The sequence below is a fragment of the Variovorax sp. PBL-E5 genome, assembly GCF_901827185.1.
Classification (GTDB): domain Bacteria; phylum Pseudomonadota; class Gammaproteobacteria; order Burkholderiales; family Burkholderiaceae_C; genus Variovorax.
Genome location: NZ_LR594671.1, coordinates 5,616,785 through 5,660,820, shown reverse-complemented (window position 1 = coordinate 5,660,820; position 44,036 = coordinate 5,616,785). Strand labels below are relative to the sequence as shown.

42 protein-coding genes (1 of these 42 cut by a window edge) are annotated in these 44,036 nt (G+C 66.5%); 25 read left to right on the top strand and 17 right to left on the bottom strand.

Features of this window, described 5'->3' with window-relative positions; translation table 11 throughout:
- The first annotated feature begins 234 nt into the window (after window positions 1-234).
- The 7 genes from rpmH to WDLP6_RS27420 all read left to right on the top strand — a co-directional run bounded on the left by rpmH (window position 235) and on the right by WDLP6_RS27420 (window position 5,860).
- Window positions 235-369: a 50S ribosomal protein L34 gene (rpmH, locus tag WDLP6_RS27450; RefSeq protein ID WP_007834827.1), complete on the top strand. Its 135-nt coding sequence runs from the start codon at window positions 235-237 to the stop codon at window positions 367-369.
- A 68-nt stretch (window positions 370-437) separates the two neighbouring features.
- On the top strand, window positions 438-824 hold the full coding sequence (locus WDLP6_RS27445) for a ribonuclease P protein component (RefSeq protein ID WP_162594910.1): 387 nt from the start codon (window positions 438-440) through the stop codon (window positions 822-824).
- Window positions 824-1,114: a membrane protein insertion efficiency factor YidD gene (gene yidD, locus WDLP6_RS27440; protein WP_162570282.1), complete on the top strand. Its 291-nt coding sequence runs from the start codon at window positions 824-826 to the stop codon at window positions 1,112-1,114. Before WDLP6_RS27445 ends, yidD begins: the two co-directional genes overlap by 1 nt.
- Complete coding sequence (gene yidC, locus WDLP6_RS27435; protein WP_162594909.1) at window positions 1,111-2,877, top strand: membrane protein insertase YidC; 1,767 nt, start codon at window positions 1,111-1,113, stop codon at window positions 2,875-2,877. Before yidD ends, yidC begins: the two co-directional genes overlap by 4 nt.
- A gap of 67 nt (window positions 2,878-2,944) precedes the next feature.
- Complete coding sequence (mnmE, locus tag WDLP6_RS27430; protein ID WP_162594908.1) at window positions 2,945-4,351, top strand: tRNA uridine-5-carboxymethylaminomethyl(34) synthesis GTPase MnmE; 1,407 nt, start codon at window positions 2,945-2,947, stop codon at window positions 4,349-4,351.
- Between the two features lie 86 nt (window positions 4,352-4,437).
- The gene (locus WDLP6_RS27425; RefSeq protein ID WP_162570279.1) at window positions 4,438-4,905 is read left to right on the top strand and encodes a Crp/Fnr family transcriptional regulator; all 468 of its coding nucleotides are present in this window, start codon (window positions 4,438-4,440) and stop codon (window positions 4,903-4,905) included.
- A 442-nt stretch (window positions 4,906-5,347) separates the two neighbouring features.
- Window positions 5,348-5,860 carry a hypothetical protein gene (locus WDLP6_RS27420; RefSeq protein WP_162594907.1) on the top strand — a complete coding sequence of 171 codons (513 nt, stop codon included), beginning with the start codon at window positions 5,348-5,350 and terminating at the stop codon, window positions 5,858-5,860.
- 54 nt (window positions 5,861-5,914) lie between these two features.
- Here WDLP6_RS27420 and WDLP6_RS27415 read toward each other — a convergent pair whose 3' ends face one another.
- Window positions 5,915-7,900: a monovalent cation:proton antiporter family protein gene (locus WDLP6_RS27415; protein WP_162594906.1), complete on the bottom strand. Its 1,986-nt coding sequence runs from the start codon at window positions 7,898-7,900 to the stop codon at window positions 5,915-5,917.
- A 75-nt stretch (window positions 7,901-7,975) separates the two neighbouring features.
- On the opposite strand from WDLP6_RS27415, the gene WDLP6_RS27410 reads away from it, so the two are divergent.
- Genes WDLP6_RS27410 through WDLP6_RS27395 form a run of 4 tightly spaced genes read left to right on the top strand, consistent with a single transcriptional unit; the run spans window position 7,976 to window position 10,956 of the window.
- Entirely contained in the window at window positions 7,976-8,977 is a 1,002-nt protein-coding gene (locus WDLP6_RS27410) for a KpsF/GutQ family sugar-phosphate isomerase (protein WP_162570276.1), read from the top strand.
- Window positions 8,977-9,525 (top strand): KdsC family phosphatase, encoded by a 549-nt coding sequence (locus tag WDLP6_RS27405; protein WP_162594905.1) that lies wholly within the window; start codon window positions 8,977-8,979, stop codon window positions 9,523-9,525. The genes WDLP6_RS27410 and WDLP6_RS27405 overlap by 1 nt, the downstream gene beginning before the upstream one ends.
- Window positions 9,522-10,163, top strand: a complete 642-nt coding sequence (lptC, locus tag WDLP6_RS27400) for an LPS export ABC transporter periplasmic protein LptC (RefSeq protein ID WP_162570274.1) — start codon at window positions 9,522-9,524, stop codon at window positions 10,161-10,163. Before WDLP6_RS27405 ends, lptC begins: the two co-directional genes overlap by 4 nt.
- Before the next feature lies 1 nt (window position 10,164).
- On the top strand, window positions 10,165-10,956 hold the full coding sequence (locus WDLP6_RS27395) for an SDR family oxidoreductase (RefSeq protein ID WP_162594904.1): 792 nt from the start codon (window positions 10,165-10,167) through the stop codon (window positions 10,954-10,956).
- A 78-nt stretch (window positions 10,957-11,034) separates the two neighbouring features.
- On the opposite strand, the gene WDLP6_RS27390 is transcribed toward WDLP6_RS27395, so the two are convergent.
- Window positions 11,035-11,580, bottom strand: coding sequence for an RNA recognition motif domain-containing protein (locus tag WDLP6_RS27390; RefSeq protein WP_162594903.1), 546 nt, complete (start codon window positions 11,578-11,580; stop codon window positions 11,035-11,037).
- Window positions 11,581-12,041: 461 nt separating this feature from the next.
- Between WDLP6_RS27390 and metX the strand changes: the two genes are divergently transcribed.
- The 3 genes from metX (at window position 12,042) to WDLP6_RS27375 (ending at window position 14,474) form a co-directional block, all read left to right on the top strand.
- Window positions 12,042-13,226: a homoserine O-succinyltransferase MetX gene (gene metX / locus WDLP6_RS27385; RefSeq protein WP_162594902.1), complete on the top strand. Its 1,185-nt coding sequence runs from the start codon at window positions 12,042-12,044 to the stop codon at window positions 13,224-13,226.
- Window positions 13,223-13,816, top strand: coding sequence for a methionine biosynthesis protein MetW (gene metW, locus WDLP6_RS27380; protein WP_162594901.1), 594 nt, complete (start codon window positions 13,223-13,225; stop codon window positions 13,814-13,816). Before metX ends, metW begins: the two co-directional genes overlap by 4 nt.
- Before the next feature lie 130 nt (window positions 13,817-13,946).
- A complete protein-coding gene (locus tag WDLP6_RS27375; protein ID WP_162570269.1) occupies window positions 13,947-14,474 on the top strand; it encodes a bactofilin family protein in 528 nt (175 codons plus the stop codon).
- 6 nt (window positions 14,475-14,480) lie between these two features.
- On the opposite strand, the gene WDLP6_RS27370 is transcribed toward WDLP6_RS27375, so the two are convergent.
- Window positions 14,481-15,290 carry a DUF72 domain-containing protein gene (locus tag WDLP6_RS27370; protein ID WP_162594900.1) on the bottom strand — a complete coding sequence of 270 codons (810 nt, stop codon included), beginning with the start codon at window positions 15,288-15,290 and terminating at the stop codon, window positions 14,481-14,483.
- Between the two features lie 141 nt (window positions 15,291-15,431).
- Here WDLP6_RS27370 and WDLP6_RS27365 point away from each other — a divergent pair, with 141 nt between their 5' ends.
- On the top strand, window positions 15,432-16,928 hold the full coding sequence (locus WDLP6_RS27365; protein WP_162594899.1) for a M20 family metallopeptidase: 1,497 nt from the start codon (window positions 15,432-15,434) through the stop codon (window positions 16,926-16,928).
- Window positions 16,925-17,773: an alpha/beta hydrolase gene (locus WDLP6_RS27360; RefSeq protein ID WP_162594898.1), complete on the top strand. Its 849-nt coding sequence runs from the start codon at window positions 16,925-16,927 to the stop codon at window positions 17,771-17,773. The genes WDLP6_RS27365 and WDLP6_RS27360 overlap by 4 nt, the downstream gene beginning before the upstream one ends.
- Window positions 17,774-18,131: 358 nt before the next feature.
- Here the strand turns inward: WDLP6_RS27360 and WDLP6_RS27355 are convergent, their stop codons facing one another.
- The 6 genes from WDLP6_RS27355 to WDLP6_RS27330 all read right to left on the bottom strand — a co-directional run bounded on the left by WDLP6_RS27355 (window position 18,132) and on the right by WDLP6_RS27330 (window position 23,388).
- Window positions 18,132-18,299, bottom strand: coding sequence for a hypothetical protein (locus WDLP6_RS27355; protein WP_162594897.1), 168 nt, complete (start codon window positions 18,297-18,299; stop codon window positions 18,132-18,134).
- Window positions 18,300-18,368: 69 nt separating this feature from the next.
- Window positions 18,369-19,544, bottom strand: a complete 1,176-nt coding sequence (locus tag WDLP6_RS27350) for an MFS transporter (RefSeq protein WP_162594896.1) — start codon at window positions 19,542-19,544, stop codon at window positions 18,369-18,371.
- A gap of 88 nt (window positions 19,545-19,632) precedes the next feature.
- A complete protein-coding gene (locus tag WDLP6_RS27345) occupies window positions 19,633-20,100 on the bottom strand; it encodes a YidB family protein (protein ID WP_162570264.1) in 468 nt (155 codons plus the stop codon).
- A gap of 48 nt (window positions 20,101-20,148) precedes the next feature.
- Entirely contained in the window at window positions 20,149-21,504 is a 1,356-nt protein-coding gene (locus tag WDLP6_RS27340; RefSeq protein WP_162594895.1) for a M20/M25/M40 family metallo-hydrolase, read from the bottom strand.
- 49 nt (window positions 21,505-21,553) lie between these two features.
- Entirely contained in the window at window positions 21,554-22,285 is a 732-nt protein-coding gene (locus tag WDLP6_RS27335) for a 16S rRNA (uracil(1498)-N(3))-methyltransferase (RefSeq protein WP_162594894.1), read from the bottom strand.
- Window positions 22,282-23,388: an aminoglycoside phosphotransferase family protein gene (locus tag WDLP6_RS27330; RefSeq protein ID WP_162594893.1), complete on the bottom strand. Its 1,107-nt coding sequence runs from the start codon at window positions 23,386-23,388 to the stop codon at window positions 22,282-22,284. The genes WDLP6_RS27335 and WDLP6_RS27330 overlap by 4 nt, the downstream gene beginning before the upstream one ends.
- A gap of 95 nt (window positions 23,389-23,483) precedes the next feature.
- Between WDLP6_RS27330 and WDLP6_RS27325 the strand changes: the two genes are divergently transcribed.
- From WDLP6_RS27325 to rsmA, 3 genes are read left to right on the top strand one after another with little or no spacing between them, the layout of a single operon-like run.
- The gene (locus WDLP6_RS27325) at window positions 23,484-26,030 is read left to right on the top strand and encodes an LPS-assembly protein LptD (RefSeq protein WP_162594892.1); all 2,547 of its coding nucleotides are present in this window, start codon (window positions 23,484-23,486) and stop codon (window positions 26,028-26,030) included.
- Window positions 26,031-26,038: 8 nt separating this feature from the next.
- Window positions 26,039-27,454, top strand: a complete 1,416-nt coding sequence (locus tag WDLP6_RS27320) for a peptidylprolyl isomerase (RefSeq protein WP_162594891.1) — start codon at window positions 26,039-26,041, stop codon at window positions 27,452-27,454.
- A gap of 13 nt (window positions 27,455-27,467) precedes the next feature.
- Entirely contained in the window at window positions 27,468-28,241 is a 774-nt protein-coding gene (gene rsmA, locus WDLP6_RS27315; protein ID WP_162594890.1) for a 16S rRNA (adenine(1518)-N(6)/adenine(1519)-N(6))-dimethyltransferase RsmA, read from the top strand.
- Window positions 28,242-28,373: 132 nt separating this feature from the next.
- On the opposite strand, the gene WDLP6_RS27310 is transcribed toward rsmA, so the two are convergent.
- The 4 genes from WDLP6_RS27310 to WDLP6_RS27295 all read right to left on the bottom strand — a co-directional run bounded on the left by WDLP6_RS27310 (window position 28,374) and on the right by WDLP6_RS27295 (window position 31,991).
- Window positions 28,374-28,595, bottom strand: coding sequence for a hypothetical protein (locus tag WDLP6_RS27310; protein WP_162565135.1), 222 nt, complete (start codon window positions 28,593-28,595; stop codon window positions 28,374-28,376).
- Complete coding sequence (locus WDLP6_RS27305) at window positions 28,574-29,056, bottom strand: barstar family protein (RefSeq protein ID WP_443083438.1); 483 nt, start codon at window positions 29,054-29,056, stop codon at window positions 28,574-28,576. The genes WDLP6_RS27310 and WDLP6_RS27305 overlap by 22 nt, the downstream gene beginning before the upstream one ends.
- Window positions 29,053-29,469, bottom strand: a complete 417-nt coding sequence (locus WDLP6_RS27300; RefSeq protein ID WP_162594889.1) for a ribonuclease domain-containing protein — start codon at window positions 29,467-29,469, stop codon at window positions 29,053-29,055. The genes WDLP6_RS27305 and WDLP6_RS27300 overlap by 4 nt, the downstream gene beginning before the upstream one ends.
- A gap of 182 nt (window positions 29,470-29,651) precedes the next feature.
- Complete coding sequence (locus WDLP6_RS27295; RefSeq protein ID WP_162594888.1) at window positions 29,652-31,991, bottom strand: NADP-dependent malic enzyme; 2,340 nt, start codon at window positions 31,989-31,991, stop codon at window positions 29,652-29,654.
- A 164-nt stretch (window positions 31,992-32,155) separates the two neighbouring features.
- Between WDLP6_RS27295 and WDLP6_RS27290 the strand changes: the two genes are divergently transcribed.
- The 5 genes from WDLP6_RS27290 to WDLP6_RS27270 are packed head-to-tail and all read left to right on the top strand — an operon-like array spanning window position 32,156 to window position 38,139.
- Window positions 32,156-33,211: an SPFH domain-containing protein gene (locus tag WDLP6_RS27290; protein WP_162594887.1), complete on the top strand. Its 1,056-nt coding sequence runs from the start codon at window positions 32,156-32,158 to the stop codon at window positions 33,209-33,211.
- Window positions 33,212-33,226: 15 nt separating this feature from the next.
- Window positions 33,227-34,714 carry a DUF4178 domain-containing protein gene (locus WDLP6_RS27285; protein ID WP_162594886.1) on the top strand — a complete coding sequence of 496 codons (1,488 nt, stop codon included), beginning with the start codon at window positions 33,227-33,229 and terminating at the stop codon, window positions 34,712-34,714.
- A 25-nt stretch (window positions 34,715-34,739) separates the two neighbouring features.
- Window positions 34,740-34,958, top strand: a complete 219-nt coding sequence (locus WDLP6_RS27280; RefSeq protein WP_162570253.1) for a DUF350 domain-containing protein — start codon at window positions 34,740-34,742, stop codon at window positions 34,956-34,958.
- 26 nt (window positions 34,959-34,984) lie between these two features.
- Entirely contained in the window at window positions 34,985-36,544 is a 1,560-nt protein-coding gene (locus tag WDLP6_RS27275) for a polyamine aminopropyltransferase (RefSeq protein WP_443083467.1), read from the top strand.
- A gap of 2 nt (window positions 36,545-36,546) precedes the next feature.
- Window positions 36,547-38,139: an NAD(P)-binding protein gene (locus WDLP6_RS27270; protein ID WP_162594885.1), complete on the top strand. Its 1,593-nt coding sequence runs from the start codon at window positions 36,547-36,549 to the stop codon at window positions 38,137-38,139.
- Window positions 38,140-38,185: 46 nt separating this feature from the next.
- On the opposite strand, the gene WDLP6_RS27265 is transcribed toward WDLP6_RS27270, so the two are convergent.
- Both WDLP6_RS27265 and WDLP6_RS27260 read right to left on the bottom strand, forming a co-directional pair.
- Complete coding sequence (locus WDLP6_RS27265) at window positions 38,186-39,409, bottom strand: alpha/beta hydrolase family protein (RefSeq protein WP_162594884.1); 1,224 nt, start codon at window positions 39,407-39,409, stop codon at window positions 38,186-38,188.
- A gap of 17 nt (window positions 39,410-39,426) precedes the next feature.
- The gene (locus WDLP6_RS27260) at window positions 39,427-40,812 is read right to left on the bottom strand and encodes an aminopeptidase P N-terminal domain-containing protein (RefSeq protein WP_162570250.1); all 1,386 of its coding nucleotides are present in this window, start codon (window positions 40,810-40,812) and stop codon (window positions 39,427-39,429) included.
- Between the two features lie 342 nt (window positions 40,813-41,154).
- On the opposite strand from WDLP6_RS27260, the gene WDLP6_RS27255 reads away from it, so the two are divergent.
- The gene (locus tag WDLP6_RS27255; RefSeq protein ID WP_162594883.1) at window positions 41,155-43,032 is read left to right on the top strand and encodes a hypothetical protein; all 1,878 of its coding nucleotides are present in this window, start codon (window positions 41,155-41,157) and stop codon (window positions 43,030-43,032) included.
- 12 nt (window positions 43,033-43,044) lie between these two features.
- On the opposite strand, the gene WDLP6_RS27250 is transcribed toward WDLP6_RS27255, so the two are convergent.
- Both WDLP6_RS27250 and WDLP6_RS27245 read right to left on the bottom strand, forming a co-directional pair.
- Window positions 43,045-43,764 (bottom strand): nucleotidyltransferase family protein, encoded by a 720-nt coding sequence (locus WDLP6_RS27250; RefSeq protein ID WP_162595281.1) that lies wholly within the window; start codon window positions 43,762-43,764, stop codon window positions 43,045-43,047.
- An 11-nt stretch (window positions 43,765-43,775) separates the two neighbouring features.
- A protein-coding gene (locus WDLP6_RS27245; RefSeq protein WP_162594882.1) for an S-adenosylmethionine decarboxylase family protein crosses the window boundary here: on the bottom strand, window positions 43,776-44,036 show its 3' portion. The gene runs 129 nt beyond the window's last position; 261 of the gene's 390 nt are visible here — the last part of the coding sequence; the start codon falls outside the window, past its right edge; its stop codon occupies window positions 43,776-43,778.

Genomic DNA, 44,036 nt, shown 5'->3' with positions numbered 1-44,036 from the left:
GGGTGCTTTGAAATGTGGTGTGTCCCTCGGCCATCTCTCGTCTTCGTATTGTGGATAGTCGCACCCGCGATGCGCCGCTGATTCTAACTTGTCAAAACCTTATCCACACCGCTTCCGCGAGGGCGAAAAGGGCGTGAGGCCCGACGCTGCATTGTCCTGGGGCTGAATGTTTGCGATAATCGCGGGTTTCCCTGAAAACTCTTTGTGTGTTTCGGGGTATGCCAGGAAATCACCATGAAACGCACTTACCAAGCATCCAAAGTCCGCCGCGCCCGTACCCACGGTTTTCTCGTTCGCATGAAGACCCGCGGCGGCCGCGCCGTGATCAACGCCCGCCGCGCCAAGGGCCGCAAGCGCCTCGCCGTCTGACGGCATCGCCGCTGCCCGCCATACCGTTGCCGCCATCGACCTCCGTCGGCGTCTCGCGGTTGGCTTCCATGCAGCGGCTCAAGACCCGCGCGCAATTCCAGGCTGTCCTCGCAGGTGCCACCGTGGCGCGCACTGCTCACTTCGCATTGCATCGCTGTGCGCTCGAAGCGCCGCCTGGTGCGGCGCCGCTGTTCGACGCGCAGGACGTGTGGCTCGGCGCGATGGTGCCCAAGCGCTGGGCTCGTCGCGCCGTGACCCGCAACGCCATCAAGCGGCAGATCTATGCCATGGCCGCGGCGTCCGAAAGCGCGTTGCCGCATGCGGCCCACGTGGTTCGTTTGCGCTCCGGCTTCGATCGCAAGGAATTCGTGAGCGCCGTCTCGGACAAACTCAAGACCGCCGTGCGTGTCGAACTCCAGCAGTTGTTGGAACGCGCCGTGGCGGCGCGCGCATGATGATGCGGCGCCTGCTGATCGGCCTCGTGAAGGCATACCGTGTGCTGCTCAGTCCCTGGCTGGGGCAGTCGTGCCGCTTCGAGCCCACCTGTTCGGTGTATGCGATCGGCGCGCTCGAGCAGCATGGCGCCGCAGTCGGCAGCTATCTCACGCTACGCCGCATCGCCCGATGCCAGCCCTGGTGTCAGGGTGGCCATGATCCGGTTCCGCCGAAAGCGCAGCGCGGGAACCAAAGGCCGGGATCGCTGTTCTCCTTTCTTTCTTCCGACGACAAGAAGTCTTCTTCATGAACGATATCCGCCGCACCATCCTGTGGGTGATTTTTGGCTTCTCGCTGGTGCTGCTGTGGGACCAATGGCAGGTCTACAACGGCCACAAGCCGACCTTCCTTCCTTCCGCCAAGACGGCCGTATCCGCAAATTCGTCGGGTTCCGCGGCTGCGCCTGGGGCATCCGCATCTGCCAGCGCTCTTCCCGCCGCCGGCAACGCCGTGGGCACTGCGGTTCCGACGCAAGGCGCGGCGACGGCCGTCGGAGAGAAGGTCAAGGTCTCCACCGATGTGTTCGAAGCCGTGCTCGACGGTGAAGGCGGCACGCTGTCGCAATTGCAGCTGCGCAAGTACGTCGACCAGACGAACAACGGCGGCCTGCTCGAAACCGTGCAGCGCGTGCTCGGCCGTCCCGTTCCGCCGAACGAAGTCAAGGATGTGACCTTGATGGAAGACGGCTCGCCCGCCACGCGCTATGTCGCGCAGACCGGTCTGCTCAATCCGGTCGATACCGGCGAGCGCTTTCCCAACCACCTGACACTGATGACCGCGCGCAGCGGTCCGCGCGAACTGGCCGACGGTCAGAACACGCTCGAGGTGGCCTTCGAGTCGCAACCCGTCGGCGGCTTGAAGTACATCAAGACCTACGTGTTCCAGCGCGGTGACTATTCGATTCGCGTCAAGCACCAGATCGTGAATGTCAGCAACGAGCCGCTCGACCCGCAGCTCTATCTGCAACTGGTGCGCCACGGCACGGTCGCCTCCGGCACGATGTTCGGCACCAACACCTTCACTGGCCCGGCCGTCTACACCGACGAAAAGAAGTTCCACAAGCTGGCCTTCACCGACATCGCGAAGAAGAAGGTCGAGATGCCTGCGCCCGCTGACAACGGCTGGGTGGCCATGGTGCAGCACTATTTCGTCTCGGCCTGGCTGCTCAACGCACCGGGCAGCGACAAGCTCAAGCGCGAGTTCCGCGTGGCCGACCTCGGCAATAACCTGTACTCGGTCGCGATGGTGCTCGACCTGCCGAAGCTGGCGCCGGGCGCCACGGAAACCGTCGACAGCGACCTGTTCGCCGGCCCCGAAGAAGAAAAGAAGCTCGAGGCGCTCGCGCCCGGCCTCGAGCTGGTCAAGGACTACGGCATCTTCGCGATCATCTCCAAGCCGCTCTACTGGTTGCTCAACCAGCTGCATGGCATTCTGGGCAACTGGGGCTGGTCGATCGTCGCGCTGGTCGTGCTGCTGAAGGCCGCGTTCTATTGGCTCAATGCCAAGGCCTATGCAAGCATGGCCAAGATGAAGGCCATCAATCCCAAGGTGATGGAGATGCGCGAGCGGCTCAAGGACAAGCCGCAGGAAATGCAGCAGGAGATGATGCGCATCTATCGCGAGGAGAAGGTCAACCCGATGGGTGGCTGCTTCCCGATCGTGATCCAGATTCCGGTCTTCATCGCGCTGTACTGGGTGCTGCTGTCTTCCGTCGAAATGCGCCACGCGCCGTGGATCGGCTGGATCCATGATCTGTCGGCACCCGATCCGTGGTTCATCCTGCCGGTCGTGATGACGGCAACCTCGCTGTTCCAGACCTGGCTCAACCCGACGCCGCCGGATCCCATGCAGGCCAAGCTGATGTGGATCATGCCGCTGGCCTTCAGCGTGATGTTCATCTTCTTCCCGGCCGGCCTCGTGATGTACTGGATCACGAACAACGTGCTGTCGATCACGCAACAATGGTTCATCAACAAGCGGCTGGGCGTGCTGGGCACCAAGCGCAGCAAGTAGCCGGTCGTCGGACCGCCGTCGAACAAGGGCCGCAGCAGCGGCCCTTTTTGCTTGGAGAATCGTTCCCATGCTTGCACGCCCCACCGATCCGATCGTCGCCATCGCCACGGCCTCCGGCCGCGGCGCCGTCGGCATCGTGCGCGTCTCCGGTGCGCAGCTCGATGCGCTGATTGCCGCGATCTGCGGACGCGCCCTGAAGCCGCGCGAGGCGACCTATCTGCCTTTTCGCGATGCGGCTGGCGTGCCCATCGATCACGGTCTGGCCATCCACTTTCCGGCACCGCATTCGTTCACCGGCGAGAATGTGCTCGAACTGCAGGCGCACGGCGGTACGGTGGTTCTGCAACTCCTGCTGGCGCGCTGCCTCGAGGCCGCCGCCGACATCGATCGGGCGACCGGCCGGCCGCGTCTGAGCGGCCTGCGCGTGGCGCAGCCGGGGGAGTTCAGCCAGCGCGCGTTCCTCAATGGAAAGATCGATCTCGCGCAGGCAGAGGCGATCGCCGACCTGATCGACGCCAGCACCGAAGCCGCGGCGCGCAGTGCCGGGCGCTCGCTGTCGGGCGCCTTTTCGCAGGAGATCCACACGCTGCGCGATGCGCTGATCCACTTGCGCATGCTGGTCGAAGCCACCCTCGACTTTCCCGAGGAAGAGATCGACTTCCTGCAAAAGGCCGATGCATCCGGACAACTGGCTTCGCTGCAGGCGCAACTCGGCGCGGTGCAGCAGCGCGCGCGCCAGGGCGCGTTGCTGCGCGAAGGCATCAAGGTCGTGATCGCGGGCCAGCCCAACGCGGGCAAGAGCTCGCTGCTCAATGCGCTGGCGGGTGCCGAACTCGCCATCGTGAGTGCGGTCGCGGGCACCACGCGCGACGTGGTGTCGCAAACGATCCAGATCCAGGGCGTCCCGCTGCACGTCGTGGACACCGCCGGTTTGCGCGACAGCGTCGACGAGGTCGAGCAGATCGGCGTCGCGCGCGCCTGGAATCAGATCGAAGGCGCGGACGCCGTGTTGTTCCTGCACGATCTGACGCGCGTTGCGTTGCCTGACCATGCCGAGGCCGACGCCGCGATCGCCCGCATGCTGGCAGCCAAGCTGCCGCCCTATGTGCCGGTGCTCGATATCTGGAGCAAGCAGGATGCCGCCGCCGACGCGCCGACCACCACGGGCGTCGTGCTGTCCGCCCGGACCGGATTCGGCATCGAGTCGTTGCGGCAACGGCTGCTCGAACTGGCGGGCTGGCAGGCCGTTCCGGAGGGCGTGTACCTCGCGCGCACCCGCCATGTCCAGGCGCTGTCGCGGGTCGGACAGCACCTCGAAATAGCCGCCGAGCACCTGTCTGCGCGGGCGCAATCGCTGGATCTGCTGGCCGAGGAGCTGCGCCTGGCGCAGAACGCCCTGAATGAAATCACGGGCGAGTTCGGCGCCGACGATCTGCTGGGTGTGATCTTTTCCCGCTTTTGCATCGGGAAGTAATCTAAAAGTGTTAGGTCAAGTGACTTCTGTCACCACATCTACGGGCGATCGCGGATACTCCGCCTCGCACAGTAGGGGTAGCAGTCATGTCCTCCAACATCCAGGATCTTTGCCGCGCGATCGCGCAGAACACGAGCTATGACGCGTTCGTGCCGGCCCTCAATCCGCAACAATGGGAAACCTTTGCCAGTTATCTGCAGCCTTCCGACCTTGCCGCTGGGCAGGTGCTGATCGACCAAGGTGCGAACGACCGCACGCTCTTCTTCATCGAAAGCGGCGCGCTCAGCGTGCATCTGATAGGCGACAAGGGCCAGATGCAGCTGGCCATCCTCAACCCCGGGTCGGTGGTCGGCGAAGGTGCCTTCTTTTCCAGGCTGCCGCGCTCGGCCAATGTGATTGCGACCGGCGCCGCCCGCGTCTGGCGCCTCACGCCCGTGCGCTTTTCCGAGATGGCAAACCGCCAACCCGGCCTTGCGCTGGAACTCACACTGGGACTTGGCGCCGTCATTGCCAAGCGGATGGTTAACAAGCCCAAGCGCGTCGCAGTGACGTGAGCGGCATCTCATCCGGCGTAGCCTTCATCGAATCAGGCCGGCCGGTTGCGGGATCTTTTGGGGGCTAGACATGGCTGTGGTGTGCGGCGACTGCCAGACCGAAAACCGGGATGGGGCGAGGTTCTGCAAGGGATGCGGTCGAAAACTGGCCCAGACATCGACGGCGGCCGGCAGCGGCGACTGGCCGGAGACCCAGCGCATGCCTCTGCCGATTCCGGTGGCGCCGCCGGGAATCTTCGATCCTGCGCCGGTGCCTCGACCGGCAGCCGCACGGGACGAGGCAACGGTCATCACGGGTGCCTTGTCGCGGCCCTCGCCAGCTTCAGGGAGCATGCCTCTGGCGTCGTCTCCTCGTATCGGTCGCGCGTCTGCATCGGCGAAATCACGAGGCGCTCCCGCTCCCGGCAAGAGCGCGTCCGGAGCCCCCTGGCGGCTGATCGGTGTGATCGCGGCCCTCGTTGTCGTGGGCGGCGGCTGGTACGTGTACGACACCGGGACGAACGACCAGGCGCCCGCCGATGCGCCGATGGCCCTGCCCGCACCTCCACCTGTCGAGCCACCTGTGGCGCCGGTCGCGCCTTCGGTCGAAGCGCAGATCGTCGCGCCCTCGCCCCCGAAGGCCGAGGAGCCCGCACCACCACCGCCTGCGCCGGCGGCCGTGGCCAAGCCTCGCATCGCCGCCGTTCCGAAGCCACGCAAGCCTGTGCCCGTACCGGCGGCCGCGCCTGCGCCAGCCGTGGTGGCTGCACCGCCGCCGCCCGAAGCCGTCGCGCCGCCGCCCGCAGCGCCGCCGAACCCGCAAACGGCTTGCGCGGACCTGAGTTTCTTCGCGCGTGCGCGGTGCATGGCCGCGCAATGCGCCAAGGCCGATTTCAGGGCGAGCCCGCAATGCGATGCGGTGCGCCGCCAACAGCAGATCGACGAAGAAAAACGAAACCCGACGCTGGCCGACTGAAAGCGGCTTCGGTCTCCAGCCTCCTGCCGGTGCGGCGCCGCACCGGCGTGCGAGTCAGCCCTTCTGCAACTTGTCGATCGCCATGGCGAGCGCGCCGGGCTTGCCGGACAGGACCAGCGTGTCGCCATCCTCCAGCACCGTGTCGTCGCTGGCCTCCGCCGCCTTGCCGTCGCGTCGCCGCAGGCTCGCCACACGCACACCCAGCACGCTCAGCGCGAGCCGATCGAGCGGCAATCCCACGGCGCGCGCGCCGGCCGCGAGCGTGAAGCTGTTGAGCCGCTCGTGGTCGAGTTCGTCGGCGTTGTCGTCGTCGGCGCCATGGAAGTAGCCGCGCAGCAGGTTGTAGCGCGCGTCGCGCTGGTCCTGGACCACGCGAATCACGCGGCGCATCGGCACGCCGACCAGGGCCAGTGCATGGCTGGCCAGCATCAGGGAACCTTCGATCGCCTCGGGCACCACCTCGGTCGCACCGGCTGTCTGCAGGCGCTCCAGGTCGCGATCGTCCTGGGTTCGCACGATGACCGGCACCTGCGGTGCATGGGTGCGCGTGTTGGCCAGCACCTTGAGCGCGCCTGGCACATCGAGGTAGGTCACGACCACCGCGCTGGCGCGGGCCAGGCCGGCCGCCATGAGCGCCTGCAGCCGGGCGGCATCGCCGAACACCACCGAGTCGCCGGCTGCGGCGGCCTGGTGCACGCGATCCGGGTCCAGGTCCAGTGCGAGGTATGGGATGCCCTCGCGCTCCAGCACGCGCGCAAGATTCTGTCCGCAGCGTCCGTAGCCGCAGATGATCACGTGCTTGGCGGTGTTGATGGTCTTGCGTGCGATCGTCGTCATCTGCAGCGACTGCTGCAGCCAGTCGCTCGCGACCAGCTTTCGCACGATGCCGTTGCTGTACATGATGATGAACGGCGTCGCCAGCATCGACAGCACCATCGATGCGAGCACCGGGTTCGCGAGCCAGCGTGGCAACAGGTCCTGCCCTTGCGCCAGCGTCAGCAGCACGAAGCCGAACTCGCCTGCCTGCGCGAGGTACAGGCCCGTGCGCAGGGACACACCCGAGGTCGCGCCGAGCAGGCGCGCCAGCACGGTCACCAGCACCAGCTTGAAGGCCAGCGGCATCAACAGCAGCACGGCGACCAGCAGCCAGCGCTCGACCACGATGTGCCAGTCGAGCGACATTCCGATGGTGATGAAGAAGAGGCCCAGCAGCACGTCGTGAAAAGGCCGGATGTCCGTCTCGACCTGGTGCTTGAACTCGGTCTCCGAAACCAGCATGCCGGCCACGAAGGCACCGAGCGCGAGGCTCAGCCCGGCGAGTTGGGTGAGCCATGCCAGGCCCAGCGTGACCAGCAGCAGATTGAGCATGAAGAGCTCCTCGCTGCGCCGGCGCGCAACCAGCGTGAGCCACCATCGCATCACGCGCGGACCGCCGTAGAGCAGCACGCCGACCAGGAAGATGGCCTTGAGCAGCGCGATGGCCAGCGCCTTGAGCAGGGCCTCCGGCGGTGCACCCAATGCCGGAATGAGCACCAGCAACGGCACCACGGCCAAGTCCTGGAACAGCAGCACGCCCATCACGCGTTTGCCGTGTTCGCTGTCGAGTTCGAGCCGCTCGGCCATCAGCTTCACCACGATCGCCGTGCTGCTCATGGTGAGCGCACCGGACAGCGCGAGCGCGGTCTGCCAGCCCAGGCGCCAGGCGGGCGGCAACAGCGATGCGATCAGCAACGCGCCCGCCGTGGCGATCGCCATCGTCAGCATCACCTGCAACAGGCCGAGGCCGAACACGTGCCGGCGCATGGCGCGCAGCTTGGGCAGGCTGAATTCCAGGCCGATCACGAACATCAGGAACACGACGCCGAACTCGCCCAGATGCCGGATGCCCTCGGAGTTCTGCGCCAGCGCCAGCGCGTGCGGGCCGATGAGCACGCCGGCCGAAAGGTAGCCGAGCATCGGCGGCAGCTTGAGGTAGCGGCAGATCACCACGCCGATCACCGCAGCCAGCAAATACATCAGCGTGAGATCGAACGACGACATGGCCCGATGCTACTGAATGTGGCCGCGGCGCCTGCACTTTGTGCCCTGGCAGGTCTCGGCCGATAAAATCCCGCGATGAGTTCCCGCCCTGCCATGGCCTCGACGGCCGAACCCGACGCGATGCTCGCGCGGGCGCGTATCACTTTCGACATCGAAGCCGAAGCCGTGCTGGGCCTCAAGCAACGTGTCGGCGTCAGCTTCGTCGACGCGGTGCGCAAGATCCTCGAGGTGCGCGGCCGCGTGGTGGTCATGGGCATGGGCAAGAGCGGCCACGTCGGCCGCAAGATCGCCGCCACGCTGGCGTCGACCGGCACCCCGGCGATGTTCGTGCACCCGGCCGAAGCGAGCCATGGCGACCTCGGCATGATCAAGTCGGTGGACCTCGTGCTGGCCATCTCCAACAGCGGCGAGGTCGAGGAACTCACGGTGATTCTTCCGGTCGTCAAGCGCCAGGGCGTCCCGCTCATCGCGATGACCGGCCGCGCCGACTCGACGCTGGCGCGCCACGCCGACATCGTGCTCGACAGCGGCGTCGAAAAGGAAGCGTGCCCGCTCAACCTCGCACCCACCGCCAGCACCACGGCGCAAATGGCGCTCGGCGACGCGCTGGCCGTTGCGCTGCTCGATGCACGCGGCTTCGGCACCGAGGATTTCGCGCGTTCGCATCCGGGCGGCGCGCTCGGCCGAAAGCTGCTGACCCACGTGAGCGACGTCATGCGCACCGGCGGCGAGGTGCCGCGCGTCGGTCCGGGCGCCAACGTGAGCGAACTCATGCGCGCGATGAGCATCCAGGGATTCGGCGCCGCCGCGGTGATGGAAGCCGACGGCCGGGCTGCGGGGATCTTCACCGACGGCGATCTGCGCCGGCTGGTCGAAGCCGGCGCCGACTTGCGTACGGCGACGGCGGCGACCGTGATGCATCGCTCGCCGCGAACGATCCGCGTCGACGCCCTGGCGGTGGAAGCAGCGGAGCTGATGGAGCAATACGGCATCACTCGCCTCTTCGTGACCGATGCCGCCGGCCTCCTCGTCGGTGCGCTCAACACCCACGACCTCATGCGCGCGAAGGTCATCTGATGCCGCTGGACTTCCGGGCCGAGACCTTGCTTGCCGCGCAGGACATCCGCGTCGCCTTCTTCGACGTCGACGGTGTTCTGACCGACGGCGGCGTCTACTTCAGCGAACACGGCGAGACGCTCAAGCGTTTCAGCATCCTCGACGGCTATGGCCTCAAACTGCTGCGCGAGGCCGGTATCGTGCCGGCGGTGATCACCGGCCGCGATTCGAAGCCGCTGCGCATTCGCCTGGAGGCGCTGGGCATCCAGCATGTGCGCTACGGCACCGAACACAAGCTGCCGGCCGCCGAGGCCATGCTCGCGTCGCTGGGTTTCAATTGGACGCAGGCGGCGGCGATCGGCGACGACTGGCCCGATCTGCCGGTGCTGGCACGCGTCGCGTTCGCGGCTGCGCCGGCCAATGCCCATGTCGAGGTGCGCGCCATCGCGCACCATGTGACGGCCGCACGCGGCGGCGAAGGTGCAGCGCGGGAATTCTGCGATCTGCTGCTCACGGCAGGCGGCCACTATCGGCGCTTGCTGGACCGCGCGCGGGGCCTCGCGGCATGAAGCAGATCCTGAATCTGCTGCGCGACGGCTTCGATCGCGTCACGATCTACCTGCCGATCATCGTGGCAGCTGCACTCGCGCTCGGTACCTACTGGCTGGTGCGCAACGCGCCGAGGCTGCTCGCGCCGGCGGCCAAGGAGGCGCCGACGCACGTGCCCGACTTCTTCATGCGCGGTTTTGTGATCAAGAACTTCCTGCCCAACGGCGATTTGCGCAGCGAGCTGTTCGGCAAGGAGGGGCGGCACTATCCCGACAGCGACACGCTGGAAGTGGACCAGGTGCGGATGCGTTCCGTCTCGCCCGAAGGCCTGGTCACGCACGCGACCGCCAACCGGGGCTTGTCCAATGGGGATGGCAGCGAGGTGCAGTTGTTCGGCAATGCGATCGTGGTGCGCGACGCCGCACTCGCGTCCGACGGCAAGGTGATGCCGCGGCTGGAGTTTCGCGGCGAATTCCTGCACGCGTTCCTGGACACCGAGCGGGTCAAGTCGAACAAGCCCGTCATCCTCACGCGGGGAACGGACCGGTTCACCGGCGACTCGCTGGATTTCGACAACCTGACCGGCGTCGCCAATCTGCATGGACGCGTCCATGGGCTCTTGATGCCACCCGCGGCCGCTGCGGGAACCAAGCCCTGACATGGACAACGGCGAGCGCACGGCGCCTCTTGTCTTCATCACCGGCGCGTCCAGCGGCATCGGCCAGGCGTTCGCGGCCCGGTTTCACGATGCCGGCTATCGACTCGCGCTGGTGGCCAGGCGCACCGGCGAAATCGATGCCTGGGCGAGCGCCCGCCGCATCGGCGCGGATCGCTATCGGATCTACGACGCGGACGTTGCGCAGACCGACAGCATCGTCGAGGCCGGCGTGGGGTGCATCGCCCAACAGGGCGTGCCGGACGTGGTGATCGCCAATGCCGGCATCAGCATCGGCGTCGACACGGCAGAGCGCTCTGATCTCGATGTGCTGGCGCAGACCTTCGCGACCAACAACGTGGGATTGGCCGCCACCTTCCATCCTTTCGTCGCGCGCATGGCCGAACGTGGGAGTGGCCGGCTGGTGGGCATCGGCAGTGTCGCGGCCATCCGCGGCCTGCCGGGCCACGGCGCCTATTGCGCCAGCAAGGCGGGCGTGGTCGCGTACTGCGAGAGCCTGCGTGGTGAATTGCGCGGCACCGGCGTGAAGGTCGTGACCCTTTGCCCCGGTTATGTCGACACGCCGCTCACGCAAGGCAATCGCTATGGCATGCCGTTCCTGATGCGTGCGGACGACTTTGCAGACCAGGCCTTTCGGGCGATCGAGGCCGGGTCGAGCTACCGGGTGATCCCTTGGCAGATGGGCGTGGTCGCCAAGCTCATGCGCATGCTGCCCAACGCCGTGTTCGACCGCGCACTGCAAGGCCGCGCGCGCAAGAAGCGTCGCGGCGAATGAGCACGCGTTCTCGCTGCGGCACGCCATGAAAAAAGGCTCCTGCAAGGAGCCTTTCGTGGGGACCGCATATCCACGGATTCAATAGCCGCTGTTGCCGCCGCCGTAGCCGCCACGACCGCCGCCGCCGCCACCACGGGGACCTGCACCGTAGGGACTGCGGAATCCGCCATCGCCGCCGCCACCGCCGCTGCGGCCGCCGCCATAACCGCCGCCACCACCACCGCCATAGCCGCCACCGCCGCCGCTGCGACCACCGCCGCCGCCGTAACCGCCACCACCGCTGCCGCCGCTGCCGCCGCTGCCGCCGCTGCCGCCGCCACCATAGCCACCACCGCCGCCGCCATAACCGCCGCCGCCGCTACGCGGAGGGCGGGCCTCCATGGGGCGCGCTTCGTTCACCACAACGCTGCGGCCGCCGAGCGGCTGGCCGTTCATGCCGTTGATGGCTGCTTGTGCTTCTGCATCGCTGCCCATTTCGACGAACCCGAAGCCCTTGGAGCGACCCGTGTCGCGCTCCATCATGACCTTGGCGCTCGTCACGGAGCCGAATTGCCCGAAGGCCTGCTCGAGATCACCGTCACGTACCGAGTAAGGCAGGTTACCGACGTACAGTTTGTTGCCCATCAAGGGACTCCTATAAACACATCAAGAAAAGCGATGGAGTCCCGATAGCACGACCCAAACGAAAACCGTCGAGTTGCGCGAAACTGACCGATCACCGAATCGCCGCCACAAGAAATTTGAAGGGAGGCTCGTGCATTATGGGTGAAATCTTCGCCATGCAAGTAAGAATTTGCCCCGGCCGCTGCCGCTCCAAAAATATAGTGGAAGCCAGTGCTTGCTTACCAACGAGGTGAGTGCTCGATGCCGTCGATCGGCGATGGCAGGGCGATCGCGGCGCCCGTACTGGCTGCTGCTGCCCGGTGTTTTTGCGCGCTGACCGAGTGCGAGCGCAGTGCCTCGGCCGCGCGACATATACTCTGCAAACGCGCCGATTTGCACCAGCTTGCGGGCGCTTAATAAATGCAGCTAAAGACGGATGCCGGACCCGGCTCGTTTTTGGCGAGGCCGGGTCTTTTCGTTCCATGTCGTTCATCGTCACTCCGCAATCGATGCAGTTTCCAGGCGTGCTCGCGTTGAGCAGCGGCGCGTCGATCAGCAACTACACGCTGGCCTATGAAACCTACGGCGAGCTCAACGCCGAGCGCAGCAACGCCGTGCTCGTCTGCCACGCGCTGAATGCGTCGCACCATGTGGCCGGGGTCTATGCGGGCCAGGAGAAGTCCGAGGGTTGGTGGGACAACATGATCGGCCCGGGCAAGCCGGTCGACACCAACCGGTTCTTCGTCATCGGCGTCAACAATCTCGGCTCCTGCTTCGGTTCCACCGGCCCGATGCACGTCAACCCCGAGACGGGCCGTGTCTACGGTGCCGACTTCCCCGTGGTCACGGTGGAGGACTGGGTCAACGCGCAGGCCGGCCTGCTCGATGCGCTCGGTATCGACAGCCTCGCTGCCGTGATGGGCGGCAGCCTTGGCGGCATGCAGGCGCTGTCATGGACCTTGCAATACCCCGAGCGCGTGCGGCACGCCGTCGTGGTGGCCAGTGCGCCCAGCCTGACGGCGCAGAACATTGCTTTCAACGAAGTCGCTCGCCGGGCCATCGTCACCGACCCCGATTTCAACGGCGGCCACTTCTACGAGCACGGCGTGGTGCCCAAGCGCGGACTGCGGATCGCCCGCATGATCGGCCACATCACCTACCAGAGCGACGACCTGATGAACGAGAAGTTCGGCCGTGCGCTGCGCAGCGCGGTCGAAGGCAGCGCCGCGAACACCGACTTCCTTTATTCGACCCAGGAGGTCGAATTCCAGATCGAAAGCTACCTGCGCTACAACGGCGACAAGTTCAGCGAATACTTCGACGCCAACACCTATCTGCTGATCACGCGCGCGCTCGACTACTTCGATCCCGCACGGGCGCACGGCGGCGAGCTCGGTGCGGCACTGGCCGAGGCGACGGCCCAGTTCCTCCTCGTGAGTTTCACCACCGACTGGCGGTTCTCGCCGGCGCGCAGCCGCGAGATCGTGAAGGCCTTGCTCGACAATCGCCGCAACGTGAGCTACGCGGAGATCGACGCACCCCACGGGCACGACGCCTTCCTGCTCGACGACGTGCGCTACATGGGCGTGGTGCGTTCGTACTTCGAACGCATCGGCAGGGAACTGGACGCCGCCGCACCAGCCCTGCCGCGGAGGGCAAAGGCATGAGCGATCTGGACACCCAGCATCTGATCGCACGGCTCGTGCCCGAGGGCGCTCGCGTGCTCGACCTCGGTTGCGGCGACGGCGCGCTGCTCGACCTGCTGCAGCGCGAACGCGGCTGCAGCGGCTACGGCGTGGAGATCGCCGACGGCAACGTGCTGCAATGCGTGCGGCGCGGCGTCGACGTGATCCAGCTCAACCTCGACGAAGGCCTTGCCCTGTTCGACGACGCCTCGTTCGACGTCGTGCTGCAGATCGACACGCTCCAGCATCTGCGCAACGCCGAAGTGATGCTGCGCGAGACCGCGCGTGTCGGGCGCATCGGCATCGTCGCGTTTCCCAACTTCGCGCACTGGCCCAACCGCATCAGCATCGCGCGCGGCCGCATGCCCGTGACGCGGCGCCTGCCCTACCAGTGGTACGACACGCCCAACATCCGCGTCGGCACCTTCAAGGATTTCGACGTGCTGGCCCGCAAGAATCAATTGCGGGTGCTCGACGCCTTCGGTCTGCAGGACGGACGCGAGGTGCGTTGGCTGCCCAATGCGCGTGCCAGCACGGCGGTGTTCAAGTTCGAGCGCGAGCGCGCCGCTTGACGGGGTCATTCGAGGAGCACGAAAGTTCGCACCGATCGCAAAGCAGATGTATTCAGTTACGCTTCTTGCGCAATGAAGTGCCGCGGCCCGTAAACGCCTTCTTACGATAGCCCTTTTGAGGAGCTACCCATTGGCCACACAGTCCCCCTTCTTCGGCAAGCGTGAACGCGAAGCCGATTCCCCCACCTCCCGCCCCGCGCCGCTCATGGGTTCCGGCACCAACCTTTCGGGCACCCCCGTCAGTCCTTCCGCACTGACGGCGCAGGCCGCCAATGCGGCAGCGAGCGTTGCGAAGGAAGGCGGCAGCAAGCTCACCGTCGGCCCCAACATCAAGCTCAAGGGTGTCGAGATCACGGATTGCGACACGCTGGTGGTGGAAGGCCTGGTCGAAGCGACGATGGATTCGCGCGTCATGCAGATCGCCGAGCAGGGTGCGTTCAAGGGCTCCGCCGACATCGACATCGCGGAGATCCGCGGCCTGTTCGACGGCAACCTCACGGTGCGCGAGAAGCTCGTCATCCATTCGACCGGCAAGGTCACGGGCAAGATCCGCTATGGCAAGATCGTCATCGAGGAAGGCGGCCAGCTGTCCGGCGAGATCAGCTTCGGCGCGTCGCCGGGCGGCAGCAGCAAGCCGGCGCTGCAAGCGGCTGCCTGAGGCCCCTCAGCCCAGGCGCTCGATCAAGGCACCCGCCGCGGCGGGTGCCTTTTCTTTTGCGCCGTTGATGAAGTACACGAAGACGTCGCGCTCCCGCACGGCACCGGCGGTCTTCTGTTCCTCCACGTGCGGCAATGCCTTCGGCTTGGCGCCGGCGGCCCAGGTCTTCGCGGCTTCGGCCCACGCGTCCAGCGCCTTCGGCGCATAGCCGTTCTTGTGCGCCGGATCGCTGTTCATCAGGCGCGCGTAGACGAAGTCGCCGGTCAGGTCGGCGAAGGACGGGAACTTGTCGGAGTCGGTGAAGACCGTCGCGACCTTGTGCTTGCGCGCGAGCGCGAGATAGTCGGGCGTCTTGAAGCTCTCGTGCCGCACGTCCAGCACGTGGCGCAGCAAATGGCTGCCCTCCTTCCTCGGCAGCAATTCGAGGAAGCCTGCGAGATCTTCCGCATCGAAAACCTTGGTCGGCATGAACTGCCAGAGGATCGGCCCGAGTTTGTTTCCGAGCTCGCCGATGCCACTGTCGACGAAGCGCGCGATCGATTCCCTGGCGGTCGACAGCTGCTTGCGGTTGGTGGAAAAGCGCGATGCCTTGAGCGAGAACACGAAGTCATCGGGCGTCTCGTCATGCCACTTCCTGAAGGTCGGTGGCTTGAAGGTGCTGTAGTAGGTGCCGTTGACCTCGATGGCCGTGACCTGGCGGCTGGCGTAGTTCAACTCCCGGGCATGAGGCAGGCCCTCGGGATAGAAGTTGTTGCGCCAGGGCTCGAAGGTCCAGCCACCGATCCCGACCCGAATGCGTGCGGATGATTTGCTCAAGAAGGACTCCGGATGATGCGTCGTCGAATCGCGCAGTGCGCATTCTGACTGCGAACCGCGCCGGCCGTGGCCATCGAAGGCCCTGCTGCGCGATCCCCCGGGAGGCACTAACATCGTTTCCCCACCCCGCGGAGAATTTTCATGAACGCCCCTCTCCACCGCGAGCTGCCTGCCGGGCTGCTCGATGCCGATCGCGCACTGGCCGATGTTTCGTCCCAATGGGACAAGGACATCCTCAAGCAACTCACCGCCTACATCGCCATTCCGGCGAAGTCGCCCGGTTTCGACAAGGAATGGGTCCAGCATGGTCACCTCGAGACCGTGCTGCAGAACGCCGCCAACTGGGTCGAGGCACAGAAGGTCGAGGGCCTGAAACTCGAGATCGTCCGCCTCGAAGGCCGCACGCCCGTGCTGTTCTTCGAAGTGCCCGCCACCGGCACCGATCTGAAGGAAACCGTGCTGATGTACGGCCACCTCGACAAGCAGCCCGAATTCACCGGCTGGCGCAACGACCTCGGGCCGTGGACACCGAAGTATGAAGACGGCCTGCTCTATGGCCGCGGCGGCGCGGACGACGGCTACGCGGTCTACGCGAGCGTGGCGGCGCTGCAGGCGCTCAAGGCGCAGGGCGCGGCGCATCCGCGCATCGTCGGGCTGATCGAGACCTGCGAAGAATCCGGCTCCTACGATCTGCTGCCGTATGTCGATGCACTGCGGCCGCGGCTCGGCGACGTCTCCCTCGTGATCTGCCTCGATTCCGGCGCCGGCAACTACGACCAGCTGTGGCTCACGACCTCGCTGCGCGGCATGGCCAGCGGCACGCTGAAAGTCGAGATCCTGACCGAAGGCATTCACTCCGGCGATGCCTCGGGCCTCGTTCCCTCGAGCTTCCGCATCATGCGGCAGGTGCTGGACCGCCTCGAGGACAGCAAGACCGGCCGCCTGCTGCCCGAGAGTTTTCATTGTGCGGTGCCGGCCGAGCGCCTCGCGCAGGCCAGGGCCACCGCGGCCATCCTCGGCGACGAGGTCTACAAGCGCTTCCCCTGGGCCCACTACGACTGCGGCGGATCGACGGCGTTCGCACTGCCCACCACCACCGACCCGGTGGAAGCGCTGATCAACCGCACCTGGAAGCCGACGCTGTCGGTCACCGGTGCCGAGGGCTTTCCGGCGCTGAAGGACGCGGGCAATGTGCTGCGCCCGTATACCGCGTTCAAGCTCTCGCTGCGCTTGCCGCCGCTGGTCGATGCCGCGCAGGCCGTGCAACAGCTCAAGACCCTGCTCGAAGACAACGCGCCCTATCAGGCCAAGGTCACTTTCGAAGGCGGCGGCGGCGCGACCGGATGGAACGCACCGGCCATCGAGCCCTGGTTCGAGCGCGCGCTCAACGCTGCGTCGCAGGCGCACTTCGGCTCGGGTTGCGGCTACATCGGCCAGGGCGGCACCATCCCGCTCATGAACATGCTGAGCGCCGGCTTCCCCAAGGCGCAGATGATGGTTTGCGGCGTGCTGGGACCGCGCAGCAATGCGCATGGACCGAACGAGTTCCTGCATGTGCCCTATGCGAAGAAGCTGACCGCCGCGGTGGCTGAAGTCATCGCCGCGCTGCCGGCCGCGCACGCCGCCGTCGCCGCTTGACATCGCAGCGCGCGCTGCGCACGCCGGACGGCGAGACGCTGGCGCTGCACGACTGGCCCGTGGCCGACACGCCAGCGAGAGCCGTCGTGCTGCTGGTGCACGGCCTGGGCGAACATGCGGGGCGCTACGGGCATGTGGCCGCGCGCCTCAATGCGTGGGGCTTCGCGGTGCATGCGGCCGATCATTGCGGCCATGGCGCATCGAGCGGCAGGCGCGGCGGTTTGCCCTCGGTGATGCGGCTGGTCGATGATCTTGCGCTCGTGGTCGACGACGTGCGTGCTTCCCATCCCGGCCTGCCGCTCGTGCTGCTCGGCCACAGCCTCGGCGGCTTGGTGGCGGCGAGCTTCGTGGGGCGCGCCGTGCGCCCGGTCGATGGCCTGGTGCTCTCCTCGCCGGGACTGGATGCTGGGCTCAGTGCGTTCCAGAAACTGCTGGTTGCCGTTCTTTCGCGTGTTGCACCGGGTCTTCGCGTCGGCAACAGCCTCGACGGCAACTACCTTTCGCACGACCGCGCGGTCGTGCAGGCCTATCGCGACGATCCGCTGTGCCATGACCGCATCGGTGCGCGCCTCGCGCGTTTTCTCGCCGATGAAGGCGCCGTCGTCCAGGCGGCCGCGCCGCGATGGCAGGTGCCCACGCTGCTGCTCTATGCTGGCGACGATCGGCTCGTTCGGCCTGCGGGAAGTCGCGCATTCGCGGCCGCAGTGCCGGCATGCTTCATCGAGGCGGTCTGCTTCCAGCACCTGTACCACGAGATCTTCAACGAGCAGGATGCCGAACCGGTATTCGCGAAACTCGGGCAATGGCTGCAAGCGCGCTTCACGCTTCGTGGTCTTGGAAATTAGCCGTCAAGCTGAAGCCGCCATGGATGTTCGCCGTGCGAAAACCGGCGCGACCGCCATCAGCGTGTTTCGGGCTGTGTTGAAGACGACGCAAAAAGCAATTCCTGTTCATGTGGCGAGAGACCGAGCGTAGTGGCGGCCCACGCCGAGTGACGCAACGCCAGCAGTAGCGGCTTTGCGAGCGAAGAATCTGGCAAGAAGTCAATGCACTACATCCGCCAGTACAGAAAAAATGCGCAACCGCGGTGATGAAAGTGCGGCGACTCACGTCGACGGCGCCGCGAACTTTGACGATTCAGCAGCACTGCTTGCCTTTGAGTAGCCAATGTCCAATGCGAGCCCAACGCGTGACCGACGCGCATCAACACGGGACATGCGGTTCGGTCATGCGAAGAGGAATATCGTCGGTCGATTGCTTTGGCATGAGGCTGCATGCCATGTCGATCCATTCCCGAATCATTTGTTGATCGCCAACGTCGATGCGTCGCGTCAGACGATCCACCGTGTAGATGATCTTGTCATTGGTCAAGCGGTCCTGCTTGTATGCATCCAGCAAGTAGGCGAGCAGGAACTGCAGGTTTCTATAGTCGGCCTCGCTTCAGCTGGCGGCGCTAGCGGCCGTGCGCCGCTGCATGGCAAGCCACCACAGCGACAGGCCGGTCAGCACCACCGGCAGCAGCGAGCCGAAATTCAGCAGCCGCCAGCCCTGCGTCGTGACCAGCACGCCCGAGGCGAACGAACTCACCGCCAGCGTCGCGAACACGCAGAAGTTCAGCGCACCTTGCGCCCGATCCTTCTCTTCCGCGCTGTAGGCGGTGAGCGAGAGCGTGGTGCTGCCTGTGAAGAGGAAATTCCAGCCGACGCCGAGCATGAACAGCGCGATCAGGAACTGATGCAGGTCCACGCCCGAGAGCGCGACCGCGATGCAGCCGAGGTTCAGCGCCAGGCCCGCGCCCATCACGGGCAGCGCGCCGACGCGGCGGATCAGATGCCCGGTGAAGAAGCCCGGTGCGAACATGCCGATCACGTGCCACTCGAGCACCAGCGCGACCTTGTCGAAGGGCAGGCTGCAGATCTGCATGGCGATCGGCGTCGCGGCCATCAGCAGGTTCATGACGCCGTAGCCGAGCGCGCCCGCTGCCGCGGCGACGATGAACACGGGCTGACGCATGATCTCGGCCAGCGGACGGCCTCCTGCCGTTGCGCTGCGAGCCGGCGGCGGCGGGAATTCGATGAACTGCATCACGCCCATCGAGAGCAGCGCGACCACGGCGAGCGCGAGGTACGCGCCCGCGAAGGGCACGACGAACCAGCCGCGTGCAACAGCCGCGAGATTCGGCCCCAGCACCGCACCGATCAGCCCGCCGGCCATCACGAGCGAGATGGCCTTTTCGCGCCAGTCGGGCGTGGCGAGTTCCGCAGCGGCAAAACGATAGAGTCCGGCGTTGGCGTTGTAGTAGCCGGCCACCACCGTCGCGAAGCACAGCAGGCCGAAGTTCTTCCAGAACGCCGCCAGCGCGCACAGCAGCGCCGAACCCAGCGCCACCGCCAGGCCGATCTGGAACGAGCGTCGCCGCCCGAAGCGTCGCTGCGTGCGCGACACCAGGCCGGTGGCGAGCGCGCTGCCGACCACGTAGCCCATGACCGGCAAGGTGGCCATCCAGCCGTGCGGCGCCAGCCCCAGCCCGACCAGGCCATTGATCGCGATGAAGGTGACGTTGTTGGTCAGGAACAGGCCCTGGCAAACGGCGAGCAGCCAGAGGTTGCGGTTCATGAAGGCGCGTTGGCGGTGGTCAGAAAAAAGGCGCCTTGCGGCGCCGGGAGCATGCCTGCGGCGATTCGCCGCGCGGCACCCGTCTCAGTCAGCCCTTCTGCAGCAGGCCGCTGAGCGAAGACAGCAGATCCTCGTGGTTGCCGAGGCCTTCGGCCGGAACCTGGCCGTGCGGCGTGAGGTGATCGATCAGCGTCGGCAGCATCGTGGCCAGCATCGGCAGCAGCGTCGCAGGGTTGACGCCCAGCTTTTGCGCGATGCCCGAGACCACGTCGCTGCCCAGCGCGGCATGCAGCTGGTCGCCGGAGATCGGCGCGTTCTCGCCCTTGCCGATCCACGACTGGATCACATTGCCCATCCCGGCCTGCTCGAACTTCGAGACCAGGCCACCGAGGCCGCCTTGCTCGCCGTTGTTGGCGAGCAGCCCGCCGAGTGCGCCTGCGAGGCCCCCCAGGTCACCGAGCCCGCCGGCGCTGCCCAGGCTCCCCACACCGCCGGGTCCGGCCGGTTGCTGACCGCCGCCGAGCACTTGTCCGAGAACCGAATCGAGCAATCCCATGATGGACTCCTGAAGATGAAAGGAAGAAAAAGGTGAGACGAGAAAAAACTACTTCGGCCGCGCGGCCCGCCTGGGCAGCAAGGGTTCGCTCACGCCCTGGACGCCGACCAGGCCGAGCACGGTCGCCAGTGCATTCTGCGCGCCCATCCATCCGTCTGTCACGTCGATCCATTCGGACAGCGCGTGAAAGCCGCCGGTCTTGCCGCCGCCGCCGATGATGATGGCCGGGATCCCGAGGGCCATCGGCACGTTGGCATCGGTGCTCGCGCCGGTCAGCAGCGTCTTGTGGCCGAAGGCGCTGTTCGAGCGGACGGCGGCCTCGACGATCACCGAGTCGGCCTGCGTGCGACCGCCCGGGCGGTCGCCGATCAGCCTGGTGGAGACGCTGAGCGTGTTGACGTTCCAGCGTTTGTTTTCCTCGGCCACGCCTTCGTCGATCGCGGCCAGCACTTTCTTTTCGGTGTCCAGCAGCGCGCCCATCTCGTCGGAGCGGATGTCGACCGCCATGCGCGCATCGGGCGCGATGGTGTTGACCGAGGTGCCGCCGCTCACGGTGCCGACGGTGAAGGTGGTCTTCGGAAAGCTGGGCGTGCGGATGTCTGCGATCCTGGCGATCGCGCGGCCCATGCCGTGGATCGCGCTGGGCACCTGGCCGAAGGCGCCGTAGCTGTGGCCTCCGGGTCCCTTGAAGCTGACCTCGTAGCGATGGCTCGCGGTGCCCAGGACCAGCACGGTGCCGTCGGCCGCCGGCTCGATGCCGACCATGCCGTCGATGTCGGGATGGTCGCGAAAGATGGCCTTCATGCCGCGCAGATTGCCGAGCTCTTCCTCGCCCACGTCGCCGACGACCAGCAGGTCGCCCACCGTCTGCACCTTGTTGTCGTTGAGCACCTTGAGCCACGAGAGCAGCACCGACAGCCCGCGCGTGTCGTCCGAGATGCCGGGCGCATAGAGCTTGCCGTCGCGCTCCTTCACCTTGACGTCGGTGCCGGCGGGAAAGACGGTGTCGAGGTGCGCCGAGATCAGCAGCCGGGGTCCGTTGCCGCTGCCCTTGCGCAAGCCGACGACGTTGCCTTCGGCGTCGATCCTGGCGTCGGTCAGACCGACCGCCTTCATGCGCGCGAGAAAGGCCTCAGCGCGCTTCTGTTCCTTGAAGGGTGGCGCCTCGATCTCAGTGAGCATCCGCAGGTCTTCGATCGAGCGCGCGTGATCGGCCTTGACCGCCTCGAGCAGTTGCTTGATGGCCGGGGCGGCGAGGAGTTGCGCGTACGTCTGGTCGACCACGGGCTTGAGCTGCGCGGGCGTCGGCGCCACCGCCGATCCCTGGGCGTGAACGGCACTCGCTGCGCAGAGCGCCGTGAAGAGCACGCAGGCGAGGCGCGGTGAAGCGAGGCGGTGGGACATGCGCGGTGCAGTGTGACGGGGCCAGATGAAAGCGCGATGAAGCATCTGATCACTGACCCGCGAGCAGTGCAAGTGCCGCCAGCGCCGCGGTTTCGGCGCGCAGCACGCGCGGGCCGAGCGTGCGCGGCGCGAAGCCGCGCGCGAGGGCATCCTTCTCTTCGGCGGGGCTGAGCCCGCCTTCGGGGCCGCTGAGCAGGCACGTGCCGCGCCCCGCGATGCCGAGCGCTTCATCGTGGATGCCGCCCAGGCTGTGCGCGCCATCGGCCAGGCTCAGCACGAAGCGTTCGGCATCGGCCGGCGGCATGTCGATCCAGCTGGCCAAGGTCCGCACCGGGTGGATGTGCGGCACGCGGTTGCGTCCGCACTGCTCGCAGGCGGCAATGGCGATCGCTTCCCAGTGCACGCGCTTCTTCTCCGCGCGCTCGCCTGCGAGGCGCAGCACGCCGTGCGCGGTCATCAGCGGCTGGATGCTGGCGGCGCCCAGTTCGGTGGCCTTCTCGACCAGCCAGTCCATGCGCTCGTTGGCCGGCATGCCGACCGCCAGGTGCACAGCGCGCGGTGTCTCGCGTTCGACCGCGCTGTGGGCACCGACCCGCACGGCCACCTCGCTGCGTCCCATGCGCTCGACCGTCGCCGCATATTCACCGCCTGCGCCGTCGAAGAGCGTCAGTGCATCGCCGGGCTGCATTCGAAGCACCTGCACGTGGCGCGCGGCGCCGGGCGGCAGCGTCAATGCGCTGTCGGCGGCGAGCGCCACGGCGCAATGAAAGCGCGGCGTCACACCCGCCCGTAGGCAAATCCGCTCGCGGCCTGCGTGCCTTCGATCTCGTCGATCGCGCGCAGGAGCGGCGTGAGCTCGTGGTAGCGGCTGGCGGTGGCGCGGATGTAGGCGATGAAGCGCGGCGTATCGGCCAGGTACTTCGGCTTGCCGTCACGCAGCGTGAGGCGCGCGAAGATGCCGGCGACTTTCAGATGGCGTTGCAGGCCCATCCATTCGACGGCGCGATAGAAGACGCCGAAGTCCTCGTCGACGGGCAAGCCCGCGCGACGCGCCTGCTCCCAGTAGCGCACCGTCACGTCGAGCACGAACTCTTCGTCCCAGCTGAGAAAGGCATCGCGCATCAGGCTCGCGATGTCGTAGGTGATGGGGCCGTACACGGCATCCTGGAAATCCAGCACGCCCGACAGTACGCCGCCGGTCACCATGAGATTGCGCGGCATGAAGTCGCGGTGCACGTACACGCGCGGTGCGGCGAGGTTGCTCTCGACGATCAACCTGAAGCTGCGCTCCAGCCGTTCCTGCAGGCGGCCTTCCACGCGCAGGCCGCGGTGCTGCGTGACGTACCACTGCGGAAAGAGCGCCAGCTCGCGCTCCAGCAGGGCCCGATCGTAGGGCGGCAGGACGTCCGGCTTCGACGCGAGCTGCCAGCGGATCAGCGCATCGATGGCCTCGGCATAGAGAGGTCGCGCGGCACCGGGGGCTTCCGGATCGATCACGTCGAGCATCGTCTCGCGGCCCAGGTCGTCCAGCAGCAGGAAGCCGTGCGCCGAATCCCATGCCAGCACCTGCGGCGCCGTGACGCCCGCCTGGGCCATCAGCTGCGCGACCTGGACGAAGGGCGCGCTGTTTTCCTGGGCCGGCGGCGCGTCCATCACGATGCGGGTGCCCGCGTCGCTCGTGTCGATGCGGAAATAGCGCCGGAAGCTCGCATCGGCCGATGCCAGGCGCACCGTGCCGGGCAGCAGGCGATGGGGTGCGGCAAGGCCCTCAATCCAATGCGCGAAGGCCTGCTCGCGGGCCGGATCGCTCCAGAGCGGCGGCGACGCCGCCGGCGCAAGGAAAGGAGGTGCGGCGCCGTTGGCCGGGGTCGGGGAGGCTGTCATGGATAATCAATTCTACAAATCCGCCTGTGCGGGCTTCCTTTCAGCGCCCGGCCCTCTGGCGCCCGTTCCTTCCTGACGACATCCGTTTCTTATCGATGCCTGACCTGACCCGAGCCGCCTGGCGCCGGTGCTGCCCGCCCTTGCCGCTGGCCGTGCTGTCGCTTGCACTGCTGCACGCGCATGGCGCGCTGGCGCAGGACGCCGTTCTGGATGCGCCGCTGGTCCTCAAGCGGACGCCGCAGCTCACCGAAACCATTCCGCAGACCCAGCGCGGCGAGCTGCCCAGCTTCGTCGACGGCGACCGTATTTCCGGCCGGCCCGATCTGGAGACAACGGTCGAGGGCAACGCGTCGCTGCGCCGCGGCGACACCGTCATCCGTGCCGACCGGCTCGAGTACTACCAGCCCGACGATCTCGCCAAGGCCCATGGCAACGTGCATGTGAATCAGGCCGGCAATACCTACGAAGGGCCCGAGCTCCAGCTCAAGCTCGAAACTTTCGAAGGCTTCTTCAACAAGGTCCACTACCGCTTCCTGGCCACCGGCGGAGAAGGCGATGCGGATCGGATCGACTTCGTCGACAGCAACGTCTCGGTGGCCCGACACGCCACCTACACCACCTGCCGGCGCGAGGACTTTCCAGGCTGGATGCCTGCCTGGCTATTGACCGCGGCCACCCTCACCACCGACACCGAAGAGAACGTCGGCGTGGCCACGGACGCACGCCTGAGTTTCATGGGCATCAGCACGCCGCCGTTTCCGTCGCTGAGCTTCCCGCTGAGCAACGACCGCAAGAGCGGGCTGCTGCCGCCCACCATCGGCATCGACAGCGTCAACGGCATCGACATCACGCAGCCGTACTACTGGAACATCGCGCCCAATCGCGATGCGACCTTCTATCCCGAGCTGATGAGCAAGCGCGGCGTCAACATCGGCAGCGAATTCCGTTACCTGGAAGACAAGTACCAGGGCAACGTGCGCATCGACTACATGCCGTCCGACACCTTGCCGCTGTCTCGCTACAACGATTCGCTGCGCACCTACTACAACAACCTGTCGAACGGTACGGCGACCACCGCGAATGCGCCCTCGTCCACCTTGCCCGGCAGCAATCGCTGGGGCATCTGGACGCACCACCAGCAGACCTTCGATCCCAAGCCCTTCGACCTGGATTCGCTCACCGGCACGCTCAACATCAACCGGGTGAGCGACAACGACTACTGGCGCGACTTCACCCGCACGCCGTCCCTCACGCAGCGGCTGCTGTCGAACGATGCCGCGCTCAACTGGGTCAAGGGCGACTGGAGCGGCGCCTTTTCGGCCCAGAGCTATCAAACGCTGCAGTACGACCTGGCGCCGATCGTTCCGCCCTACGACAAGCTGCCCGAGATCAGCGCCAACTACACCAAGTACGACTGGCACGGGCTCGACCTTTCGCTCAAGACCGACTACTCGCGCTTTCGCGGCGATCCTGTGATACAGGGTCAGCCCAACGGCGATCGCGAATTCGCACAGCTCTCGGTCAGCCGGCCTTTCCTGACGCCGGGCACCTTCATCATCCCGAAGGTGATGTTGAACGCGACCGCCTACCAGTTCGAGGCGCAATCGCCCGGGCAGCTCGCGCAGGAAGCGACGCAGCTCGGACACCCTGGCCTTCAGCCGGGCAGCTCGGCAACCCGCGTGCTGCCGACCTTCAGCCTGGACAGCGGCATGGTCTTCGAGCGCGACGCGACCTTCTTCGGTCGCGCCTTCCGCCAGACGCTGGAACCGCGCGCCTTCTACGTCTACACGCCCTATCGCAACCAGAGCAACCTGCCGAACTACGATTCGGCGGCCAACGACTTCAATTTCGCGACGGTCTACACGGAGAACGCGTTCTCCGGCAACGACCGCATCTCCGACACCAACGTGCTCACGCTGGGCGTGACATCCCGCCTGATCGACCCCGACACCGGCGCCGAGGCCGCGCGTTTCGGCATCGCCCAGCGCCTGCGCTTCAGCGACCAGCGCGTCACGCTGCCGGCCGCTGCCGGGCAGGCGGCGACGCTGCCGGTGACCGATCGCGCCAGCGACCTGCTGCTGGGCGCCCAGATCAACTGGACGCCGAAGTGGAGCCTCGACACCACCGTCCAGTACAACGCGGACAACCGCACCTCGTCGCGCCAGGCGATCACGGCGCGCTACAACCCGAGCCAGTACCACAACCTCTCGGCGACCTACAACTACCAGGCCAACAGCTCGGCGGCGGTCGTCGACGGCGACAAGTCATTCGATGTCAGCTGGCAATGGCCGCTCAACGATCTGTGGGGCGACAAGGGCAAGGATCTTGGCCCTGGGCGCGGCCAGGGCGGCGGGCGCTGGTATTCGGTCGGCCGCCTCAACTACAGCATGCTCGATCGCAAGCTCACCGACGGTGTGATCGGCGTCGAATACGACGGCTGTTGCTGGATCGGACGCATCGTGCTGGAACGCATCACCACCGGCCAGATCACAGCCAGTACGCGCCTGATGTTCCAGATCGAGTTCGTCGGTTTCGCGAGCGTCGGCTCGAGCCCCTTGCGGACCCTGACCCAGAACATCCAGCGTTATCAGCCCTTGCGTTCGCCGATCGCCGCGCCGAGCCGCTTCACCAATTACGACTGAGCCCCGCCATGAACAACATCCGCTTCCCGCTGACCCTGGTCTGCCTTGCAGCGCTGGCCGCCTCATCCCTTGCGCAGGGCCAGGGATTGCGTCCCGGCATGGGCATCACGGACATCATGCGTGCCGGACCACGCCTCGGCCCGCCCTCGACCGCGCCGCGGTCGTCTGCTGCGGCGACCGGCACGCCGGTGCAGCGCTCGGCCGAATACATCGTCGCGCTGGTCAACTCGGAGCCGATCACCAACACCGAAGTGCAGACGCGCCTGACGCGCATCCTGAAGGAAAATCCCGAGGCCGAGCGCATGCCGCGGCCCGAGCTCACGCGCCTGGTGCTCGAGCGGCTGATCGCGGAGCGCGCGCAGCTTCAGGCGGCGAAGGATGTCGGCATCAAGGTCGACGAACTCGCGATCGACCAGGCCGAACAGACCGTCGCGCGACAGAACCAGATTTCCATGGTCGAGCTGCAGCGCCGCGTGGGTGAAGAAGGCATCTCGGTGAAGTCCTTCCGCAACGACCTGCGCGACCAGCTCCTGTTGACACGGCTGCGCGAGCGCGAAGTCGAGTCCAAGGTCAAGGTCAGCGACGTCGAGGTCGACCAGTTCATCCGTGATCAGCGCAGCGGCACCAATGCAGCGGTGCCGCCGGACATCAACATCGCGCAGGTGCTGATCGCGGTGCCCGAGGACGCCAGCGATGCACAGGTGGCGACCTTGCAGCAACGCGCCCAGAGCGTGGCGCAGCGTGCCCGCGCCGGCGAAGACTTTGCCAAGCTCGCGCAGGAGCTCTCCGATTCGCCGGACCGCGCGAACGGCGGCGCGCTCGGCATGCGCAGCGCCGAGCGCTACCCGACGCTCTTCGTGGATGCGACGCAGTCGACACCGGTCAATGGCATCGTGGGGCCGATCCGCTCGGGCGCGGGATTCCATGTGCTCAAGCTGCTTGCCAAGAGCCAGCCCGGCGCAAGCGATGCGATCGTCACCCAGACCGAGGTGCGCCACATCCTGCTGCGCAATGACCCCAAGCGCACCACGGCGCAGGCCGTCGCGCAGCTGGCCGAATTCAAGGAGCGGCTGCAGAAGGGCACCGCCGACTTCGCCAGTCTGGCGCGAGACAATTCGCAGGATGCCAGCGCCAAGGAAGGCGGCGATCTGGGCTGGTCGCGCCCCGGCCAGTTCGTGCCCGAGTTCGAGGAAGCCATGAACCGCCTGGCGCCCGGCCAGATCAGCGATCCGGTGGTGTCGCGCTTCGGCGTGCACCTGATCCAGGTGGTGGCGCGGCGCGAAGCGAAGCTCAGCCAGACCGAGCAGCGCGAGGCCGCCCGCGCGGTGCTGCGTGACAAGAAGATCGACGAAGCCTTCGAGGCCTGGGCGCAGGAAGTGCGCGCGCGGGCCTACGTCGAATACCGCGACCCGCCGCAATCCTGATGCGTCCGCCGGCGTGAAACACATCGCGCGCAAGCGCTTCGGCCAGCATTTCCTGACCGACGCCGGCATCATCGATGCGATCGTGCGCGCGATCGCGCCGCAGCCGGGCGATGCCATGGTCGAGATCGGCCCGGGCTTGGCCGCGCTCACGCAGCCGCTGGTGGAGCGCCTGGGCCGGCTTACGGTGATCGAACTGGACCGCGATCTGGCGCAGCGTCTGCGGGCCCACGGTCAGCTCGAGGTGATCGAATCCGACGTGCTGAAGGTCGACTTCGCGGCATTGGCCGCTGCAACAGACGGCAGCCAAGGAACGAAGCTGCGGGTGGTGGGCAATCTTCCCTACAACATCTCGACGCCGATCCTGTTCCACCTTCTGGGGTTCGCCCGTCTGATCGCCGACCAGCACTTCATGCTGCAAAAGGAGGTCATCGACCGCATGGTGGCCCGGCCGGCCACATCGGACTACAGCCGTCTGAGCGTGATGCTGCAATGGCGCTACGCGATGGAGAACGTGCTGTTCGTCCCGCCAGAAAGCTTCGAGCCGCCGCCGCGCGTCGACAGCGCGGTGATCCGCATGGTGCCGCTCGCCGATCCGCCGCAGCTCGATGCGGCGCGACTCGGCGAGATCGTCCAGGTGGCCTTCAGCCAACGCCGCAAGCTGCTGCGGCATACGCTGGGCAAGTGGCTGGATACGCATGACTTCGCCGGCAGCTTCGACACGCAGCGGCGCGCTGAGGAAGTGCCCGTGGCCGAATACGTAGCCTTGGCACAGACCGTCACCGCATAAAAAAGCCCCGCATCGCGGGGCTTTTTAGTTCCAGGGGCACCGCCGATCCGGCTCAGCCGGTCGACCGGTGCCGCCCCCAGCAGGGGGAAGGCGAAGCGACACGAAGTGCGCGCAGCCTGGGGGCGAGCAACACTACGCTGCGGCGAGCCAGTATCCCGCGTTGAACGGGCTGCTCATGCGCAATGCCAGAGGCGAGACATCGACGAGCTTGTCGGTCGGCATCTTCTCGGCGGCGGGGTCGTTGGTGGAAAGTTCGATGCCGGAAACCGGTGCGGCACCGGACTGCTGAGCCTCGTTCGCCCGTTCTGCTTGGCTGGTGTGTGCAGAACGGGCTACAGAAAAGAATAGAAGCACCTGAACGGTATCTTCCGGTCTCCCCAATAGTCGGAGGCGTCGCGAAAGATGTCGAGCAGTTGCTCGCGCGCTTCCTTGTCGAACTTGGCGTTGGCCGGGATCTGTTCGAGCACGATCACGAAACCCGGTTGCGGGCCGGACTTGTGCAGCGGGTCCGTCATGCAGTCGTACAGCGCGTCGAAGTTCTTCCCGAAGTGCTGCGGGAAGGTGAATTGCTGCGCGATCAGGTCGAGCACGTCCTGCTTGGTCTGGGCATTGCCCAGGTTCGCATAGAGAAAGTGCTGCCCTGCCGCATGCGCCGCTTCCTGCAGATCATTCACGCGGAAGGCGCGAATGGATTGCACGATGTTGGGTCGCACGGCACGAAGGGATAAGGTCATCTCCGCTGGTTTTTCCATGGTTGTCGTCATCATTTCTTCAGGACGCCTTGGGGCGCCGCTCCAATCCAGTTCATTACTCATGGGACGATCCGTCTGAAGCTCGCATAATGATCCGCGGTGAACCAGCACGCCGTTGGCGCGGTGCGCTCACCCCCGCAGACGATGCGCCTCGCGCCACGATCGCGCGAGCCCGGCGTATCGACCGTGTACTCTCGGTAATGGCCTCGCCGCTCCTGCGGCAGCAGGCGTTCGCGATTGCCGAACACCACACCGTCCTTTTCGTGCCTGAAGGGGCCACCATTCAATATGGCCTCATAAGTACGCTGGCCTTGTACCGGCAATTCGGCCAGCGCAATCGATTCCAGTGCCGGGTGTCCGCCGGCATTGGCACCGACTCTTTCACGCGCCTGGACTCCGGTCATCAGCGCAACCAGCATCAAGCTAGTGAGCGCAAACTTGGAGACAGGGGACGTGATCGAGGCGTAAGCCGCCATGGGGCACCAGAAGGAAGGGGAGCGAGAGCCGAACCAGCGAATCAACCCTGGGGTTAACCCGCAAATTCAAGCCCGGAGTGTGCACCAGCGGCGCGCAAATAGCAAGCGCCTGCTCAAAGATTGAGCAGGCAGAGGGGCCGTAGCTGCGCTTTCGAAGTTAGCGGCCGCTGTCGCTCTTTCGCCTACCTCTCCGCGTTTGCATCGGCGACCGTGAGTGCGGTCATGTTCACGATCCGGCGGACGGTCGTGCTGGCGGTGAGAATATGCACAGGTTTGGCCGCGCCGAGCAGAACCGGCCCGATCGCGATGTTGCCGCCCGCTGCCGTCTTGAGGAGGTTGTAGGAAATATTGGCGGCGTCGATGTTCGGGAAGACCAGCAGATTGGCATCGCCGGCCAGCGCGCTGTGCGGCATCACGGCGGCGCGTTGCTTGCCGTCGAGCGCCACGTCGCCGTGCATCTCGCCGTCCACCTCCAGCCACGGCGCCTGCACGCGCAGCAGTTCCAGGGTCCGCCGCATCTTGATGGCGCTCGGCTGGTTGCTGTTGCCGAAATTGGAGTGCGAGAGCAGCGCCGCCTTGGGTTTGATGCCGAAGCGCATCATCTCCTCGGCCGCCATGGTCGTGATCTCGGTGAGTTCTTCGGCCGTCGGATCGTAGTTGACGTGCGTGTCGACGAGGAACACCTGCCGATCAGGCAACAGCAGGCCGTTCATGCAGGCATAGATCGGCAGATCCTGCGGCGTGCTCGGGCAGCCGCCGACGCGCTTGCCGATCACCTGGTCGATGTAGTGCAGGTGCAGGCTCGTCGTGCCCCAGGTGCCGCAGATCAGCCCGTCCACGTCGCCCTTGTGGAGCAACATGGAACCGATCAGCGTGAGCCGGCGGCGCATCTCGATCTTGGCCATCTGCACCGTGATGCCCTTGCGCTCGGTCATCCGGTGGTAGGTCTGCCAGAAGTCGCGGTAGCGATGGTCGTGCTCGACGTTGACGACGTCGTAGTCGAGTTCTTCCTTCAGCCTGAGGCCGAACTTCTCGACGCGCTGCGCGATGATGGCCGGCCGCCCGATCAGGGTCGGGCGGGCGAGGCCTTCGTCGACCACGATCTGTACGGCGCGCAGCACGCGCTCTTCCTCGCCTTCGCTGAACGCGACCCGCTTCTTCGGCGCACGCTTGGCGGCGTCGAAGATCGGCTTCATCGTGGTGCCCGAGGCATAGACGAAGCTCTGCAGCTTGTCGCGATAGGCGTCGAGGTCGGCGATCGGCCGCAGCGCGACGCCCGAATCGGCGGCGGCCTGGGCGACCGCCGGCGCGATCTTCATCATGAGACGCGGATCGAAGGGCTTCGGAATCAGGTACTCGGCGCCGAAGCTGAGCTTCTCGCCCACATAGGCCGCCGCCACGCGCTCGCTCTGCTCGGCCTGTGCGAGCTCGGCGATGGCATGCACCGCGGCGACTTCCATCTCGTCGGTGATCGTGGTGGCGCCGCAATCCAGCGCCCCGCGGAAGATGTAGGGGAAGCACAGGACGTTGTTGACCTGGTTCGGATAGTCCGTGCGGCCGGTGGCCATGACGACGTCGTCGCGCACCGCATGCGCGTCTTCCGGCGAGATCTCGGGATTGGGATTGGCGAGCGCGAAGATCACCGGCCTGGCCGCCATCTTCGCCACCATCGCGGGCTTGAGCACGCCGCCGGCGGACAGGCCCAGGAACACGTCGGCACCGTCGATCACGTCGGACAGCGACCGCGCCTCGGTGCGCTGCATGTACTGGCGCTTGTCGTCGTCCATCAGCTCCGTGCGGCCTTCGTAGACGACGCCGGCCAGATCGGTCACGAACACGTTCTCGCGCTTCAGGCCGACCTTGAGAAGCAGGTTCAGGCAGGCCAGCGCCGCGGCGCCGGCGCCCGAGGTCACGAGCTTGACTTGCGCGATGTCCTTGCCGACCACCTTCAGGCCGTTGAGCATCGCGGCGGCCACCGTGATTGCCGTGCCGTGCTGGTCGTCATGGAACACCGGGATCTTCATGCGCTTGCGCAGCTCGCGCTCGACGTAGAAGCAATCGGGTGCCTTGATGTCCTCGAGGTTGATGGCGCCGAAGGTGGGTTCGAGCGCGGCGATCACGTCGACCAGCCGGGCCGGATCCTTCTCGTCGATCTCGATGTCGAACACGTCCACGCCGGCGAACTTCTTGAACAGCACGCCCTTGCCTTCCATCACCGGCTTGGAGGCCAGCGGCCCGATGTCGCCGAGGCCGAGCACCGCCGTGCCATTGGTGATGACCGCCACCAGGTTGCCGCGCGCGGTGTACTTGAAGGCGTTCACCGGATCCTTGACGATCTCCTCGCAGGGCGCGGCCACGCCGGGCGAATAGGCCAGCGCCAGGTCGCGCTGGTTGATCATCTGCTTGGTCGCCGCGATGGCGATCTTGCCCGGCACCGGAAATTCGTGGTACCTGAGGGCTGCCCGACGGAGCTCCGTGCGCTTGTCTTCGGGCGTGGGAACCGGGGGGGTCAGATCGGACATGGGCCGTGCTCCTTGCAACGCTTCTTATAGGGGGCGCCGATTGTAGACCTCGCTGTCGATGGCATAGGCCACATGGCACAGGCGCAACCCATGGAAAAACGTCAGGGCTTCCAGGTCGATGTGGCAATATGCCCAGCTCGCAAAACCGCTTCCGAGGAGTGACCATGGCGCTGATGGATTTCATCAAGAAACAGTTCATCGACATCATCCAGTGGACCGAGACCGGCGACGGCACGCTGGCCTGGCGCTTCCCGATGGCGGACATGGAAATCCAGAACGGCGGCTCGCTCACGGTGCGCGAATCGCAGGTTGCGATCTTCGTCAACGAGGGCAAGGTGGCCGACGTGTTCGGCCCCGGCATGTACAAGCTCACGACGCAGACGCTGCCCGTGCTCACCTACCTCAAGAACTGGGACAAGCTCTTCGAGTCCCCGTTCAAGAGCGACGTCTACTTCTTCAGCACGCGCCAGCAGGTCGACCAGAAGTGGGGCACGCCGCAGCCGATCACGATCCGAGACAAGGACTTCGGCGCCGTCCGGCTGCGCGCCTTCGGCAACTACAGCTTCCGCGTCGGCGACGCCAAGCAGTTCCACACCGAGATCTCGGGCACGCGCGATGTCTACACGGTGGCCGATCTCGATGGCCAGCTGCGCGGCTTGGTGTTGCAGAACATCAGCAACGCGATCGCCTCCAGCGGCGTGCCCTTCCTCGACCTCGCGGCCAACCAGATCCAGTTCGCGCAGGCGCTGGCGGCGCAGCTGGTGCCCGAGTTCAACAAGATCGGCATCAAGCTCGAGAACATCACGGTACAGAACGTCTCGCTGCCCGAAGAGCTGCAGAAGATCCTCGATCAGAAGATCGGCATGGGCATGGTCGGCAACGACATGGGCAAGTTCATGCAGTACCAGACCGCGCAGGCGATCCCCAAGTTCGCCGAGAACGCCGGCAGCGGCGGCGGCATCGCCGGCGATGCGATGGGCCTGGGCGCGGGCGTTGCGCTCGGGCAGGTGCTGGCGCAGAACCTGTCGCAGGGGCTCAACCCCAACGCGAATCCCGCTGCTGCGGCAGTGGCGCCCACGCAGCAGCCCGCCGTCGCGGTGGTCGATCCGGCCGACGTGATGACCACGCTCGAGAAGCTCGGCGAGCTCAAGACCAAGGGCATCCTCACGCAGGAAGAGTTCGACGCCAAGAAGGCGGATCTGCTGAAAAAACTGGTGTGAGCGCTCCAGCCTGTCATGGCTGAAGAGAGCGGCAGCCAGCGCTACTACCGCGCACCCTGCCCTGGCTGCGGCGCGCCGGTCGAATTCCGCTCGGCGCAGTCGGCCTATGCCGTCTGCCCCTATTGCCAGAGCACCGTGGTGCGCCAGGGCGACACGCTCGCGCGCACCGGCAAGATGGCGGAGTTGTTCGACGACTTCAGCCCGCTGCAGCTGTTCGCGGCGGGCCGCATCCAGGACAAGCCCTTCACGCTGGTCGGACGCCTGCAGTACAGCTACGAGGGCGGCCGCTGGACCGAGTGGATCGCCGCACTCGACGGCGACCGCACCGGCATCCTGAGCGAGGACAACGGCGCCTTCGTCTTCGCCCTGCCCTTCGACCTGCAGCGCGCCGCGCCGCCGGCTGCCGATCTGCGCGTCGGCGCCACCGCCGCGTTCAACGGCCAGAATTACACCGTCGCATCGAACGAGCAGGTGGCGCTCGTCTCGGCGCAGGGAGAACTGCCGCGGCTGCCCGCGCTCGGCCGGCCGTTCCCGGTGGTCGAGCTGCGCAACGACAAGGGACTGGTCCTCACCCTCGACTACGACGCCGATCCGCCGGGCGCGTACCTCGGGCGCGCGGTACAACTCGAAGACCTGCAGCTCACCGGCCTGCGCGACGACTCGGCCAAGGACGAGAAAGGCCGCAGCTTCAACTGCCCGAACTGCGGCGCGCCGGTCACCGTCAACCTCGCCGACAGCAAGAGCATCACCTGCGGTTCGTGCCACAGCATCATCGATCTCTCGCAAGGCATCGGCGGCGAACTGCGGCACGCGACGCAGGACGAGCCGGTGCGCCCGCTGATCGCGCTCGGCAGCATGGGCCAGCTGCAGGGTGTGCAGTGGCAGGCGGTCGGCTTCCAGCACCGCATGGGCGCCGCGCCCGGCGACGACGAGCAGTTCGGCTGGGACGAATACCTGCTCTACAACCAGAAGCGCGGCTTCACCTTCCTGGTCGATGCGGAGGACGGCTGGAGCGTGGTCAAGCCCACCACCGGCGCGCCGACCATGACCGAGAACGGCAGCAGTGCGAGCTACCTCGGCACGCGCTATCAGCAGCAGTACGCCTACAACGCCGAGACCTCCTACGTCGCCGGCGAGTTCTACTGGCAGGTCCAGCGTGGCCAGAAGACCTTCAACCGCGACTTCGCCAACGGCGCCGCGCTGCTGTCGATGGAGCGTTCCGCCAACGAGCTGACCTGGTCGAGCGGCAGCAAGATCGACAGCGCCGCGGTCGCGGCGGCCTTCAAGCTCGACGGCAAGAAGGAGATGTTCAAGCGCAGCGATGCCACGCCGCTGAGCTCGGCGTCGAAGATGGGTTGCGGCACCATCATCCTGATCATCGTGGTGATCCTGGTCCTGCTGATCATCCTCAGCACCTGCAGCAGTTCATCGGGTGCTGGCAGCGGCTATCGCAGCTCGGGCGGGTCGTACGGCGGCTACTCGAGTGGCGGCGGCCATAAGTAATGTCTTTTTACCGGAGGTCCTCATCATGGGATTCGAATCGTTGAAGCCAGGCCTGGTCCTCGGATCACTCGTCTACGCGCTCATCGGCGTGGTGATTTTCTGGCTGTGCTTCCTGATCATCGACAAGATCACGCCCTATGACCTCTGGGGCGAGATCGTCGAGAAGCAGAACGTCGCGCTCGGCCTCGTGGTCGCCGCGATGAGCCTGGGCATCTCGATCATCGTTGCCGCCGCAATCCATTGAGCCGCCCTGCGGCCGATGTGCCCGAGATGAACACGCAGGCGCAGGCCGCGCCGATGCCGCGCGGGCGCTCGCCCAGCGCCGTCGAGATCGCGCTGCTCGCGAGCGTGTTCGTGGTCGCGGCCTGCGGCTTGGTCTACGAGCTGACCGCCGCGGCGCTGAGTTCGTACCTGCTCGGCGATTCGGTGCTGCAGTTCAGCACCGTCATCGGCACCTATCTGTTCGCGATGGGCGTGGGCTCCTGGCTTTCGCGCTATCTCGAGCGCCAGCTGCCCGCGCATTTCCTGCGCATCGAGTTGATGGTCGCGCTGGTCGGCGGCGGGCTGCCGGCGCTGCTGTTCCTGGCCAGTGCATACATTCCGGGCGCGTTCCGTTTGCTGCTCTACGGCCTCGTGCTGGCGGTCGGCGTGCTGGTGGGGCTGGAGATCCCGCTGGTGATGCGCATCCTGCGTCGCAACGTGCAGCTCAAGGATCTGGTGTCGCAGGTGCTGACCTTCGACTACCTCGGCGCACTCGCGGTATCGATCGCATTTCCGCTGCTGCTGGTGCCGCAACTCGGCATGATCCGCACCGGCCTGCTCTTCGGGCTCATGAACGCGGCCGTTGCGCTGTGGGCGCTGTGGATGTTCCGCCATGGACTGCGCCGCGTGGGCGCGCACGGCGTGGCATGTGCGCTGACCCTCGGCGCGCTGGCCTGCGCCTTCGTGTTCGCGAACCGCATCACCAGCCTGGCCGAGGACAAGTTCTACCAGGACCCGATCGTGTTCAGCGCGACCTCGCCCTACCAGCGCATCGTGGTGACGCGCGGGCATGCAGCCGGGCATCGCCTGTTCCTCAACGGCAACCTCCAGTTCGCCGAGCGCGACGAGTACCGCTACCACGAGGCGCTGGTGCATCCGGTGATGGCCGCGCACGGCGCACCGAAGAAGATCGCAGTGCTCGGCGGCGGCGATGGCATGGCGGTGCGCGAGATCCTCAAGTACCCTTCCGTCGACAGCGTCACGCTGGTCGAACTCGATCCCAACATGACCCGGCTCTTCACCGAGCACGAAACGCTTGCGGCGCTGAACGGCGGTTCGCTGAAATCGCCCAAGGTGCACATCGTCAACACCGATGCCTTCCAGTGGCTGCAGCAGCCGGGCGACATCTTCGACGTCATCGTGGTCGACTTCCCCGATCCGACCAACTTCGCGATCGGCAAGCTCTACACCAGCTCGTTCTACGCGCTGCTCGAAAAACGACTGGCCGCGAGTGGCTACGCGGTGATCCAGACCACCTCGCCGCTGGTGGCGCGCAAGAGTTTCTGGACCGTGGCCACGACGATCGAATCGGTGGGGCTGCTCGCAACGCCCTATCACGCCCATGTGCCGAGCTTCGGTGAATGGGGCTACATCATCGCGAGCCGCAGGCCTTATCGGCTGCCTGATGCGCTGCCGCCGGGCCTGCGTTTTCTGTCGGTCGATACGCTGCCCCTCCTGTTCGACTTTCCGCGCGACATGGCGCGCGTACCGACGGAAGTGAACCGCCTGTCGAACCAGATCCTGGTCACCGCCTACGAACAGGAATGGGGCAAAGTTGCTGCGCATTGATGATGAAGCGGCGTGAGTTCATCGGTGCGACGGCGGGCGCATTCGCGCTCTGCGGATGCGACGCGTCGGCGCCAGCCATCGAAGGCGGCTTCACCGGCATCGACGTGGCGCGCGGCCATGCGCTGCGCGATGGCCTGCTGCGTTCGGATGGACCTGTGCAGGCGCGCCGCACGCGCGTCGTGATCGCCGGCGGCGGGGTCGCGGGTCTCGCAGCAGCGCGCGCGTTGCGACTCGGCGGCATCGACGACTTCGCGCTGCTCGAACTGGAGGACACGGCCGGCGGCAACAGCCGCGGCGGCGCGGTCGAGGGCATTGCCTGTCCGCTTGGCGCGCACTACCTGCCGGCGCCCGGCGACGATGCGACCGAGGTCCAGGATCTGCTGGAAGAGCTGGGCCTGCGGCAGCGCGTTGCGGGCCGCTGGGAGTACGACGAACGCCATCTCTGCCACAGCCCGCAGGAGCGTCTCTTCATCGGCGGCGAATGGCAGGACGGCCTGTTGCCCGTCAACAGCATCGGCGAGGCGACGCTCGCGCAGTACCGCCGCTTCGCCGCGCAGGTGGACCGGCTGCAGCACGAGGCGAAGTTCTCGATCCCGACGCTGAAGGCACCGCTGTCGGCCACGCTGCTGGCACTCGACGCGGTCTCATTCGGCGCCTGGCTGGACGGCCTTGGCCTCGACGACCGGTATCTGCGCTGGTACCTCGACTACTGCTGTCGCGACGACTACGGTGCCGGTCTCACGCAGGTCTCGGCCTGGGCCGGCATCCACTACTTCGCGAGCCGGCACGGCTTCCATGCGCCCGGCGACGACAGCGGCGAGCGCGACGCGGTGCTCACCTGGCCCGAGGGCAACGGCTGGCTCACGCGCCGGCTCGCGGCGCCGCTGGGCGAACGGTTGCATGCGGCGCAGGCCGTCGTGCGCATTGCCGAAACGCGCGCCGGCGTCGAGGTCGACAGCTTCGACCTCGCCTCGCATTCCGTGGTGCGGTGGCAGGCCGAGCACTGCATCGTCGCGCTGCCGGTGTTCATCGCCGTTCGCGTGATCGAGGGACCGCCCGAGCTGCTGCGCCATGCCGCCGCACATCTTCGCTACGCGCCATGGCTGGTCGCCAATGTCCATCTGCGCGCGCCGCTGGCCGACCGGCGCGGCCCGGCGCCGAGCTGGGACAACGTGGTCTACGGCACGGCCGGCCTCGGTTATGTCGATGCACGCCATCAAAGCCTCGACCCCACGCCCGGCCCGACTGTGATGAGCTGGTACCGCCCGCTCGGTCCCAGCGGCTACGACGGTCCGGACGGCCGCCGCCGGCTGCTCGATCGGCCATGGGCCGCGTGGCGCGACGACCTGCTGGCCGAGCTCTCGGTGCCGCATCCCGATTTCGCGGCGCAGGCGACGCGCATCGACATCACGCGCTACGGGCATGCGATGGCCATTCCCTCACCCGGCCTGCTCGGGGCCGGAGCATCGTCGATGGCGCGAAGCCTGGTGCGCAGCGGACGCCTGTTGTTCGCCCATGCCGACTGGTCGGGCTACTCCATCTTCGAAGAGGCGTTCACGCGGGGACACCTGGCGGCCTCGGCATTGCTGGCCTGAGCGGCGATGGAACGCATATCCACGAAGACCCGTGGCGGCCGCGGTCTCAGTCGCGTGCCGCGCCGCCGCCGAGCTGCCTGTCGATGAAGGCCATTGCCGCCTCGCCGTCGAAGTCGTGGCGGCCGACGAACTCCCGGAATTCGAAGCGATCGCCGATGCCCAGGCGCTGATACAGCGCAGCCGCTTCCGGCGCCGCCTTGCGCGCGCCCTGGATCGGAAAGAGCGGGTCCTGGTTGCCGGCCTCGATCAGGAGCGGCCGCGGCGCGACGAGCGCGGCGACCGACGGGTCGCGCCACAGCGTCAGCGCATCGGGATAGCGCCAGTCGAGAAAGCCGTTCGGCTCGGACGAATCCAGCACGGCTTCGCGATCGTTGAAGTACGCGGCCACGACGGCCACGCGGATGCGCGGATCGAGCGCGGTCGTGTAGAGGGTGTAGAAGCCGCCGTAGGAGTGGCCCATCATGGCCACGCGCTGCGGATCGATGTCGGGCCGTTTGAGCAGGACGTCCAGCGCCTTGACCGTCTTGGCGATCTCGATGGCCGGCAGCGAGGTGCCGGCCTCCCAGGCGCGCACGGTCAGCCGGTCCCTGAAGTCATCGCCGTCCCGGCCGTAGTGCACATAGGTCGGCATCCAGACCGCGTAGCCATGCTGGAGCGCATCCCAGGCCAGGTTGCGGCGGCTCTTGCCCATGCCCTTCAGCAGGCCGTCCGGGGTCTCGGCGGGCATTCCGCCGCGGCCGGCGGCTGAAATCACCAGCGGCAGTTTCTTCTGGTCGTCCGCGCTCTTCGGACGCATGTAGATGCCCGTGGCGTAGACGCCGGGGAGCACCGGGATCTTCAGTTCGCGGTAGGTCGCGAATTCATCGGCGCCGATGGCGGATTCAACCACCGGCTGCGTGAGCGGCACATCGAAACCCGGCGGGGGATAGCGCAGGCTCTGGCTCAGGCGCGCCCGCGAAGCCTGGGCGGACCGGGAGAAGGCTTCGATGCTCGAGAAGTCGAGCGCCGGCGATGCCGCGACCCGCGGGACCGCATCGCGCAGCGCGCGCAGGTAGGCCGCGATCTCGTCGCCCTGCGCGAGGGCGCGGTCGACCACGTCCTGGCGCTTCATGCGCAGGGTCGGCGATCCGATCCTGGCGGCCGCCATGTCGTACAGCCGGCCCGAGACGATCCATGCGAAGTCGTAGACCGGCCGGGCGAAGTAGGACCAGACCAGCAGCACCAGGACCAGCAGAAGCCAGGAGCGCTTGTGCATGGGGCGATCGGCCATGGGCGGCGTCTGCGGCGCTAGTTGCGCATCAGTGCTTCGATCTCGTCCGCATCGACCGGCACGCCGCGCGAGATCAGCTCGCAGCCGCTCGCGGTGACGATGGCGTCGTCTTCGATCCGGATGCCGATGTTGTGGAACTGCGCCGGCACGCCGTCGGCAGGGCGCACGTAGATGCCCGGCTCGACGGTCAGCACCATGCCCGGATGCAGGATGCGGCTGGGACGGTTCTTGATGATCTCGTTGGACAGCGGGTCCTTGCGCTCGCTCACCTCGCCCACCTCGGTCGGCTCGACGTAACTGCCGCAGTCGTGGACATCCATGCCGAGCCAATGGCCGGTGCGATGCATGTAGAAGGGAAAGTAGGCGCGCTGCGCGATCACGTCGTCGATGCCGCCGACCTTGTTCGCGTCGAGCAGCCCCAGATCCAGCATGCCCTGCGACAACACCTTCACGGCGGCCTCGTGCGGATCGTTGAAGCGCCGCCCGGGCTGCGTCGCCGCGACCGCCGCGTCCTGGCTCGCGCGCACCAGGTCGTACAGCGCGCGCTGCGGTCCGGTGAACCGGCCGTTGGCGGGAAAGGTGCGCGTGATGTCGCTCGCGTAGCCGTCGAGTTCGCACCCGGCGTCGATCAGCACCAGCTCGCCGTCGCGCACCGGCGCCACGTCGGCGCGGTAGTGCAGCACGCAGGCGTTGGCGCCCGCTGCCACGATCGAACCGTAGGCGGGATATTGCGAACCGCCCAGGCGGAATTCGTGCAGCAGTTCGGCGTCGAGGTGGTATTCGCGCACGTCCTTCCCCTCGCGCAGCATGCGCGCCGACAGCTGCATCGCGCGCACGTGGGCCCGGGCGCTGATCTGCGCGGCGCGGCGCATCACGTCCTGTTCACCGGCGTCCTTCATCAGGCGCATCTCGTCGAGCGGGCCGCACAGGTCGCGCTGCTCTTCCGGACAGAGCGCGCCGTAGCGCACGCGTGCGCGCACGGCCGAAAGCCAGCCGTCGATGCGCGACTCGAGGCCCTTGTAGGTCGCGAAGGGATACCAGACGACGGCCTTGTTCTCCAGCAGCTTGGGCAGCCGGGCATCGAGTTCGTCGACCGCGAAAGCCTCGTCGACGCCGAGCGCTGCCGGCGCCGCCGAAGGCCCGAGTCGGTAGCCGTCCCAGACCTCGCGCTCCGGATCCTTGGGCGCGCAGAACAGCGTGGCGCGGCCATCGCCGGCCAACACCAGCCAGGCGTTCGGCTCGGTGAAGCCCGTCAGATAGAAGAAATAGCTGTCATGCCGGTAGAGGAAGTCGCTGTCGCGGTTGCGTTGGCGTTCCGGTGCCGTCGGAATGATGGCGATGCCGTCGGCACCCAGTTGGGCTGCAAGGCGCGCACGGCGAAGAGCGTGGGAATTTGCGGTCATGTCGTCACTATGCAATACGTTTGTAACACCCTGGCGGCGCTGGGAAACAAACAACGAAAAGATTTGCAAGAATGATTGCCCTGTAGGAAGGCTCCCACGTACAAGCTCATCTTGATCAATCTGGAGGTGTTTTTCTTGAAATTCATTCATAAAAGCGCACTTCTGCTTCTTGTTGCTGCGAGCGCGTTGAGCGCGTGCGGAGGTGGGGGTGGCGGCGGTGGTGGCGGTATCGGTGCAGTCGGTTTGAGTGCTGCCACGTTGGGCACGGGTGCGACCGGTACGGGGGCCGCAGGGTCCGGCACGAGCACAGGCACTGACACTGACACTGGCAGCAGCGGACCGGTGCTGGGCGACGCGATCGTCAGCAGTTCCGGCACGTTCTCGGCGGCGGCTTACCAGTCGACGGCTGCAGCCATGGGCAAGGCGGCCGGCATCGACTATCGCTACGGGCCGAACCCGGCCGCCTATGGCACGACCAGCAATACCGGGCGCACGGCCCTCGGGGCACCGGCCGACCAGTCGTACGACCCGATCTCGCTCAACAACCCGAGCGGCATCGGCGGCGACCGCCATTGCCTTCCGTTTCCGAATGGCTTCTGCGGCACCTGGCAGGTCGGCGGACCGCTGGTGGCGAGCCCCGGCGACTATTCCTCGAACATCATGCAGACGGCCTTCGTGGCCGACAGTCCGGCCCAGTACGGCGGCGTGGCTGGCCTGCAATCCATCTCCATGGCCAGCAACACGTTCGCAGAGCGGCCCCAGCCCAGCTGGGCGACGTACCAGGGGGTGTATTCCGCCACCAACGACTCCGGCGTCAACGACTTCAACCTGCTGAACTACCGCAATGCTGGCCTCAAGACAAGCGACGCCGTGGCGGTGGGCCATTGCTATGGCCGCGACACCTGGTGCGTGACCAATCTGATGGTGTTCCAGGGCGGCCTGATCGCCGCAGCCGGCAGCAATACCGCGTACAACCAGGGCACGGCACAGCTCGCGGCAGGCAAGGTGCCGACCGCGATCGCGGTGACCAACAGCGGCGAATTCGCGCTGGTCACGGTCTGGGACACAGTCAACCTGAAGGGACAGGTGGCGGTGATCGCGTTGGCCGGCCTGTGCAATGCCTGCACGCCTGACAACCCCGGCGCCTGGTACAACAACTGGGGCGAATGGAACGGCGTCTATCCCGGTCTCCCCAACCTCGGCAACTTCGCGTACATGAAGGTGCTGGGCTATGTCGACCTGCCCACCACGATGAAGGCGCCGACCGAGATCTCGGCCTCGACCGGCGTCAGTGTCGACAGCTACAACGCGACGACCAACACGTACTGGAATCTTCCGCTGAGCAGTGACAGCAACCGCACCAGCTTCTACAGCGGCGCCAACAGCGGCGGCGTTGCACGCACCGGCATTGCGGTCGTGATTTCCAAGTCGGAGCAGCAGGCGGCCTTCATCGATCTGCGTCCACTGTTCAGCTACTACCGCGAGCAGTACTTCAACGTTGCCGCCAACCCGCAAAGTGCGTTCAACAGCAAGATCGTCAACGGCCGCGGGCCGGCCGACAACCAGTGGCCCTACACCTTCACCGCGGTGCCGTCGCAGATGCCGACCGTGATCAAGACGATCAGCCTGGCCCAGCGGCCCTCGGCCGTCAAGGTGGGCCTGCTCAGCACCACCTCCCGCGCCTGGGTCGCGACGCAGGACGGCCAGCTGCACATCTACAAGCTCGGCAACTACCTCAACGCGACGACCGCCGGCACGGCGACCGATATCACCGACGCCGGCACCACCCCCGTCGCGGTCGGACGCAATCCGACCAGCATCGCCTACGTCAAGAAGGGCGGCGCCGACCACGACCTGATCGTCACCTCGCGCGGCGATCGCCGCATCGACTGGGTGCGCTTCGCGAACGACTTCAACAGCGGCATCCCGCGCGTTCCCGCGCTGTCGCTGTCCGATGCCAGCCTCGTGGACCCGATTTCGGCGGAGGACAACGAAAACCATGGCACGGAGTCTTACGTGCTGTCGGTGGCCGACTATGGCGGCAGGAAAATCTCGAACTACCGCTACGGCCCGGTCATCTTCCGGACCAACGTGACACCAGGGTGGAATTGCCAGCCGCCCAACGGTTGCCCCGTCTCCGGCAGCGGCCCCTTCGAATATGGCGGCAGCCTCTCGTTGCCCGGCGGCGTGTTCCAGGTCGTCACCTCGAACATCCCGTAACGCAAACGGGCATCAGGGAGCGTTCAGCGCGTCAAGCCGCTCGGGCGTTCCCACATCGGTCCATGGGCCCAGGTAGAGTTCCGCGCTCACCTGGGCCTTTCTCATGGCCGCGCGCAACAGCGGCGCAAGAGGGGCCTTGATGCCATCCGGATTGCCGGCGGCGATGTCGCACCAGGGCGGCGCGAACAGCGCGGCGCGGTAGAGCCCGATGGTCGAGAAGGTGAAGCGGGTTGCGGCGCCCGCGATGCCATCGTCCGTGGCCAGCCCGTCTTCGTCGAGTCCGAAATCGCCTTTCGGGTTGTGCGACGGATTCGGAACCAGCCACAGGTGTGCCAGCCGGCCGTCGGCCACGAAGCGCTCGACCGCCGCCTGGCTGAACCCGAAGTGCGGCGCGAACACGTCGCCCGCCGCCGCCCAGAAGACCTCGCCCAGCAATGGCAGTGCGCGAACGATCCCGCCCGCGGTTTCGAGCGCGCTGCCGAAGTCGCGGCCTTCGTGCGAATAGCCGAGCGTCGACGCCAGGCCTGCGCCCCACGCGCAGCACGTGCCGAAGCGCTGCTCGATCTGCTCGCCCAGCCATGCGGTGTTGACCACGAGCTGCGTGAAGCCTCCTGCCGCCAGCGCCTCCATCGGCCATTGCATCAGCGGCTTGCCGCGCACCTCGAGCAGCGGCTTGGGCGTGGCGTCCGTCAGCGGCCGCATGCGCTCGCCGCGCCCGGCCGCGAGGATCATGGCCTTGACCGTCACGCGGTAGCGGCCCCGAGCGCGCCGCGCTTCAGCGCATGCCGCTCCACGCGCGTCGGCATGAAGATCGCCTCCAGCGCTTCCATCACCGCCATGGCCTTCCTCGAATGGTCGGCGCCGATGTTGCAGACGTAGACATCGAGCGTGACGCCGCGCTGTTCGGGCCAGGTGTGGGCGCACAGATGCGACTCGGCCAGCAGCACCGTGGCCGTCACGCCGCCGGGCCCCTGCGGCGTCGCCGGAAAGCCGTGAAAGAGCTT

Bases quoted from the DNA above. Each gene is read 5' to 3' on its own strand.
- WDLP6_RS27425 (WP_162570279.1), top strand. From the start codon at position 4,438: ATGTCCTCCAACATCCAGGATCTTTGCCGCGCGATCGCGCAGAACACG.
- WDLP6_RS27295 (WP_162594888.1), bottom strand. From the start codon at position 31,991: ATGTCCGATCTGACCCCCCCGGTTCCCACGCCCGAAGACAAGCGCACG.
- WDLP6_RS27260 (WP_162570250.1), bottom strand. From the start codon at position 40,812: ATGACCGCAAATTCCCACGCTCTTCGCCGTGCGCGCCTTGCAGCCCAA.
- WDLP6_RS27275 (WP_443083467.1), top strand. From the start codon at position 34,985: ATGAACACGCAGGCGCAGGCCGCGCCGATGCCGCGCGGGCGCTCGCCC.
- WDLP6_RS27305 (WP_443083438.1), bottom strand. From the start codon at position 29,056: ATGAGTAATGAACTGGATTGGAGCGGCGCCCCAAGGCGTCCTGAAGAA.
- WDLP6_RS27395 (WP_162594904.1), top strand. From the start codon at position 10,165: ATGGACAACGGCGAGCGCACGGCGCCTCTTGTCTTCATCACCGGCGCG.
- WDLP6_RS27415 (WP_162594906.1), bottom strand. From the start codon at position 7,900: ATGTCGTCGTTCGATCTCACGCTGATGTATTTGCTGGCTGCGGTGATC.
- WDLP6_RS27445 (WP_162594910.1), top strand. From the start codon at position 438: ATGCAGCGGCTCAAGACCCGCGCGCAATTCCAGGCTGTCCTCGCAGGT.
- rpmH (WP_007834827.1), top strand. From the start codon at position 235: ATGAAACGCACTTACCAAGCATCCAAAGTCCGCCGCGCCCGTACCCAC.
- WDLP6_RS27405 (WP_162594905.1), top strand. From the start codon at position 8,977: ATGCCGCTGGACTTCCGGGCCGAGACCTTGCTTGCCGCGCAGGACATC.
- WDLP6_RS27285 (WP_162594886.1), top strand. From the start codon at position 33,227: ATGGCTGAAGAGAGCGGCAGCCAGCGCTACTACCGCGCACCCTGCCCT.
- metX (WP_162594902.1), top strand. From the start codon at position 12,042: ATGTCGTTCATCGTCACTCCGCAATCGATGCAGTTTCCAGGCGTGCTC.
- WDLP6_RS27365 (WP_162594899.1), top strand. From the start codon at position 15,432: ATGAACGCCCCTCTCCACCGCGAGCTGCCTGCCGGGCTGCTCGATGCC.
- WDLP6_RS27265 (WP_162594884.1), bottom strand. From the start codon at position 39,409: ATGGCCGATCGCCCCATGCACAAGCGCTCCTGGCTTCTGCTGGTCCTG.
- WDLP6_RS27390 (WP_162594903.1), bottom strand. From the start codon at position 11,580: ATGGGCAACAAACTGTACGTCGGTAACCTGCCTTACTCGGTACGTGAC.
- WDLP6_RS27270 (WP_162594885.1), top strand. From the start codon at position 36,547: ATGAAGCGGCGTGAGTTCATCGGTGCGACGGCGGGCGCATTCGCGCTC.
- yidD (WP_162570282.1), top strand. From the start codon at position 824: ATGATGCGGCGCCTGCTGATCGGCCTCGTGAAGGCATACCGTGTGCTG.
- WDLP6_RS27325 (WP_162594892.1), top strand. From the start codon at position 23,484: ATGCCTGACCTGACCCGAGCCGCCTGGCGCCGGTGCTGCCCGCCCTTG.
- WDLP6_RS27290 (WP_162594887.1), top strand. From the start codon at position 32,156: ATGGCGCTGATGGATTTCATCAAGAAACAGTTCATCGACATCATCCAG.
- WDLP6_RS27250 (WP_162595281.1), bottom strand. From the start codon at position 43,764: ATGATCCTCGCGGCCGGGCGCGGCGAGCGCATGCGGCCGCTGACGGAC.
- WDLP6_RS27330 (WP_162594893.1), bottom strand. From the start codon at position 23,388: ATGACAGCCTCCCCGACCCCGGCCAACGGCGCCGCACCTCCTTTCCTT.
- lptC (WP_162570274.1), top strand. From the start codon at position 9,522: ATGAAGCAGATCCTGAATCTGCTGCGCGACGGCTTCGATCGCGTCACG.
- yidC (WP_162594909.1), top strand. From the start codon at position 1,111: ATGAACGATATCCGCCGCACCATCCTGTGGGTGATTTTTGGCTTCTCG.
- WDLP6_RS27340 (WP_162594895.1), bottom strand. From the start codon at position 21,504: ATGTCCCACCGCCTCGCTTCACCGCGCCTCGCCTGCGTGCTCTTCACG.
- WDLP6_RS27345 (WP_162570264.1), bottom strand. From the start codon at position 20,100: ATGGGATTGCTCGATTCGGTTCTCGGACAAGTGCTCGGCGGCGGTCAG.
- mnmE (WP_162594908.1), top strand. From the start codon at position 2,945: ATGCTTGCACGCCCCACCGATCCGATCGTCGCCATCGCCACGGCCTCC.
- metW (WP_162594901.1), top strand. From the start codon at position 13,223: ATGAGCGATCTGGACACCCAGCATCTGATCGCACGGCTCGTGCCCGAG.
- WDLP6_RS27410 (WP_162570276.1), top strand. From the start codon at position 7,976: ATGAGTTCCCGCCCTGCCATGGCCTCGACGGCCGAACCCGACGCGATG.
- WDLP6_RS27280 (WP_162570253.1), top strand. From the start codon at position 34,740: ATGGGATTCGAATCGTTGAAGCCAGGCCTGGTCCTCGGATCACTCGTC.
- WDLP6_RS27300 (WP_162594889.1), bottom strand. From the start codon at position 29,469: ATGGCGGCTTACGCCTCGATCACGTCCCCTGTCTCCAAGTTTGCGCTC.
- WDLP6_RS27320 (WP_162594891.1), top strand. From the start codon at position 26,039: ATGAACAACATCCGCTTCCCGCTGACCCTGGTCTGCCTTGCAGCGCTG.
- WDLP6_RS27350 (WP_162594896.1), bottom strand. From the start codon at position 19,544: ATGAACCGCAACCTCTGGCTGCTCGCCGTTTGCCAGGGCCTGTTCCTG.